General features: G+C 70.5%; 47 protein-coding genes (2 of these 47 running past the window's edge). 19 read left to right on the top strand and 28 right to left on the bottom strand.

Translation table 11 applies throughout. The features are described from left to right. Both TBR22_RS02635 and TBR22_RS02630 read left to right on the top strand, forming a co-directional pair. On the top strand, positions 1-2,144 hold the 3' portion of the coding sequence (locus tag TBR22_RS02635) for a PAS domain-containing protein (RefSeq protein WP_239491405.1). Its footprint begins 562 nt before the window's first position; 2,144 of the gene's 2,706 nt are visible here — the last part of the coding sequence; its start codon lies off the left edge, out of view; its stop codon occupies positions 2,142-2,144. Positions 2,145-2,187: 43 nt separating this feature from the next. Continuing rightward, on the top strand, positions 2,188-3,036 hold the full coding sequence (locus TBR22_RS02630) for a metallophosphoesterase (RefSeq protein ID WP_239491404.1): 849 nt from the start codon (positions 2,188-2,190) through the stop codon (positions 3,034-3,036). A 3-nt stretch (positions 3,037-3,039) separates the two neighbouring features. Here TBR22_RS02630 and purN read toward each other — a convergent pair whose 3' ends face one another. Continuing rightward, on the bottom strand, positions 3,040-3,684 hold the full coding sequence (gene purN, locus TBR22_RS02625) for a phosphoribosylglycinamide formyltransferase (RefSeq protein ID WP_239491403.1): 645 nt from the start codon (positions 3,682-3,684) through the stop codon (positions 3,040-3,042). A gap of 90 nt (positions 3,685-3,774) precedes the next feature. Between purN and TBR22_RS02620 the strand changes: the two genes are divergently transcribed. Both TBR22_RS02620 and TBR22_RS02615 read left to right on the top strand, forming a co-directional pair. Further along, a complete protein-coding gene (locus TBR22_RS02620; protein WP_239491402.1) occupies positions 3,775-4,242 on the top strand; it encodes a PilZ domain-containing protein in 468 nt (155 codons plus the stop codon). A 22-nt stretch (positions 4,243-4,264) separates the two neighbouring features. Then, positions 4,265-5,725 carry a hypothetical protein gene (locus tag TBR22_RS02615; protein WP_239491401.1) on the top strand — a complete coding sequence of 487 codons (1,461 nt, stop codon included), beginning with the start codon at positions 4,265-4,267 and terminating at the stop codon, positions 5,723-5,725. Positions 5,726-5,837: 112 nt separating this feature from the next. Here TBR22_RS02615 and purM read toward each other — a convergent pair whose 3' ends face one another. Genes purM through TBR22_RS02570 form a run of 9 tightly spaced genes read right to left on the bottom strand, consistent with a single transcriptional unit; the run spans position 5,838 to position 15,687 of the window. Further along, complete coding sequence (gene purM, locus TBR22_RS02610; RefSeq protein WP_239491400.1) at positions 5,838-6,863, bottom strand: phosphoribosylformylglycinamidine cyclo-ligase; 1,026 nt, start codon at positions 6,861-6,863, stop codon at positions 5,838-5,840. A gap of 52 nt (positions 6,864-6,915) precedes the next feature. After that, entirely contained in the window at positions 6,916-8,133 is a 1,218-nt protein-coding gene (locus TBR22_RS02605) for a HEAT repeat domain-containing protein (RefSeq protein WP_239491399.1), read from the bottom strand. 3 nt (positions 8,134-8,136) lie between these two features. Beyond that, positions 8,137-9,570: an amidophosphoribosyltransferase gene (gene purF, locus TBR22_RS02600; protein WP_370651566.1), complete on the bottom strand. Its 1,434-nt coding sequence runs from the start codon at positions 9,568-9,570 to the stop codon at positions 8,137-8,139. 24 nt (positions 9,571-9,594) lie between these two features. After that, positions 9,595-11,832, bottom strand: a complete 2,238-nt coding sequence (gene purL / locus TBR22_RS02595) for a phosphoribosylformylglycinamidine synthase subunit PurL (protein WP_239491397.1) — start codon at positions 11,830-11,832, stop codon at positions 9,595-9,597. Positions 11,833-11,848: 16 nt separating this feature from the next. Next, positions 11,849-12,040: a hypothetical protein gene (locus tag TBR22_RS02590; RefSeq protein ID WP_239491396.1), complete on the bottom strand. Its 192-nt coding sequence runs from the start codon at positions 12,038-12,040 to the stop codon at positions 11,849-11,851. A 16-nt stretch (positions 12,041-12,056) separates the two neighbouring features. Next, complete coding sequence (gene purQ / locus TBR22_RS02585) at positions 12,057-12,758, bottom strand: phosphoribosylformylglycinamidine synthase subunit PurQ (protein WP_239491395.1); 702 nt, start codon at positions 12,756-12,758, stop codon at positions 12,057-12,059. 8 nt (positions 12,759-12,766) lie between these two features. Then, positions 12,767-13,027 (bottom strand): phosphoribosylformylglycinamidine synthase subunit PurS, encoded by a 261-nt coding sequence (purS, locus tag TBR22_RS02580; RefSeq protein ID WP_239491394.1) that lies wholly within the window; start codon positions 13,025-13,027, stop codon positions 12,767-12,769. 47 nt (positions 13,028-13,074) lie between these two features. Beyond that, a complete protein-coding gene (gene purB, locus TBR22_RS02575; RefSeq protein ID WP_255665313.1) occupies positions 13,075-14,385 on the bottom strand; it encodes an adenylosuccinate lyase in 1,311 nt (436 codons plus the stop codon). Between the two features lie 42 nt (positions 14,386-14,427). Next, on the bottom strand, positions 14,428-15,687 hold the full coding sequence (locus TBR22_RS02570) for a pitrilysin family protein (protein WP_239491392.1): 1,260 nt from the start codon (positions 15,685-15,687) through the stop codon (positions 14,428-14,430). 301 nt (positions 15,688-15,988) lie between these two features. Between TBR22_RS02570 and rlmN the strand changes: the two genes are divergently transcribed. Then, positions 15,989-17,065 carry a 23S rRNA (adenine(2503)-C(2))-methyltransferase RlmN gene (gene rlmN / locus TBR22_RS02565; RefSeq protein ID WP_239491391.1) on the top strand — a complete coding sequence of 359 codons (1,077 nt, stop codon included), beginning with the start codon at positions 15,989-15,991 and terminating at the stop codon, positions 17,063-17,065. Between the two features lie 95 nt (positions 17,066-17,160). On the opposite strand, the gene purD is transcribed toward rlmN, so the two are convergent. Beyond that, positions 17,161-18,429, bottom strand: coding sequence for a phosphoribosylamine--glycine ligase (gene purD, locus TBR22_RS02560; protein WP_239491390.1), 1,269 nt, complete (start codon positions 18,427-18,429; stop codon positions 17,161-17,163). A 125-nt stretch (positions 18,430-18,554) separates the two neighbouring features. Here purD and rpsU point away from each other — a divergent pair, with 125 nt between their 5' ends. The 8 genes from rpsU to TBR22_RS02520 all read left to right on the top strand — a co-directional run bounded on the left by rpsU (position 18,555) and on the right by TBR22_RS02520 (position 26,356). Next, complete coding sequence (gene rpsU, locus TBR22_RS02555; protein ID WP_239491389.1) at positions 18,555-18,752, top strand: 30S ribosomal protein S21; 198 nt, start codon at positions 18,555-18,557, stop codon at positions 18,750-18,752. A 230-nt stretch (positions 18,753-18,982) separates the two neighbouring features. Next, a complete protein-coding gene (locus TBR22_RS02550) occupies positions 18,983-19,324 on the top strand; it encodes an STAS domain-containing protein (protein WP_239491388.1) in 342 nt (113 codons plus the stop codon). A gap of 51 nt (positions 19,325-19,375) precedes the next feature. Beyond that, complete coding sequence (locus TBR22_RS02545) at positions 19,376-20,302, top strand: decaprenyl-phosphate phosphoribosyltransferase (RefSeq protein WP_239491387.1); 927 nt, start codon at positions 19,376-19,378, stop codon at positions 20,300-20,302. A 39-nt stretch (positions 20,303-20,341) separates the two neighbouring features. Next, positions 20,342-21,196 (top strand): hypothetical protein, encoded by an 855-nt coding sequence (locus TBR22_RS02540; RefSeq protein ID WP_239491386.1) that lies wholly within the window; start codon positions 20,342-20,344, stop codon positions 21,194-21,196. After that, positions 21,193-22,587, top strand: a complete 1,395-nt coding sequence (locus TBR22_RS02535) for a glycosyltransferase family 4 protein (RefSeq protein WP_239491385.1) — start codon at positions 21,193-21,195, stop codon at positions 22,585-22,587. The genes TBR22_RS02540 and TBR22_RS02535 overlap by 4 nt, the downstream gene beginning before the upstream one ends. Position 22,588: 1 nt before the next feature. Beyond that, entirely contained in the window at positions 22,589-23,896 is a 1,308-nt protein-coding gene (locus TBR22_RS02530) for a glycosyltransferase family 4 protein (RefSeq protein ID WP_239491384.1), read from the top strand. Positions 23,897-23,904: 8 nt separating this feature from the next. Then, positions 23,905-24,963 carry a glycosyltransferase family 4 protein gene (locus tag TBR22_RS02525; protein ID WP_239491383.1) on the top strand — a complete coding sequence of 353 codons (1,059 nt, stop codon included), beginning with the start codon at positions 23,905-23,907 and terminating at the stop codon, positions 24,961-24,963. 25 nt (positions 24,964-24,988) lie between these two features. Then, positions 24,989-26,356 (top strand): glycosyltransferase, encoded by a 1,368-nt coding sequence (locus TBR22_RS02520; protein WP_239491382.1) that lies wholly within the window; start codon positions 24,989-24,991, stop codon positions 26,354-26,356. Here TBR22_RS02520 and TBR22_RS02515 read toward each other — a convergent pair. The 8 genes from TBR22_RS02515 to TBR22_RS02480 form a co-directional block, all read right to left on the bottom strand. Next, on the bottom strand, positions 26,310-28,190 hold the full coding sequence (locus tag TBR22_RS02515; protein WP_239491381.1) for a response regulator: 1,881 nt from the start codon (positions 28,188-28,190) through the stop codon (positions 26,310-26,312). The two genes, TBR22_RS02520 and TBR22_RS02515, sit on opposite strands and share 47 nt — an antisense overlap. Beyond that, a complete protein-coding gene (locus tag TBR22_RS02510) occupies positions 28,187-28,642 on the bottom strand; it encodes a response regulator (protein ID WP_239491380.1) in 456 nt (151 codons plus the stop codon). The genes TBR22_RS02515 and TBR22_RS02510 overlap by 4 nt, the downstream gene beginning before the upstream one ends. After that, on the bottom strand, positions 28,635-30,695 hold the full coding sequence (locus TBR22_RS02505; RefSeq protein WP_239491379.1) for a CHASE3 domain-containing protein: 2,061 nt from the start codon (positions 30,693-30,695) through the stop codon (positions 28,635-28,637). The genes TBR22_RS02510 and TBR22_RS02505 overlap by 8 nt, the downstream gene beginning before the upstream one ends. Before the next feature lie 45 nt (positions 30,696-30,740). Further along, positions 30,741-32,168, bottom strand: a complete 1,428-nt coding sequence (locus TBR22_RS02500) for an MBL fold metallo-hydrolase (RefSeq protein ID WP_239491378.1) — start codon at positions 32,166-32,168, stop codon at positions 30,741-30,743. Positions 32,169-32,276: 108 nt separating this feature from the next. Further along, positions 32,277-33,686: a sigma-54 dependent transcriptional regulator gene (locus tag TBR22_RS02495; RefSeq protein ID WP_239491377.1), complete on the bottom strand. Its 1,410-nt coding sequence runs from the start codon at positions 33,684-33,686 to the stop codon at positions 32,277-32,279. Between the two features lie 25 nt (positions 33,687-33,711). Beyond that, positions 33,712-36,576, bottom strand: a complete 2,865-nt coding sequence (locus TBR22_RS02490) for an ATP-binding protein (protein ID WP_239491376.1) — start codon at positions 36,574-36,576, stop codon at positions 33,712-33,714. A 537-nt stretch (positions 36,577-37,113) separates the two neighbouring features. After that, complete coding sequence (locus TBR22_RS02485; protein WP_239491375.1) at positions 37,114-39,039, bottom strand: TonB-dependent receptor; 1,926 nt, start codon at positions 39,037-39,039, stop codon at positions 37,114-37,116. Between the two features lie 77 nt (positions 39,040-39,116). Further along, the gene (locus TBR22_RS02480; RefSeq protein ID WP_239491374.1) at positions 39,117-40,292 is read right to left on the bottom strand and encodes a hypothetical protein; all 1,176 of its coding nucleotides are present in this window, start codon (positions 40,290-40,292) and stop codon (positions 39,117-39,119) included. Positions 40,293-40,564: 272 nt separating this feature from the next. On the opposite strand from TBR22_RS02480, the gene glgC reads away from it, so the two are divergent. From glgC to gpmI, 3 genes are all read left to right on the top strand, one after another. Next, on the top strand, positions 40,565-41,845 hold the full coding sequence (gene glgC, locus TBR22_RS02475) for a glucose-1-phosphate adenylyltransferase (RefSeq protein WP_239491373.1): 1,281 nt from the start codon (positions 40,565-40,567) through the stop codon (positions 41,843-41,845). Positions 41,846-41,959: 114 nt separating this feature from the next. Next, positions 41,960-43,267: a phosphopyruvate hydratase gene (gene eno, locus TBR22_RS02470; protein WP_239491372.1), complete on the top strand. Its 1,308-nt coding sequence runs from the start codon at positions 41,960-41,962 to the stop codon at positions 43,265-43,267. Between the two features lie 103 nt (positions 43,268-43,370). Continuing rightward, positions 43,371-44,909, top strand: a complete 1,539-nt coding sequence (gene gpmI, locus TBR22_RS02465) for a 2,3-bisphosphoglycerate-independent phosphoglycerate mutase (protein WP_239491371.1) — start codon at positions 43,371-43,373, stop codon at positions 44,907-44,909. A 159-nt stretch (positions 44,910-45,068) separates the two neighbouring features. On the opposite strand, the gene TBR22_RS02460 is transcribed toward gpmI, so the two are convergent. Beyond that, positions 45,069-45,368: a hypothetical protein gene (locus TBR22_RS02460; protein ID WP_239491370.1), complete on the bottom strand. Its 300-nt coding sequence runs from the start codon at positions 45,366-45,368 to the stop codon at positions 45,069-45,071. 220 nt (positions 45,369-45,588) lie between these two features. Here TBR22_RS02460 and TBR22_RS02455 point away from each other — a divergent pair, with 220 nt between their 5' ends. The 3 genes from TBR22_RS02455 (at position 45,589) to TBR22_RS02445 (ending at position 48,002) form a co-directional block, all read left to right on the top strand. Next, entirely contained in the window at positions 45,589-46,569 is a 981-nt protein-coding gene (locus tag TBR22_RS02455) for an ABC transporter ATP-binding protein (RefSeq protein ID WP_239491369.1), read from the top strand. Continuing rightward, positions 46,569-47,441 (top strand): ATP-binding cassette domain-containing protein, encoded by an 873-nt coding sequence (locus tag TBR22_RS02450; protein WP_305068764.1) that lies wholly within the window; start codon positions 46,569-46,571, stop codon positions 47,439-47,441. Before TBR22_RS02455 ends, TBR22_RS02450 begins: the two co-directional genes overlap by 1 nt. A 168-nt stretch (positions 47,442-47,609) precedes the next feature. Beyond that, positions 47,610-48,002: a VOC family protein gene (locus tag TBR22_RS02445; RefSeq protein ID WP_239491368.1), complete on the top strand. Its 393-nt coding sequence runs from the start codon at positions 47,610-47,612 to the stop codon at positions 48,000-48,002. Between the two features lie 16 nt (positions 48,003-48,018). Here the strand turns inward: TBR22_RS02445 and TBR22_RS02440 are convergent, their stop codons facing one another. The 8 genes from TBR22_RS02440 to TBR22_RS02405 all read right to left on the bottom strand — a co-directional run. Further along, positions 48,019-48,858, bottom strand: a complete 840-nt coding sequence (locus tag TBR22_RS02440) for a glutaminyl-peptide cyclotransferase (RefSeq protein ID WP_239491367.1) — start codon at positions 48,856-48,858, stop codon at positions 48,019-48,021. A 261-nt stretch (positions 48,859-49,119) separates the two neighbouring features. Next, positions 49,120-50,079 (bottom strand): GDSL-type esterase/lipase family protein, encoded by a 960-nt coding sequence (locus TBR22_RS02435; protein WP_239491366.1) that lies wholly within the window; start codon positions 50,077-50,079, stop codon positions 49,120-49,122. Between the two features lie 178 nt (positions 50,080-50,257). Continuing rightward, on the bottom strand, positions 50,258-50,959 hold the full coding sequence (locus TBR22_RS02430; protein ID WP_239491365.1) for an ABC transporter ATP-binding protein: 702 nt from the start codon (positions 50,957-50,959) through the stop codon (positions 50,258-50,260). Positions 50,960-51,106: 147 nt separating this feature from the next. Continuing rightward, positions 51,107-51,706 (bottom strand): hypothetical protein, encoded by a 600-nt coding sequence (locus TBR22_RS02425; protein WP_239491364.1) that lies wholly within the window; start codon positions 51,704-51,706, stop codon positions 51,107-51,109. 4 nt (positions 51,707-51,710) lie between these two features. Further along, the gene (locus tag TBR22_RS02420) at positions 51,711-52,196 is read right to left on the bottom strand and encodes an SRPBCC family protein (protein WP_239491363.1); all 486 of its coding nucleotides are present in this window, start codon (positions 52,194-52,196) and stop codon (positions 51,711-51,713) included. Between the two features lie 106 nt (positions 52,197-52,302). Next, positions 52,303-54,267: an acetate--CoA ligase gene (gene acs / locus TBR22_RS02415; RefSeq protein ID WP_239491362.1), complete on the bottom strand. Its 1,965-nt coding sequence runs from the start codon at positions 54,265-54,267 to the stop codon at positions 52,303-52,305. Positions 54,268-54,459: 192 nt separating this feature from the next. Continuing rightward, complete coding sequence (locus TBR22_RS02410) at positions 54,460-55,743, bottom strand: carboxymuconolactone decarboxylase family protein (protein ID WP_239491361.1); 1,284 nt, start codon at positions 55,741-55,743, stop codon at positions 54,460-54,462. A 14-nt stretch (positions 55,744-55,757) separates the two neighbouring features. Then, a protein-coding gene (locus tag TBR22_RS02405; RefSeq protein WP_239491360.1) for a TonB-dependent receptor crosses the window boundary here: on the bottom strand, positions 55,758-57,671 show its 3' portion. 1,305 nt of this gene lie beyond the right edge of the window; the window shows 1,914 of its 3,219 coding nt (coding positions 1,306-3,219); its start codon lies off the right edge, out of view; the stop codon is at positions 55,758-55,760.

Below are 57,671 nucleotides of genomic sequence, written 5' to 3'. Positions count from 1 at the left end.
TCGTCCTCGGCATCCGGCGCGTCAAGCGCACCTACCCCGGGCTGGCGATCGTCGTGGTCGCCGACGCCGTCCTCCACGACGCGTTCCGCCGCGCCGGCGCCGACGAATGCCTCGGTGCGGGGCCCGACCCCGACGCGGTGCTGCACGCCGTGGCGCGGGCGCAGGCCGCCTGCCGCGCCGCGCTCGATCTCGAGACGGCACGCTCGCGGGAAACCCGCCTCCGCGCCCTCGTCGAACACCTGCCGGAAGCGGTGATGCTGGTGTCGCCCGAGCACGCGGTGCTGGCCGTCAACCTCGCTGCCCTGCGCCTGATCGGCGCGCAGGACGCGCGGCAGGTGCTCGGCTCGCCGCTCGACCCATGGCTCGACCTCGGGCAGGACCAGCTCGAAGGCGCCCTGCAGTTGGTGGATGGCGTGGCGACGGGCGCGACGCGCGAGCTGTTCACGCGCACGCGCCACCTGGCCGATCCACGTCCGCTGCTGCTGCGCGCGGTGCCCTTCCAGCGGGAGGGCGGCGGCGCTCCGGCGGCGCTCATCGTGCTGCGCGACGCCCAGCACACGCCGGCCATCGACGCGATCACCCCGTCGGCCGACCAGGCTGCGGCGATGGAGGCCGAACGCGAGTCCTGGCGGACACAACAGCAGGCCTGGGAGGAGGCACGCGCGGCCTGGGAGATCGAGCGGGCCGACCTCACGGCCCGAGTCGACACCCTGACCGCGGACGCAGAGACCTCCCTGACCCTTGCCGAGCGACTCGCACAGACGCAGGCAGCACTGGCCGACGCCGAGGCGCGCCTGCAGGGTCTCGACGAGGCACGGGCCCGGCTGGCGCGAGTGGACGCCCTGGGAATCGACATCGACGCGCTGCCAGGGCTGGTGGACGCGGCGACGCGCCTGGCCGTGCTCGAACACGAGGAGGTGCCGGCGCTGCTGGCGCGCGCGCAGGCGCAACAGCATGCCCATGACGAGCAGCTGGCGCGGCTGACGGAAGTGGTGGCGTCCCTCGAGGGCACGCGCGCCGAGCGCGATGCGGCCATCGAGGCGGCAAGCCTGGCACAGGCACGCGTTGATGATCTCGAGGCACGACTCGCCGGCACCGCCCTGCCGCCCGTCGCGGCCGCGACACCCGCCGTCGCGTCGCCTCGTGCCGAGGCTGGTTCCGCCACGTCCATCCAGCGCTGGATGCTCGAGGACGTCGCGCGGGTCGGGTTCGTGCGGACCACCACGGACGGGCGGGTCATCGACGCCAACGACCGCGCCGCGCGACTCTGTGGCCTGCCCGATGCGACCGCCTTGCTGGATGCCCGGCACCTGCCGGACGCCATCGCGGCGCTGGCCGAGGGCGAACAGGCAGCGACCGTGCGATTCGAATCCTGCCTCCTGACGGCCGATGGCGCGTCCCGCTGGATCGCCGGAGCGCGACTGGCAGCGGTCGACGGCGCCGACGACTTCACGTGGCTGCTGGCAGAGTGCCCGGAAGCGCGAACCGCCGACGCCGCGCGCGACAACGCGGCGCTCCTCGAGGCACTCGCCGACGAGTGCCTCGCCATCGTCGAGGCGCCATCGACGGGGCCACGCGGCCCGCGGGCGCTCGACGCGCAGCCAGCCGCCGAACCCGCTGGCCAGGCGGCCCTGGCCCGGGCCCGCGTGCTGCTGGCGCAACTGGCGACGGTGCGGCGGCGACGGCAGGCACGCGTGGCGGTCGACGACCTGACCGGCCATCTGACGGCGCTCGACCCGCTCCTCGCGCGGCTGGCCACCGACGACGTGAACTGGGTCGCCAGCTGCCCCGACACGGTGATCCACGTGCCGGTGGCGCCGCCCGACGTCGAACGCTGCCTGACGGCGGCGGTGGCCACGATGGGCGAGGCATTGCCGCTCGGGGGGCATCTCTCCCTGAGGGTCGCCTCGTGTGACGAGCACGTGGCGGGGGATGCCCACGCGCCGGCGCCGATGCGCCGGCCAGCGGTCGAGATCCGCCTCGAGGCGCAGGGGTTCGGCGTCCGGGCGCCCGTGCCGTCGCAGGGCCTGCGCGATCTGGTCTCGGGGATCGGCGGCACGCTGGAGACGGGCCAGGATCACGAGCTTTCGGCCCATCTCGTGGTGCGCCTGCCCCGCGCCCTCGCAATCGCGCACGCCGCCTGACAGGCGTCGCGGCCGTCGGGGCGGCAACGTACGATACGGGAGGATGCCCGCCGCCCGCACCTCGCCCCGACGCTTCAGCCGGCGCACGCTGCTCAGGACCGGCACCGGGCTCGCGGCCGGGCTCGTCGTCGGCGAAGGCGCCTACGGCGCGCTGTACGAACGCCACCACCTCGGAGTGACCCGCGCCGACCTGCCCTGTCGCGGGTTGCCCGAAGCGCTCGACGGGCTACGCATCGGGCTGATCACCGACACGCACCACAGCGCCTGGACCAGCCTCGAGTTCATCGCCGCAGCCGTCGACCTCGTGCGCGAGGCCGCGCCCGACATGGTGGTGCTCGGCGGTGACTACATCACCCGCCGCAGCCGTCACTACACGGCGCAGGCGGCGGCGCCGTTCGCCGCGCTCCGCCCGAAGGAGGGCCTGTTCGGCGTGCTCGGCAACCACGACGACAACGCGGGTGTGCCGCGCGTGCTGCGTCGGGCCGGAGTGACCGTCCTCGACGACGCCCGGACGCGCATCACGGTTCGCGGGGAGCGCCTCGACCTCGTGGGCCTGAACTACTGGACGCGCGACCTGGCGAGCCTGCAGCGGCTGGCGCGCGGGCGCACGCCCTTCACCATCCTGCTCGCACACGACCCGCGCCGCCTGTACGAGGCGGCGGCCCTCGACATCCCGCTCGTGCTCTCGGGGCACACCCACGGCGGCCAGCTCGCGCTGCCGGTGATTGGACGCCTCGCCACCGACAAGTACCCGGTGGCGCAGGGGATCGGGCATGAACGCGACACCACGCTCTTCGTCAGTCGCGGCGTCGGCACCGTGCTCGTGCCCTGCCGTCTCAACTGCCCGCCCGAGGTCGCGATCGTCACGCTGCGCCGCCGACGCGAGGCCTGAAGGTCACCGCCCGCGGACGAAGCGGCGGCCCTCGATCCGCCATCCGCCTGCCGCCACCAACGCCACGGCCGCGGGGTAGATGCGGTGCTCCTCGACAAGGATGCGCGCCGCCAGCGTCTCGGGCGTGTCGTCGTCGAGTACCGGAACGGCGGCCTGCGCGACGATCGGGCCGGCATCGAGTTCGGGAGTGACCAGGTGCACGGTCACCCCGGCGACCTTGACGCCGTGCTCCCAGGCCTGTCGCTGGGCATCGACACCGACGAACGACGGCAACAGCGAGGGGTGGACGTTGAGCACGGGGCCGCCGAACCGCTCGAGGAAGACCGGGCTCAGGATGCGCATGAAGCCGGCCAGGCACACCACCTGGACGCCCGCCTCGCCCAGCCGCGCCACGAGGGCGTCCTCGAAGTCTGCACGGCCCCCGAAGGCCTTGTGATCGATGACGACGGCGGGCACGCCGGCCGACGAGGCATGGGCGAGACCGGCCGCATCGGGGCGATTGCTGATCACCACGCCGATGCGGGCCCGAAGCCGCCCCTCGTCGATGGCGGTCATGAGCGCCCGCAGGTTGCTGCCGCGCCCGGAGATCAGGACGCCGAGCACGGGCAGGGACGTGTCGGTCGCGGGCAAGTTCCTCTCAATCGGCATGCGCGCTCAAGGATAGAACGCGCCGGGTCGATTACCGCGATGGACGGCCGGGCATCCGCCTGTCGGGCGCCGCCCACTCAGGAGCACGTCATGGCCACACCCCCAGTCCCGCAACCGTATTCAGGTCCGGAGCGTCGTGCGCACCCGCGCATTCCCGCGGCCGCGGTGCCCCACCTGACGGCCATGGTGGCCGGGGGGGCGCCGGTGCGGCTGCTGGACCTGTCGAAGCGGGGCGTGCAGATCGAGACGTCCGTGCACATGCGCCCCGGCGCGACCGTCCGCATCCGGTTCGTCTCGGGCGATTCGGCCACGACGCTGACGGGGGCGGTCGTGCGCTGCACGTCGGCGGTCATCGAGGAGGCCGGCGAGGTGACGTACCATACGGGCTTGGCTTTCACGGATGAGATTTCGCTCGGCGCCGAGGAGATCGGCGCAGCGACTCATGCCGCGGCCGACCCGCCACCGCACGCCGATGACCCTGCCGACGACTACACGATGATCGTGATGGACGGACGCACGGCCGAGGGACCGCGCCACAGGACGCTCGCCGAGTGGTGACCAGGCCCCGCACGCAGGACGCATGAAGGTCCTGCTGCTCTCGACACGTCCCTTCGGGGCCGCGGACATCGACCGCGTCCTGCTGGCAGGCCTGTCGCCATCAGCCGTGGACGTGTGCCCGACGGTGAACCTCGCGCTGACCCGCCTCGAGTCGTTCCCGCCCGATCTCGTGATCGTCAACCTGCCCGAGCCCGATGCCGGTGAAGCGGTGCGCCGCCTGCAGGCGCGCGGGGTCACCGTGCCCATGGTGATCGTCGCCCCGACGGCCGACCCGGGCGACCAATCCCCGGCGAGCTCGCACCTCATCGCGCACGTCGCCGAGGGTGGCGCCTCGACGTCGGCGGCGCCCGGCACCGACGTCCTCACCCGCGAGGTGCCGTCGCTGCCCGAGGCCGTGTCGCCCCCGGTGGTCGAGGCGCGCCTGACCGACGCGGCGCTCGCCGAGGCGCGCGACGAACTCGATCAACTGGCGCGCGGTGGCGTGGTCGACGCCCTCGACAGCGAGACGCGCTGGCTGCTGTACGAGGTCGCCTCGATCGGACACGTGTCCTCGACGACCGAGGGCGACATCCTCGCCGCCAACGACATCGCCGCGCAGTTGCTCGGCCACTTCTCGACCGACGCGCTCGAGGCGTCCGGCCGGATCCCCCAGCCGCTGCTCGAGGCGGCCGGGCCCTACGCCCGCCGCCCCTCGCGATTCGAGCTCTGCCTGCAGCACGGCGAGGACGGCCCGCTGCACTGGATCGTCGGCCTCGCGCTGCCGCAGGGTGGCCAGCCGGCGACCGTCACGTGGTTCCTGATCGACGTCAGCGAGCAGCGCCTGCAGACCAGGCGTGCGCGCTTCCTGCGTCGCATGGACGCGCTGACGCACGTGCTGTCGGCCGCGACGGCCGAGTGTTCGACACTCGTCGACACCGGCAGCCGGGCGCTCGCGCAGGCCCGCACGCACATGGCCGGCGACGTGGACGTCGAGCAGGCCATGCAGGCGCTGTCGCGCACACAGGCCGTGCTGGCGCAACTGGCAGGGTTCGCGCGTCGGCGGGCGCGTCGCCCCGGGCTGCGCGATCTCCGCGAATGGCTGGAGCAGATCAGCCCGGTCCTCGTGCACGTGACCGGCGATGACGTCGACTGGACGATGCAGCTCGGCGACGAGGCGTTGTACGCGTCACTGGATGCGTCGGAGCTCGAGCAATGCCTCGCGTCGATCGCGACGCTGGCACGCGAAGCGCTCCCGCTCGGCGGGCACGTGACGCTCGGCCTGGCCGGCCGCCTGGAGGCCGGCGCCGCCGAGGAGGGGCGCGGGGCGCGGCCCGAGATCGAGATCGCCCTCGTGCTCCAGGGCTACGGCCTGCAGGTCGTCACCGTGCCGGCGGCGGTGCAGACCCAGGTGATGCGCCTCGGCGCCGAGATGGCCATCGAGCACCCCGATCACCTGACCACCCGCCTGGCCCTGCGCTTGCCGCGCGTGTTCGTCACGGCGTAATTGGGGCTCGGGGCTCAGGGCTCAGGGCTCAGAGAGCAGACTGAAGCGGCTCAGAATGGTTTCTGGGCCTTGGGCCTTGGGCCTTGGGCCTTGGGCCTTGGGCCTCGAGCCGTCACACGTACACGACCCGCTGCTCGCCGGCCACGATCTCGCCGATGACGCGGCCTTCGGACTCGCCGGCCTCGGCGAGGCGCTCGAGGACGTGGTTGACCTCCTGCGCCGGCACGACCAGCACCAGCCCGATGCCCATGTTGAAGGTGCGCCAGGCGTCCTCGTCGGGCACGTCGCCGCGGGTGACCAGCCACGTGAACAGGGCCGGCACGTCCCACGACGAGCGGTCGATGCGCGCCGCGGTGCCCTCCGGCAGCACACGGGGCACGTTGTCGGTGAGGCCGCCGCCGGTGATGTGCGCCATGCCGTGGATCAGCCCGTCGCGCACCAGCGGCAGCACCGGCGCGAGGTACGAGCGATGGGGCCGCAGCAGCGCGTCGCCGATGCCGCACCCGAGTTCGGGGATGTGGTCGTGGACCCCCATCATCAGCGTGTCGAACACGATGCGGCGGGCCAGCGAGTAGCCATTGGTGTGCAGCCCCGACGACGGCAGGCCGATCAGGGCGTCGCCGACCCGGATGCGCTCGCCCGTGAGCACCTGCCCGCGCTCGACCATGCCGACGATGAAGCCGGCCAGGTCGTACTCGCGATTGGCGTAGAACCCGGGCATCTCCGCCGTCTCGCCGCCGAGCAGCGCGCAGCCGTTGGCGCGGCACGCGCGGGCGAGGCCGTCGACGATGTCCACGGCGACGTCGGGCGTCAGGGTGCCGGTGGCGAGGTAGTCGAGGAAGAAGAGCGGTCGCGCCCCCTGCACCAGGATGTCGTTGACGCAGTGGTTGACCAGGTCCTCGCCGATGGTGGTGTGGCGGTTCATCATGAACGCCACCTTCAGCTTGGTGCCGACGCCGTCGGCGCTCGCCACCAGCACCGGGTCGGTGCCGCCGGCGGCCTGCAGGTGGAAGAGCCCGCCGAAGCTGCCGATGTCGGACAGCACACCGGGCGTGAACGTGCCCTTGGCGAGCCCGCGGATCCGGCGCACCACCTCGTGCCCCGCGTCGATGTCCACTCCAGACGACTTGTAGTCCATGCGTGATCCTGCCCGCGGCCGCGCGCGTGACGCGGCTGCGCGGTGCGAAGCCTCAGAACTCCAGCGCGGTGATCAGCACCTGCGCGGCGCTGCGTTCGGGTGCGTCGGCCGCCGCCGCCCAGTACTGGCGCCGCACGGCGGCGAAGAAGCGCTCCTCGGCGTAATCCTCTTCGAGCATATCGAAGGCGTCGCGCAGGAGCAGCGTCGCCTCCTGCCGCGGCAACGACGGGACGAGGGCGATGAGCTGTCCGGGCTGCCGCATCACCGCCTGCCCGGTGGCCAGCGCAATCGGCGCCCGCACCGGATCGTTGGCAGGCATGCCGAGCTCGAAGAGCGCCGGCAGCGCCTCGGCGCGCCCGAGCGCCGACAGGTCGGCCAGCGCCGTCGCGGCCGAGCGCGCCAGTTCCTGGTAACCGAGGTTGTGGGCCGCGTAGTCCAGCGACTCACGGATGAAGCGGGCGTGCCCGTCGCAGTTGCTGCCCAGGCCGCAGATCGCCGCGGCGATGGTCGGCTGCAGTTCGCGGGATGCGGCGCGCTGCACTGCCGCGAGCGTCGTCAATCCGCGCTTGTCGCCCAGCAGCCCGATGGCCCGCACCGCGTCGTCCTGCAACGGGCCGTCGAGTTGCGCGATCCTGGTCAGTTCGTCGAAGGCCCATGTGGCCTTGTGGGCGCCGAGCGCCTCGATGACGGCGGAGCGGAAGAAGTCGACGCCGCGCATCACCTCGCGCTTCAGCACCGTCTGGACCTTCGGGTCGCTGCCGTGCGCGGCCAGGGCGCGGACGAGCGCCGGGCGCACGAAGTCGGCCTGCTCGCGATCGAGCGCCGCCAGCAGGCGCGGCACCAGGGCAGGCTGTGGGTGATCCTCCACCCACGCGTACGCCACCTCGCGCAACCGATCGTTCTCGTCGTCGAGCGCCTCGAGGAACACCGGCGCCGACGCCGGGTCGTTGAAGCCCGACAACAGGACCAACGCGCGGAAGCGCACGTAGCCGTCGGCGTGCCGGCGGGCGGCCTCGGTGAGCAGCGGGACCACCGTCGCGGCCGGCGCCCGCCGCAGCGCCGACGAGGCCTCGACGCGGGTCTTGTAATCGAGCTTGCCGAGGCGATCGATGGCCTGCGGCAGCGTCAGGGGCGCCGCGGCAGCCCTTGGGGCCGGCGCCGCCGGCGGCTTCGGTGCAGCGGGCGCCTGGGCGCGCACGACGACCGGCACCGCGCACGCGAGCAGCGCGGCGAGGGTCCACCGGGCGAGGCGCGAGCTGCGGGCCGCCATTGCCTAGACCTGCTCCTCCAGCATGAGGTTCGGCTTGTCGAGCTTCAGCGCGAGTTGCAGGTACGCGTCCTGATCCTTGGGGAACTCGATCGGGTACGTGCCCGTGTAGCACGACGTGCAGTAGTGGCCCCGATCGGGGGTCACCGAATGCAGCAGCCCGTCGAGGCTCAGGTAGGCGAGGGAGTCGGCGTCGAGGTAGGTGCGGATCTCCTCGAGCGTGTGTGTCGCGGCGATCAGCTCGGACCGCCGCGGCGTGTCGACGCCATAGAAGCACGGCGAGATGGTCGGCGGACAGCTGATGCGCATGTGCACTTCCCTGGCGCCCGCTGCCTTCACCATCCGCACGATCTTCCGGCTCGTCGTGCCGCGCACGATCGAGTCGTCGACCAGCACCACGCGCTTGCCCTCGAGGATGCTGCGCACCGGATTGAGCTTCACGCGCACCCCGAAGTGGCGGATCGACTGCTGCGGCTGGATGAACGTGCGGCCGACGTAGTGGTTCCTGATGAGGCCCATCCGCATCGGGATGCCCGACATCTCGGAGAACCCGATGGCGGCGCACACGCCGGAGTCGGGAATGGGCACGACCACGTCGGCCTCGACCATCGACTCCTCGGCGAGCCGGCGGCCCATCGCCGTGCGGGCCTCGTTGACGCTGCGGCCGAACACGTAGCTGTCGGGACGCGCGAAGTACACGTGCTCGAACACGCAGTGCGACCGCTGCGCCGGCGGGAAGGGCTTGTGCGAGGTCAGCCCGCTGGCCGTGATCACCACGACCTCGCCGGGCTCGACGTCGCGCACGTAGGTGGCGCCGATCAGGTCGAGCGCGCACGTCTCCGAACAGGCGATCCACGCCTCGCCGAGCCGGCCGAGGGCGAGCGGGCGGAAGCCGTGCGGGTCGCGCGCCGCGATCAGGCGGTCGGGCGCCATCATCAGGATGGAGTAGGCGCCCTGCACCTGCGCCAGCGACTCGATGGCGGCTGCTTCGGGCGAGGCGGCGCTCGAGCGGGCGTAGAGGTGGAGCACGACCTCGGTGTCGCTCGAGGTCTGGAAGATCGAGCCCTTCGACACCAGATCGCGGCGGATCTCGCCGGCGTTGACGAGGTTGCCGTTGTGGCAGACCGACATCTGGCCGTGCACGCAGTCGATCAGGAACGGCTGCGCGTTGGCCAGGCGGCTCTCACCGGCCGTCGAGTAGCGCGTGTGGCCGATCGCGCTCTGTCCCGACAGGCCCGAGAGCGTCCGGTCGTCGAAGATGTCGGCCACGTAGCCCATGCCGCGGGCGACCGTCACGTGATGCCCGTCGGCGGCGGCGATGCCGGCGCTCTCCTGGCCGCGGTGCTGCAGGGCGTACAGCCCCAGATACGTCAGGTTGGCCGCCTCGGAGTGACCGAAGATGCCGAAGACGCCGCATTCTTCCTTGAGCTCGTCCACCAGCTGCTCCCCCGTCCCCTGTTGTGCCTAGCGCGCCGGCGATGCCAGCGCGTCCTCGAGGGCGGCGCCCCAGACCGCCTGCAACGCCCCGACCCTCGCCGCAACCGCCACCTCGCCGTCGATCCTGATGGTCAGCGCGTCGCCGCCCGTCGTGCCGAGGACCGTGGCCTCGACACCGGCATCGACCGCCCGGCCGAGCACCTCGCTCAAGTGCGCCGGCTCGACGGCGAGCAGCACGCGCCCGGCCGACTCGCTGAACAACGTCGCGTGCGCCACCGGCACGCCGGCCGGCCCGGTGACGCCGCTCAGGTCGACCGTGGCCCCGACGACCGGGTCGCCGAACGTGCACTCGGCGAGGGCCACCGCCAGGCCGCCCTCGCTGCAATCATGCGCGCTGGCGACCAGCCCGGCGGCGATCAGCGCGGGCAGCAGCACGTGCAGCGCGCGCTCGTGCCCGAGGTTGAGGGCCGGCGGCAGGCCACGCACCTCGCCATGCACGCGCTGCAGGTACTCGGTCGCGCCGAGTTCCGCCCTGGTCTCGCCGAGGAGCACGATCTTCAGACCGTCGGAGGGGAACGTCTGGCCGACCACCTTCGATGCATCCTCGATGAGGCCGACGATGCCCAGCACGGGCGTCGGGTAGATGGCCTTGCCGTCGGTCTCGTTGTAGAGGCTGACGTTGCCACCGGTGATCGGCACGGCAAACGCGCGGCACGCCTCGCCGATGCCGGCCACGGCCTCGACGAACTGCCACATGATCTCCGGCTTCTCGGGGTTGCCGAAGTTGAGGTTGTTGGTGGCGCCGATCGGCACGCCGCCAGCCAGCGCGACGTTGCGCGCCGCCTCGGCCACGGCGAGCATCGCGCCGCGCTTCGGGTCCGTCTGGCCGTAGCGGCCGTTGCCGTCCACCGACATCGCCAGCGCCCGGTTGGTGCCCTTCACGCGCACCACCGGCGTGCCGCGGCCCGCCAGGCAGAGCGTGTTGGTGCGCACCATGTGGTCGTACTGGCGGTAGATCCACTTCTTGCTGGCGATCGTCGGCGAGGCGAGCAGCGTGCGCAGCACGTCGCCCGTCTCGGGGAACGCCTTGAAGTGCGCCGGCTCGAGCTTCTGGATGTCGTCGAGCCAGGCCGGGCGCTGCGTCGGGCGGTCGTAGAGCGGCGCCTCGTCGGCCAACGCCCGCGCCGGCACCTCGGCGACGACGACGCCGTGCTCACGCACCCGCACCAACCCGTCGTCGGTGACGTGGCCGATGCACACCGCGTGCAGGTCCCACTTCTCGAAGATGCGCTCCACGTCGGCTTCGCGGCCCTTGTGGACCACGAAGAGCATGCGCTCCTGCGACTCGGAGAGCATGATTTCGTACGGGGTCATGCCGGTCTCGCGCTGCGGGACCTTCGTGACCTCGACGTCCATGCCCATGTGGCCGCGGGCGCTCATCTCGGAGGTCGCGCACGACAGGCCGGCGGCGCCCATGTCCTGCAGCCCCACCAGCGCGCCCGTCTTGAGCACCTCGAGGCAGGCTTCGAGGAGCAGCTTCTCCATGAACGGGTCGCCGACCTGCACCGCCGGTCGCTTCTCCGCCGACGCGTCGTCGAACTCGGCCGACGCCATCGTCGCGCCGTGGATGCCGTCGCGGCCGGTGCTCGCGCCGACGTAGTACACGGCGTTGCCGACGCCCTCGGCCTTGCCCTTGACGATGCCGTCGGCGGGCGCGATGCCGAGGCAGAACACGTTGACCAGCGGGTTGCCGGCGTAGCAGGGGTCGAAGAACGCCTCGCCGCCGACCGTCGGGATGCCGATGCTGTTGCCGTAGCCGGCGATGCCGGCGACCACGCCGGTCACGACGCGACGCGTGCCCGGCTGCGAGAGATCGCCGAAGCGGAGCGAGTCGAGCAGCGCGATCGGCCGGGCGCCCATCGTGAAGATGTCGCGGATGATGCCGCCGACGCCGGTCGCCGCGCCCTGGTAGGGTTCGATGAACGACGGGTGGTTGTGGCTCTCGATCTTGAACACCGCGGCCAGGCCGTCGCCGATGTCGACGGCGCCGGCGTTCTCGCCGGGGCCCTGCAGCACGCGCGGGCCCTGCGTCGGCAGCGTCTTCAGGTGGATGCGCGAGCTCTTGTAGCTGCAGTGCTCGGACCACATGACCGAGAACATGCCGAGTTCGGTCATGTTCGGCTCGCGGCCGAGGATGCCCAGGATGCGGGCGTATTCGTCTTCCTTGAGGCCGTGGCGTTCGAGGACGTCTGGCGTGATGGTCATGGAGGTCAGGCGGTGTTCAGGGGCGGCGACGGGTGAGCAGGATCGCGGACATCACGACATCCATGACGGCGATGCCGAGGCAGATCGCGGCCAGCTGCCAGCTCGGGATGCCGAGGTCGATGAGTCCGAGGTAGAACACGACGGCGAACACGACCATGAGGACGGCCGAGCCCCAGAGGATGCGCGCGACCTTGAGCTGTTCGGACATGCTCGCTCCGCGTCACCTAGACGGCGCCGGCCGTCAGTTGCTGCAGCACCGACTCGAAGAGCACGAGCCCATCGTCGCTCCCGAGCACCTTCTCGCAGGCGCGCTCGGGGTGCGGCATCAGGCCCACCACGTTGCGGCCCGCGTTGCACACGCCGGCGATGTTGTTGATCGAGCCGTTGCAGTTGGCCTCGGGCGTCACCTCGCCACTGGCCGTGCCGTAGCGGAAGATCACCTGGCGATCGGCCTCGAGCCGCGCGATCACCTCGGGTTCGGCGAAGAACTGCCCCTCGCCGTGCGCCACCGGGATGTGCAGCACCTGGCCCGTGCGGCAGGCAGCGGTGAACGGCGTGTCGACCTGCTCGACGCGCACGTGGACGTGCTCGCAGCGGAACTGCACCTGCTGGTTGCGAATCAGCACGCCGTCGAGCAGCCCGGCCTCGCACAGAATCTGGAAGCCGTTGCAGATGCCGAGCACCGGGCCGCCCTGCGCCGCGAAGGCCGAGACGGCCTGCATCACCGGGGAGAAGCGCGCGATGGCGCCGGTACGCAGGTAGTCGCCGTAGGAGAACCCGCCGGGCAGGATCACCACGTCGGCGCCCTGCAGCGACGTGTCCTTGTGCCACAGGAACTCGGCCGGCTGGCCGAGCACGTGCTTCACGGCGTGGTACGCGTCGTGGTCGCAGTTCGATCCGGGAAAGACGACGATGGCGAACTTCATGTGCGGCCTCAGGCGACCGGCGCCGGCACGTCGACGCGGAAGCTCTCGATGACAGGATTGGCGAGCAGCTTGCCCGACACCTCGCGGACCAGCGCTTCGGCCGCGGCGGCATCGGCGGCCTCGACCTGCACCTCGAAGTACTTGCCCTGGCGCACGTCGGCGACGCCGGCGTACCCGAGGCTGTGCAGCGACTCGACGATGGTGCGGCCCTGCGGGTCGAACACGGAGGGCTTCAGGGTGACGTAGACGCGGGTGGCAAACAGAGGCATCGCGGGCTCGGGAGTCGGGAGTCGGGAGTCGGGAGTGGGCTGTCGCGTCAGGCCTGCGCAGCGTCGGGTCCGAATACGCGGGTGAAGAGCGTGTCGACGTGCTTGAGTTGCTCGTCGAGGCTGAACGTGCGGTCGATCTCCTCGCGGGTCAGCACGCCCATGATGTCGGCGTCGGCGAGCAGGAGTTCGCGGAAGTCCTGCTGCTCGTGGAACGAGCGCATGGCGTTGCGCTGCACCCACAGGTAGGCCTGCTCGCGCGACAGGCCACGGCGCGCGAGCTCGAGCAGCACCTGGCCCGAGAAGACCACGCCACGCGAACGGCCGATGTTCTCGCGCATGCGCTCGGGGTACACGACCATGCCGGCGACGATGCGCGTGAAGCGGCGCAGCATGTGGTCGAGCGCCAGGAAACTGTCCGGGAGGATGACGCGCTCCACCGAGGAATGCGAGATGTCGCGCTCGTGCCACAGCGCGACGTTCTCGAGCGCCGCCATGGCGTTGGCGCGGACGACGCGCGCCAGGCCGCAGACCTGCTCGCAGCCCACCGGGTTGCGCTTGTGCGGCATCGCCGACGAGCCCTTCTGCCCCTTGCCGAACGGCTCCTCGACCTCGCCGAGCTCCGTCTTCTGGAGCCCGCGGATCTCGAGGGCGAACTTCTCGAGCGACGCCGCGGTGATGGCCAGCGCCGTCATCAGCTCGGCGTGGCGATCGCGCTGGATCACCTGCGTGGCAATCGGCGCCGGCGTGAGCCCGAGACGCCGGCACACGCCTTCCTCGATCTCGGGCGGCAGATGCGCGAACGTGCCGACCGCGCCGGAGATCTTGCCGACGGCGACGGCCTCGCGGGCGCGTCGCACGCGCACGATGTCGCGCTGCACTTCCGCGTACCAGAGCGCCAGCTTGAGGCCGAACGTCATCGGCTCGGCGTGCACGCCGTGGGTGCGGCCCATCATCGGGGTGCGCTTGTGCTCGAAGGCGCGGCCCTTGATGGCGGCGGCCAGCGCGTCGAGGTCCTCCAGGATGAGGTCGCACGCCTCGCGCATCTGCAGCGCCAGCGCCGTGTCGACCACGTCCGACGAGGTGAGGCCGAAGTGGAGCCAGCGCGCCGCCGGGCCGACCCGCTCGGCCACCGCGGTGGTGAACGCGATGACGTCGTGCTGGGTCGTCTGCTCGATCTCGTCGATGCGCGCGATGTCGAAGCCGGCCTTCTGGCGCAGCTCGCGGGCAGCGTCGGCAGGCACGATGCCGGCCTCCGCCATGGTGTCGGTGGCGGCCAGTTCCACGGCCAGCCAGGTCTCGAAGCGGCGTTGCTCGGCCCAGATGGCGGACATGGCCGGCTGTGCGTAACGTCGGATCATCGTGTGGTCGCGCCCTCCGGGGGCACGCCGCGCCACGGGGCCTCAGGCCACCGCGAGTCGCGAGAAGTCGAGCGCAGCCGGCCCAGCCGGCCCCAGCACCGTCACGCCGACGGTGTCCTGCGTGAACAGCTCGCCGGCGACGCGCAGCACGTCCTCGCGCGTCACGCCCTCGATGCCGGCGATGATCTCGTCGAGCGTGACGTGCCGCCCGAAGTACATCTCCTGCCGCGCCAGGTGCGTCATGCGACTCGAGGTGCTCTCGAGGCTCAGCATGAGGCTGCCCTTCAGGTGGTCCTTGGCGCGACGCAGTTCGTCGTCGCCGACCGGCGCCGTGCGCATGGTCCGCAGTTCCTGCGCCACGAGATCCACGACCTCGGCCACGCTCTCGGCCGCGCAGCCGGCATACACCGACAGCATCCCGGTGTCGCGATACGACGAGACGCCGCTGAACACCGCATAGGCCAGGCCCCGCTGCTCACGGATGGTCTGGAACAGGCGCGAGCTCATCGAACCGCCGAGGATCACGTTCAGCAGGTAGGCCGGGTAGCGGTCGTGGTGCGCCTGCGGGAAGGCCGGCGTGCCGATCACGAGATGGCTCTGCTCGAGATCCTTGACGCGCTCGATGCGGGGCGCACGGGGGGCCGGCGCCGTCTCCTGCCAGTCCGCGCCGGCGTCGGTCACGCCGCCGAACGCGCCCTCGACCATCCGCCGCAGCTCGTCGTGGGAGAAGTTGCCCGCCGCCGAGACGATCAGGTTGCGGCCGACGTACGCCTCGCGGAAGTACCGGAACAGGGTGTCCTGCGTGAAGGAGGCCACGGTGTCCGGCGTGCCCAGAATCGGGCGACCGAGCGGGTGATCCGGCCAGTACAGCTCGGTGAACCACTCGTGGACCAGATCGTCGGGGGTGTCCTCGACCATCTTGATCTCCTCGAGGATCACCTTCTTCTCGCGCTCGATCTCGTCGACGGGGAAGGCCGGGTGCAGCACCAGGTCCGACAGGATGTCGAAGGCCCGCGGCAGGTGCTCGTCCATCACCTTGAGGTAATAGCCGGCGTACTCCTTGGACGTGAACGCGTCGAGGTTGCCGCCCATCGAGTCGAACTGCTCCGCGATCTGCTGCGCGGTGCGGCGTTCGGTCCCCTTGAACAGCATGTGCTCGATGAAGTGCGCGATGCCGCCCTCCTCGGGGACCTCATGGCGGGACCCGCGAGCGAGCCACACGCCGAGGCTCACCGAGCGCACGTGCGGCATGGTCTCGGTGACGAGCCGGACGCCATTGGGGAGCGTGTCGTGGACGATCATCGGAAGGGGTGTCCCGGCGTCCACCGCAGGAGCCGCGAGGCGGCCGGGAAACGTCAATCATAGCAGCCGGGCACCGGGCACCGGGCACCGGGCACCGAGCACCGGACACCGAGCACCGGACACCGGGCACCGGGCACTGGGCGGCTGGGCGGCTGGGCGGCTGGGGGCTGGGAGCTGGGGGGATTGGCGCAGGGCTCGAGGCAAGGAAGCATGCCGCAGGCGTCAGGAGGGTTTCTGAGCCATGAGCCCTGGCCCTTGAGCCGTCGCCCCCCCCGACATCCGTCACAATAGGAGGTCGCCCATGACTGAACTCGACGACGCCATCGACGTGCCGCAAGGAGCAGACCGGCCCGACCTGGCCGGCCTGACGCCGGACGAGTTGTCGTCGCTCGTGGTCGAGCTTGGGGGCAAACCCTTCCAGGGCAAGCAGCTCTTCCGCTGGATCCACAAGAAGGGGGTCACTGATTTCTCGGCCATGACCACCCTGCCCAAGCCCCTGCGCGCCGCGTTGGCCGAGCGCACCGTCGTGAGCACGCCCGAGGTCGTCCGCCGCGACACGTCCTCCGACGGCACCACCAAGTTCCTGTTGCGCCTGGCCGACGGTCGCCAGATCGAGTCGGTGTTCATCCCCGACACGCCGTCGCAGACCTTCTGCATCTCGACGCAGGTGGGCTGCGCCATGAAATGCGGCTTCTGCCTGACCGGCACGATGGGCCTGACGCGACACCTGACGGCGGCAGAGATTGCCGGCCAGGTCCGCGTCCTCGCGCGCGAGCTCGACTTCCTCGACACCCCCTTCAACATCGTCGTCATGGGGATGGGCGAACCGCTGCACAACTACGACGCGACGATGCGCGCGCTGCAGTTGGTGGGCAGCGAGGAGGGGCTGCACGTGTCGCCCCGGCGAGTCACGCTGTCGACCGTGGGCGTGCTGCCCGGGCTGCAGAAGCTGGCCGAGGAGCCCTACATGCCCAACCTCGCGATCTCGCTGCACGCGACGACCGAGGAGCAGCGCGACCGGCTGGTGCCGATCAACCGCAAGTACACGCTGGCCCAGTTGATGGACGCCTGCCGGCGCTTCCCGCTGAAGAAGCGCAGCCGGATCACGTTCGAGTACGTGATGCTGGCCGGCGTCAACGACACGATCGAGGACGCGCGGCGGCTGGTGCGGCTGCTCAACGGCCTCAAGGCGAAGGTGAACCTGCTGCCCCTGAACGAGGCCGCCGGGATCCCCTACCGCCGACCGTCCGACGAGACGGTGGACGCGTTCGCCCAGGTGCTGGCCAACGCCCACATCACCGTGTCGGTCCGCAAGAGCCGCGGGCGGGACATCCGGGCGGCGTGTGGGCAGCTGGCCGTGGAGAAGCCGGCAATTTGAAATTTGAAATCTGAAATTGATAGGCGGCTTGGCCTCCGGCCTTCGCCGCGCCAGGCATAGCCGGCGCTCGAGAATTTCAAATTTCCAATTTCGAATTACACGTATCGGGCAGCGATGTCGCGGCGGAACTCCATGTCCTTGAAGGAGATCTGCGCCACGCCTGCATAGGCGCGGTCGCGCGCCTCCTGCAAGGTCACCCCCTCCCCAACGACCGTCAGCACGCGGCCGCCTGATGTCAGCACGGTGCCATCGGGGCCCGTCTTCGTGCCGGCGTGGAAGACGGTGACGCCCGGCATCGCCGCGGCGGCAGCAAGGCCGTCGATGGGATACCCGGTGGTCATCGCGCCCGGATACCCCCCGGAGGCGAGCACCACGCCGACGCGGGCGCCCGACACGGCGGGCAGCGGCTCGGCGGGCAGGGCGCCCTTCGCGGCCGCGAGGGCGAGCGGGGCGAGCGGCACGGGCAGCAGCGGCAGTACGACCTGGGCCTCGGGGTCGCCGAACCGGACGTTGAACTCGATCACCTTCGGGCCGTCGGGAGTCAGCATCAGGCCGCAGTAGAGGATGCCCGCGAACGGGTAGCCCTCGGCGCGCATGCCCGCAAGGACAGGTTCCACGATGGTACGCATGACGCGGGCCGAGAGGCCGGCGTCGACGAGCGGGCTCGGAGCCAGCGCGCCCATGCCGCCCGTGTTCGGCCCCGCATCACCGTCGTAGGCACGCTTGTGGTCCTGCGCGGTGCCCAACGGCAGGGCCCGCGTGCCGTCGCAGACGGCGAAGTAGGACACTTCCGGGCCGGTGAGGCATTCCTCCACGACCACGGTGCTCCCGGCGGCCCCGAAGGCGCCCTGGCGCATCGCGGCGTCGACGGCGGCGAGCGCCTCGTCGAGTGTCGCCGCCACGGTCACGCCCTTCCCTGCGGCCAGGCCGTCGGCCTTGACGACGACCGGCGCCCCGAAGGCGCGGACGGCGACCTCGGCCTCGTCGGCGGTGGTGCAGATGCGGGCGCGGGCCGTCGGCACGCCATGGCGATCCATGAAGGCCTTCGAGAAGGCCTTGCTGGTCTCGAGCCGGGCGGCGTCCTGCGACGGACCGAAGACCGGGTGCCCGGCCGCGCGCAGGGCGTCGGACACTCCCGCTGCCAACGGTTGCTCCGGGCCGACGATGACCAAATCGACGCCCTCGGCAGCAACGAGGGCCGTGACGGCGGCAGGATCGAGGATGTCGAGGGCCACCGTCCTGGCGCAGGTGGCGGTGCCGGGGTTGCCAGGGGCGCAGAGCACCTCGGCGACGCCTGATTCCTGTCGCAGCTTCCAGGCGAGCGCGTGTTCGCGCCCCCCGCCGCCGAGGACGAGGACCTTCATCGTGTTAAGCTTCCGGTTTGGTTGGCCGGCGACGGCCGACCCCTAATCCTGAGCGCGTCGGCGTCTGCACGCGGTGAGACGCCGGCAAGTCGAAGGAAACGCCATGCGGGAGGAGGTGAGTCGACGTGGCCGAAGTCAAGGTGCAGGAAGGTGAATCGATCGAAAGCGCCCTGCGGCGTTTCAAGCGCAAGGTGCAGCAGGAAGATATCATCAAGGACATCAAGAAACATTCGTTCTACCTGAAGCCGGGCGACAAGCGTCGCGCCAAGCAGGCCCTCGCCCGCAAGCGGAGCCGCAAGAAGCAGCGGCGGGAAACCGACTGAGCAGGCTCGCCCTGGCGACGCGACGGGCGAGCCCGCGCGGAGTCGAAGGGCGGTCCAGGCATGAACGTCTGCAGTGCCGCCGGGATCGCTGGTCCCGGTGGCACTGCGCAGCACCGCCACAGGCTCGGCCGTACGCCTTGACCCTGTGCTGGCTTGGTGCTACTGTCAGCCCTCCTGAAGTACAGTTTTTCCGCGAGTTTGCGGGGATTTTTCGGAGCGGGGAGAAGGCGATGCAGATTGAAGAGCGGGTCGTCGGCGGAGTGACGATTCTGGACCTCTCGGGCAAGATGACGCTCGGCGAGGGCGACGAGATGCTGCGCGAGAAGATTGCCAGCCTGGTCAACGCCGGCCAGAAGAACCTGTTGCTCAACCTCGACGGCGTGCCCTACATCGACAGTGCGGGCCTCGGCGAGATGGTGCGCTCCTACACCACCGTGAGCCGCCAGGGCGGCAAGCTGAAGCTGCTGAACCTCACCAAGCGCATCGAGGATCTCCTCTCGATCACCAAGCTGCTGACCGTGTTCGAGACCTTCGACACCGAAGCGGAAGCCATCCAGAGCTTCTCGGCCTAGGCCGGACCTGGTTGTTCCCGGGTGCCTCGCGGCACCCGCCGCCCACGAGCGTTGACCGCCTTGCACGCACCCGGCACGCCGCGACCCTCCGTCGCGGCGTCGCTGTTTCTGGCCCTCCGTCCCGCACAGTGGACAAAGAACCTCATCGTCTTTGCGGCGCTGATCTTCGGGCAGCGGCTGCTCGACGGCGAGGCCGTGGTGCGCGCCGGCGTCGCGTTTCTCGCCTTCTGTGCGCTCTCGGGTGTCGTCTACCTGCTCAACGACGTGGTCGATCGGGAGGCCGATCGCCAGCACCCGATCAAGCGGCACCGCCCGATTGCGGCGGGTCACCTCACGGTCGGGCTCGCCCTCGGCTTCGGGGCGACGATGCTCCTGGCCGGGCTGGCCGCATCGGCGTGGCTGGGCCCGGCGTTCCTCGTGCATGCACTCGCGTACGTCGCGCTGCAGGTCGGCTACTCGCTGGGCCTCAAGCGACAGGTGATCCTCGACGTGCTGTCGATCGCCCTGGGCTTCGTGATCCGGGCCTCGGCGGGTGGGGCGGCCATCGGCGTGCCGGTCAGCCAGTGGCTGCTGATGTGCACGATCCTGCTGGCGCTGTTCCTGGCCCTGGCCAAGCGGCGCCACGAGATCACCCTGCTGGGCGACGAGGCGGCGCGGCACCGCGCCATCCTGGGCGAGTACACGCCCTACCTCGTGGACCAGATGATCGCCGTGGTCACGGCGTCCACGCTGATGGGGTACGCGTTCTACACGGTCAGCGCCGACACCGCGGAGCGGTTCGGGACGCCCTGGCTCGGGCTGACGTTCCCATTCCCGCTGTACGGCATCTTCCGGTACCTTTACCTGGTCCATCGCCGCAGCCAGGGCGGCAGTCCCACCGAGCTCCTGCTCGCGGACCGGCCCCTGCTGCTGTGCGTGGCCCTCTGGGGCGCGACCACCGTCGCGCTGATCTACCATCCGTGGACACTCGCCCGCTGACCCGCGTCGCGCGTGGGGTGTCCTGAGCGTCACAGAGCCATGTCCGATATTTCCGTGCGCGCCGATTCCGTGAACGTCGAGGAGATCATGCGGCAGATCCGCGCCCGCGTGAAGGAGAAGCGCGGCGCCGACTACACCGAGGAGGAGATCAAGGAACTCGCGGGCGTGAAGCTCGAGAAGTTCCTCGATCCGCTCGCCGTGCGCTCCGGGCTGCTCGAGGAATACCGCAACGCGCGCTCGACGACGACGCTGGCCGACATCGAGCCGGCGCCGGACCTGTACGGGTTCGACGAGGAGTCGATCTACGCCTCGACACGCGGCGGCCTGCTGCGCAGCATCCGGCGCCTGCTCAACCCGATCCTGAAGCTGTTCTTCAACCCGAACCCGCTGATCCGCGTGCTGAACATGCAGGCGGCGCTCAACGGATACTTCACGCGGTCGATTGCCCGCGTCGGTAGCCGCGAGGCGCTCAACTTCGAGGTGCTGCACAACGTCGTCGTCGAGTTGACGCGACTGAGCATCGAGAACCGCAACCTGAAGATGCGGGTCGAGTCGCTGAACACGCGCCTCGACTTCGCCGAGCGGCGCGCCCGGGCGCTCGAAGGCGTGGTGCAGTACAAGCCGGGCGCGTCGGCCGTGTCGCTGACCACGCTCGAACCGGTCGCCGACGCGAGCCTCGCGCCCGAGGACGCCGACAAGGCGGGCCGGCGGCGCCGCCGGCGCCGCGGCCGGCGACGCGGCCCCGGTGAAGGTGGCCCCGGTGAGGGCGGCGAGGGCAACGGCGCGGAGGGCTTCGCAGAGGGCGAGGGCGGGTCGGACGCGGGCTCGTCGCCGTCCGCGGAATCACGCGCCAATGCTGCCGGCGACGGCGGCGCCGAACCTTCCGAGTCGTGAAACTCGGGGTCGTCGTCCAGCGGTACGGCGCCGACATCAACGGCGGCGCGGAACTGCACGCCAGGTACCTGGCCGAGCGGCTCGCGCGCAAGCACGAGGTCGAGGTGCTCACCACGTGCGCGCGCGACTACGTCACGTGGCGCAACGAGTGCCCCGAGGGGCAGGAGCGGATCGGCCCGGTCGCCGTACGCCGCTTCCCGGTGTCGCGCGAGCGCGATCCCGAGGAGTTCGGCAGGCGCTCGTTCCAGGTCTTCGAGACGCCGCACTCCTTCAACGACGAGCTCGCGTGGCTCGACAGCGAGGGGCCGACCAGCCCGGCGTTGATCGCCCACCTGGCCCGTCACGCGTCGACGTTCGATTACCTGTTCTTCTTCAGCTACCGGTACCACCACGCCTGGCACGGGATCCGTGCGGCGGCCGACCGGGCGATCCTCGTGCCGACCGCCGAGCGCGACCCGGCGATCGGCCTCGCGCTGTTCCCGCCGGTGTTCCGCGGCGTGCGGGCGATCATGTACAACTCGCACGAGGAGCAGGCGATGATCCGCGCGGTGTCGCGCAACGACGCCGTGCCCGGGGTGGTCGTCGGGGTCGGCTCGGAGATCCCGTCGGAGGCGGTGGCCGAGCGCTTCAGGCGCACGTACGACATCCGGGGACCGTACGTGCTGTACGTCGGCCGGATCGACGAGAACAAGGGCTGCCGCGAGCTGTTCCAGTTCTTCCAGCAGTACCTGTTCACCTCGCGCCGACCGCTGCAGCTCGTGCTCGCGGGCAAGGCGCTGCTGCCGATTCCCGAGCACCCGCTGGTGCGGCACGTCGGCTTCATCTCCGACCAGGACAAGTTCGACGCGCTGGCCGGGTGCGAGGCGCTGATCATGCCCTCGTTCTACGAGAGCCTCTCGATGGTGGCCATCGAGGCGTGGGCGATGGGCAAGCCGGTGCTGGCCAACGCCCGCTGCGACGTGCTGCAGGGCCAGTGCCTCCGCAGCAACGCCGGGCTGTTCTATGCCGACTTCCGCGAGTTCGCCGAGACGCTGCGCACGGTGACGACCAACCGGGCGCTGGCGGAGGCGCTCGGCGAGAACGGCCGCCGGTACTACCGGGACAACTACGCCTGGCCGGTGTTCGACGGCAAGTACGACCGCATGCTGGACCAGTTGACGCAGGCGCCAGCGGCGACCCGCGGCATCGAGCCGATCCCCGGCTGGCTGGCGCGTCGCCGCGCGACGCTGCCGCCGGCGCGCGAGGTGCTCGCGGGGGTGCCCGACGGCCCGGCGCCGAGGCCGGTTGCCTCCGGGCCGCGGACCCGTCCCGAAGGGCCGCCGCGCGGTGGTCGGCGTGGCACGCGTCGTCGTCCGACCGGGCGCCCGGCGCACGCAAGGCAGGGGCGCTGACATGGCCCAGGCCGTCCACCAGGTCCTCGCCACGCTCGGGTACGGCGACGCCATCGGCCACGAGGTGCTGGGCATCCAGCGCGTGCTGCGGGCCGCCGGCTACGCGTCCGAGATCTTCGTCCAGACCGCCGACCCGCGCCTCGAGCACCTGACGCGCGACTACCGCGACCTGATCGACGAGAGCTCGCCCGACAACGTCCTCATCCACCACTTCTCCATCGGGTCGCGCGCCAGCCGCGTCGCGTACGCGCTGCCCGACAAGATGGTGCTCGTCTACCACAACATCACGCCGCCCGAGTTCTTCGTCGACGTGCACCCGCTGCTCGTGCAGCTCTGTTACATGGGGCGACGCGAGCTCGGCGCCTATCGCGATCGCTGCGTGCTGGCGCTCGGCGACTCGGCGTTCAACACCCAGGAGCTGGTCGAGGCCGGCTTCCCCCGGACCGGCGTGCTGCCCGTCGTCCCGAGCTTCACGCACCTCGAAGCGACGGCGACCGGCACCATCGCCGACAGCTTCGACGACGGCTGGACGAACATCCTGTTCGTGGGCCGGATGATCCCGAACAAGAAGATCGACGACATCATCCGGTTCTTCCACGCCTACAAGACGCGCTGCAACCCGCGGTCGCGCCTGTTGCTGGTCGGCTCCTACGGCGGCTTCGACCTGTACTTCGCGATGCTGCAGCAGTTGGTCGCGACGCTGAAGCTGCCCGACGTGTTCTTCATGGGGCACGTCAGCAACGAGGAGCTCTCGGCCTTCTACGACGTGGCCGACCTGTTCCTCTGCGCGAGCGAGCACGAGGGGTTCTGCGTGCCGCTCATGGAGGCCTTCCACAAGCGCGTGCCGGTGATGGCCTACGCAGCCACGGCCGTGCCGGCCACGATGGACGGCGGCGGCGTGCTGTTCGAGACCAAGAACCCGGCGCACGTCGCCTCGGTGATGCAGGCCATCCTCGACGACGAGGACCTCGTCGAGCGGATCCTCGCCTCGCAGGACGCCGCCCTCGAGCGCTTGGCCCGCCAGGACTTCGACGGCACGCTGCTCAACTTCGTCGAGCAGGCCGTCGCCGCGCCGGCCGGCGAGGCGCCGAAGGTGTCATTCGACTTCTGGGACCAGTTCGAGTTGCAGGAGCAACTCGAGGAAGTGCGCCAGTACCGGCCGTCCGCACTTCGCGCACTGCCGAAGCAGGAACCGGGAGTCGGGAGTCGGGAGTCGGGAGTCGCAGGGCAGGAACCGGGAGTCGGGAGTCGGGAGTCGGGAGTCGTCGAGAGGGATCACGCCATTCCACGCACGGGTCCGGGCGCGTGATGCTCAGCGTGCACCAATGGGTCCCGGCCGCGCACAAGGGCGACGCCATCGGCGACTCGGCCCGGCGCGTCCGCGCCCTGCTGCGGGCGCGCGGCCACGCCTCCGAGATCTTCGCGCTGACCATCGACGACGACCTCCGCCACGAGGTGCGGCCCTTCGGCGATCCCGAGGCCAGGCGCGGCGACGTCACCATCTTCCACTTCGCGTTGCCGTCGCCGATGACGGCCGCGTTCGCCTCGCTGCCCGGCGGGCGGGTGCTGCAGTACCACAACATCACGCCGGCGCACTTCTTCGCCGACTACGCGCCGCACATCTGCCGCCTCGCGATGCTCGGGCGGCAGGAACTGGCCACGCTTGTCGGCCACGCCGACCTCGCGCTCGGCGACAGCACCTACAACCGCGAGGAGCTCGACGCGCTCGGCTTCGCCCCGACCGGCGTGATGCCGATCGCCATGGATCTCGAGCGGATCACGGCAGCGCCGCGCCGGCCGGCGCTCGAGAAGATCCTCGGCGACGGCCTGACCAACATCCTCTTCGTCGGGCGGATCGCGCCCAACAAGCGCATCGAGGACCACATCCGGCTGGCCGAGCACTACAAGCGCTACGTCGACAGCCATTACCGCTTCATCTTCGTGGGCCGGTACGATGCGGTTCCGTCGTACTACGCGACGGTGCGCGCGCTGATGGAGAAGTACCAGATGCCGGCCGACCGCTTCTGGTTCACCGGGCCCGTGCCCAACGCCGACCTCGCGGCCTTCTACCGCTACGCGAGCGCCTATGTGTCGCTCAGCGAGCACGAGGGGTTCTGCGTACCGCTGCTCGAGGCGATGGCCGCGGGCGTGCCGGTGCTGGCCTACGGCGCGGCGGCCGTCCCCGAGACGATGGGCGGCGCGGGCGTGGTGTTCACGCCCAAGGATCTCGAGTTCGCGGCCGAGTGGCTCGGCCGGCTCATCTACGACGACACGCTGCGCAAGGCCATCATCGAGGGCCAGTACGCGCGGCTCGAGGCGTTCAGCGAGGCACGCATGCAGGCACACCTCGATGCCCTGCTCGCGCCGTTCGCCTGACGTCCCGTTCACCCAGGATGCCCCAGTGAAGATCGCGTTCATCATCCAGCGCTACGGCACCGAGATCCTCGGCGGATCCGAGTACCACTGCCGGCTCATCGCCGAGCGCATGGCCGCGCGGCACCACGTGGACGTGCTCACCACCTGCGCCCGCGAGTACACCACCTGGAAGAACGAGTACCCGGAGGGCACCGACCGGGTCCGCGGCGTCAACGTCCGGCGGTTCGCCAACGCGCGCACGCGCGATCTCGAGTCGTTCAACGCGTTCTCGGACTGGATCTTCAACTACCCGCACAGCCGCGAGGACGAGATGCGGTGGCTGGAGGAACAGGGGCCGTGGTGCCCGGCGCTGCTCGAGTACCTGCAGCGCTCGCACCAGCAGTACGACGTGCTCGTCTTCTTCACCTACCTGTATGCGCCCACCGTCCTGGGCCTGCAGATCGCCCCGAAGAAGAGCATCCTCGTGCCCACCGCGCACGACGAGCCGGCCATCCACCTCGGGATCTACCGCGACCTGTTCGCCGCGGCGCACGCCGTGGCGTTCAACACCGAGACCGAGAAGGCGTTCCTGATGCGCACCTTCGACCTGCGACCGCTGGCGGGCGAGACGGTGGGCTGCGGCGTCGACCTGCTCGACACCGAGGGCCACGGCAAGCCGCGGCGGGGCGTCGACGCGCCGCTCGAGGGGCCACTCGTGCCCGAGGACGAACCCGAGGCCGCGGCCCAGGCGCCGAAGGACGGCGTGCCGCGTGGCCGACGCGGCCGCGGTCCGCGCCCCGAGCGGCCGGTGAGCGACCGCAAGCGTGGCATCGGCGAGGCCTTCCGTCGTCGGCATCGCCTCTTCGGCCATGTCGCGCTCTACGGCGGCCGCATCGATCCGGGCAAGGGTTGCGAGGAACTCTTCGAGTACTTCGACACCTACCGGCAGGCCGGTGGCGACGCCACGCTCGCGCTGATGGGCGCCAAGCTGATGCCCATCCCCGAGACGCCGTGGATCCGCTTCGCCGGGATGCTGCCCGAAGCCGAGCGCCTGCAGGCCCTCGACGCCGCCGACGTCGTCATCGTGCCGTCGCCCCTCGAGAGCCTCTCGCTGCTCGCTCTCGAGGCGATGGCGATGGGCACGCCGGTGCTGTGCAACGCCCGCGCCGAGGTCCTCGTCGAGCACTGCCGCCGCAGCAACGCCGGCCTGTACTACGCCGATCGCGACGAGTTCGTCGAGTCCCTGTCGGTGCTGATGGCCGACGACCGGCTGCGGCGCGCGATGGGGCGCAACGGACGCGCCTACGTCGATGCCAATTACCGGTGGGACGTCATCCTCGGCAAGTACGACCGCCTGATCGGCGGCCTCATGGGCACGCCAGCGCCTCGCGCGTCTTCGTCAGCAGCGCGCTGAAGGTGAACGGCTTCTGCAGGAAGGCCACGTGTGCGGGCCGCAGGCCCGTGATGGCGGTGGCTTCCTCCGTGTATCCGGAGAGGAACAGGACGCGCAGCCCGGGACGCACCCGGGTCAGCTCGTCCACCAGCGCCGGTCCCGACATCGACGGCATCATCACGTCGGAGACCAGCAGGTCGACCTCTCCCCCGCCTTCCACGTAGGCCAGGGCCGCCGCACCGCCCGGCATCGCGGTCACACGATAGCCGTGGTTGCGCAGCACGTGCGTGATGATGTCGCGGACGGCCTGATCGTCCTCGACGACGAGCACGGCCTCGTGGCCACGCGGGTGCTCGGCCAGCCCCGCCGCGGCGGCCGCCTCCGCCGGCCCCGCAGCCGACGGCAGGTACACCTTGAACACGGTGCCCTGCCCCACCTCGCTGTAGACGTCGACGTGGCCGCCGGCCTGTCGCACGATGCCGTACACGGTGGAGAGCCCGAGCCCGGTGCCCTTGCCCGCCTGCTTGGTCGTGAAGAACGGCTCGAAGATCCGCACGCGCACGTCGGCGGGCATGCCCATGCCGGTGTCGCTCACCAGCAGGCGGACGAAACGCCCGGGCTTCAACCCATGCGGCACGGGCAACGCGTCGTCGCCGAGCGACACCTCGTCGGTCTCGATCACCAGCGTCCCGCCGCCCGGCATGGCGTCGCGCGCGTTGACGACCAGGTTCATCACGACCTGCTCGATCAGTCGCGGGTCGGCCATCACCGGGCACGGCGCCGACGACAGCCGCAGCACGAGGTCCACGTCGTCGCCGATCAGCCGGCGGAGCATCCGCGCGAAGTCGTCCACGACGGCGTTGAGATCGAGCCGGGTGGGGCTGGCGACCTGGGCGCGACTGAACGTCAGCAACTGCGACGTCAGCGCTGCGGCGCGCTCTCCGGTGTCGCGCATCGTCGTGACGGCCTCGCGCAGCGGGCTGTCTTCCGGCAGCGCGTGCAGGAGCAACTCGCTGTAGCCCGAGATCACCGTCAGCAGGTTGTTGAAGTCGTGGGCGACGCCGCCGGCGAGCCTGCCGATCGCCTCCATGCGCTGCGCGTGCAGCAGCTGTGACTCGAGCTTGCGCTGCCGCTCCTCGGCGGCACGCCGCTCGCTCACGTCGCGCAGGATCACCGCCAGGCCCTCGCGGCCACCGAGCGGCACCCGCGACACCGTGCCTTCCACGGGGAAGGTGCTGCCGTCGGGGCGACGGGCGGCAGGCGCCAGCACGTGGGCGCCCCCTTCGCTGGTGATCGTGCACAGCTCGTCGAGCCGACGCCGCGCGGCCTCGGCGGCCGTGATCCCGAAGGCGCGCTCGGCGGCCGGGTTGAAAAGCGACAGATGACCATCCGCATCGGCCACCAGCAGCGCATCCTCCGCGGAGGCGATCAGGCTGGCCAGGCGGGCCTCCGACTCGGCGAGCTGCTGCTCGGTGCGCACCTGCGCCAGCACGCGAGACACGGCCTCCGGCAGGTACTCGATGTACTCGGCGCTCTTGGTGACGAAGTCGCGCACGCCGGCACGCAGGGCGCGGATGGCCGTGCCCTCGTCGCTCCGACCGGTCACGAGGATCACGGGCACGTGGTGCCCGCGGTGCCGCAGATCCTCGTGGAACGCCAGGCCGTCGGCCTGCCCCGGCAGGTGGTAGTCGAGGAGCACCAGCGCGACGGCCTCCTGTTCGATGGCCGCGAGCGCGTCGCGCGTGGTGGAGACGGCCATCACGGCGAAGCCGGCCCTCTCGAGCTGCCGGCGCTCGAGGTGCGCCACCCCCTCGTCGTCCTCGACGATCAGGATGACGCCCTGCGGCGCGCTCACGACGGACGCTCCTGTGGCGTGGGCGAGGCCTCGTCGGACACGCGCATGATCGCGAGGAACTCGCCGAGCCTGCGCATCGCCTCGGCGAGGCCGTCGGCCGCCACCGGCTTGGTGAGGTAGACGTTGCACCCGAGGGCGTAGCAGCGCCTGATCTCGGCGGGATTGTCCGTGGTCGTGAGCATGATCACCGGGATCGCGGCGGTCGCCCGCGCGGACTTGAGCTGCCGGAGCACCTCGACGCCGTCGACGCGCGGCATCCGGATGTCGAGCAGCACCAGCAGCGGCCCGGGACGAACGGCGTTGCGCCCGTGCACGTAGTCGAGCGCGGCCTGCCCGTCGCTGGCCCGGCTGATCGCGGCCTGCACCCCGGCACGACGCAGGTGGCGTTCCACCAGCCACGCATGCCCATCGTCGTCCTCGGCCAGCAGGATGGTGAGCGTCGGGTCAACCATGCGCGTCTCCTTCCATCGCTCGGGGCAGCTCGACGTAGAACGTGGTGCCAGCCCCGACCTCCGACCGCAGCCACACGCGGCCGCCATGTCGCTCGACGACGCGGCGGACGATGGCCAGGCCCATGCCCTCGCCATGACCGACGCCGGGGTGCAGCCGCTGCAGCGGCTGGAACGCCTGCTCCGCGTGCGCCTCGGCGATCCCCCGCCCGTTGTCGCTGACGCGGATCACTGTGAACGCGTCACTGCTCGCCAGGTCGTCCTCGGCGGCGACGTCGATGCGCACCGGGACGCCCGGACGCGCATACGCAACCGCATTGCCGATCAGGTTGGCGAAGACCTGCTCGATGGCGAGCGGATCGCCGTGCACGACCGGCAGCGCCGAGACGCGCACCTGCCCGCCGGTCTCGGCCAGCGTGGCCTGCATCGACTCGGCGATGCGCGAGACGAGGGGGGCGAGCGACAGCGGGCTCGGCTGGTACTCGACACGGCCGGCGCGCGACAGGCGGAGGAGCCCGTCGATGATCCCGCTCAGCCGTCCGACCGCCGTGCGGATGAAGCGGACCGGGGCCGCCACGTCGTCCTCGAGGATCGCGGCGGCGCGCGAGCGCACGGGCGCGGGGACGTCCTCCTGCGCCAGCAGCGTGCGCAACCCGTCTGCCGCGGCCGCGAGCTCGCGACTGAAGCCCTCGAGGTTCACCAGCGGCGACCGGAGATCGTGCGAGACGCTGTAGATGAACAGCTCGTTCTCGCGGTTGGTGGCCGCCAGATCGGCATTGGCCGCCTCGAGCCGCTGGCGCGACCGGGCCAGCGCGAGGGCCACAGACGCGGCCTGCCCGAGGGTGCCGACCACGTCGAGATCGTCGGCGCGGAAGGTGCGCCCCGGCAGGGCGGCGACCTGCAGGACGCCGATGGGCGTACGCCGGTCGTCGCCGAGCGGCACGCCGATCCAGTCGCCGGGGCCGAGCACGCGATCGACCTCCTGCGGCGGCTGGTGCGCGGCGCGCGAGGCGACGTCGAGGTGAATCGCGCAGCCGTGGTGCAGCACGTCGTGGGCAGCCGCCCACTCGAAGGGACTTCCGGTGATCGGAGCCGGTCGTCCGGGCAGGGCCTGCGCCGCGGCGACCACCTGGGCGGGCGGCGTGCCCTGTTCGAGCGTGCAGACGGCGACGCCGGCGTCGACCAGGGCGAGGGCGCGCCCGGTGGCGACGTCGAGCACGTCGTGCCGCGTCCCGGCGACAGAGAAGAGGCTGACCGCATCGGCCAGCGCGCTGACCGCCGCGCGTTGCCGCTGCGCCAGCGACGCGGCCATGACATGGAGCGCGTCCTCGACCGGCCTGAGTTCATCGTCGACGCCCGGAGTCGGAGGCGCCTCACGTCCCTGCGCGAGCGTGGTGGCGGTGGCGAGCAGGTTGTCGACGCGCCAGGCGAGCGCGCGATGGAACCAGACGCCGAGGGCGAGGGCGACGAAGAGCGCGGCCCCGGCCCCGCCCACCACCACCCTGGAGAGCCGGCGGTCCGCGGCGGCCAGGGTGTCGCGGCGCAGGTCGTCGAGTTGCCGTTCCTCGGTACGGAAGACGGTGATCTCGTCGCGGAGGCGGTCCATCAGCGCCTTGCCGCGGAGGACGAGTGCCCGTTCCTCGTCGCGACCGGGCGAGCTCCTGCTCACGACCTCGAGGACGTGCGCGTAATGTGCCGACATCTCGTCGACGCGCTGCGCCAGTTGCTGCGCGCGTTGGTGCTGCACGGGGTTGTCGGCGGTGAGCGCACCGAGGCGTCGCACGGTGGGGACCAGCCGGCTGCGACCGCGCTCGTACGCCTCGAGGAACGAGCCGTCCCTGGTGATGATGAACCCGCGGATGCCGGTCTGGGCGTCCGACAGCTGGGTGAGGAGGCGCTGCGCCTCGTCGAGCACGTCGCGCGTGTGGTGCGACCACGCCTGGGCCTCGGCCTGCCGGCGCTGCGCGCTGGTGAAGGCGAGCAGCAGCAGCACGAGCACGAGGCCCGGCACCGCGACGAGGATCAGCGCCCGCGCGAGGATCGAGTACGTCCGCATCAGCGCGCGTCCCCGGTGGTGGCGCGCGCTGCCCTGCGGCCGGCCCTAGGTGGTGCCGACCTTCTCCTGGCGGGCCTGCGCGCGCCAGCGGGCGAAGTCGTCGTCCACATAGCGCACGTCATGGCCGAGACGCGCGAGGAAGGCGCTGGCGAGGGCGGCTCGCCCGCCCGTCGCGCAGTGCACGATCACTGGACGCCCGCGCGGCACGCGCGCCTGCTCCACGGCGAGGCGGCTCTGCGGCACGTGCAGCGCGCCCGGCACGTGATCGGCGGCGAACTCGGCGGCACTGCGCACGTCGATCCACGTGCCATCCTGCCCCGGTTGCGGTGCCTGAGAAAAGCTGATCCGCTCAATCGACGAGGTGGCGCCGCCGTCGGCGCGCCACCGGTCGAGCTCGGCGGGCGCGATCCAGCCCTCGATGCGATCGAGGCCGATGCGTAACAGTTGGCGCACGAGACGATCGACGTCGGACTCCTCGGCCAGCAGGACCATCGACTGCCCCGGGTCGACGTACGCGCCGGTGGCCGCCGTGAACTGGCGCGTGCGGGGCGCATGCAGGCTGCCCGGCAGGTGCGCCTCCATGAACGCCGCCCGGTCCTCACGTGTGTCGAGCACCACCAGTTCGGGACGCCCGGCCACATCGGCGATGGCCAGCCGCGGCGGCGACGGCACGGCGCCGATCAGCGGGGCGCCGTCCCTGTTGACCTGCTTCATGCGCGCGAAGTACGGCGGCGGTGCCGGCTGTCCGTCGAGGATGGCGTCCACGAACGCATCCCCCTGATCGCGGGCCAGCGACAGCACGCCGTTGAAGCGGCGCTCGTACCCCACCGTGGACATCGGCACGGCCCCGAGCGCCTTTCCACACGCGCTGCCGGCCCCGTGCCCCGGCCACACCTGCATGAACTCTGGCCACGCGTCCACCTGTCGCAGCGAGGCCTGCAGTTGCACCGCCGACGGCCGCATCGCGCCGACGTGTCCGGCCGCAGACTCGAGCAGGTCGGGCCGGCCGACGTCGCCGACGAACAGGAAGTCGCCCGTCGCCACGCCGATCGGCCGGTCGGCGCCGGAGCCGCGGTCGGTCACGACGAACACGACGTGCTCGGGCGTGTGCCCGGGCGTGTGCCGCACCTCGATGTCGATGTGGCCGATCGAGAAGCGGTCGCCGTCGCCGACCAGGAGGTACTCGGCGCGTCCCTGTCCCACCCAGGCGTACTGCCACTCGGGCGGACCGGCCTTGGACAGCACGACGCGGACGCCGGGGCGCTCCGCGAACTCGCGCAGCCCGGACACGTAGTCGGCGTGGATGTGGGTCTCGGCGACGGTGGTGATGCGGAATCCCTCGTCGGCGGCCAGACGGTCGTACCTGTCGATGTCGCGCTCGGGATCGATCAGCAGCGCCTCACCGGTGCGCTGGCAACCCACGAGATAGGCGTACTGCGACAGCTCGGGGTCGGCGATCTGACGGAACAGCATGAGGTCCTCCGGCAACCATCCTACTGCCGGGGCGGCTCGGCGCACAGCACCGCGATGCGGGGCCGACAGGCCAGGTGCCGGGCACTGCGGGGCGAGGGGTCCCGCCCCTCAGGCGCCGGCGTCGTCCTTCTTGCGGCGCGGCCGGATGTCGTACCGCTTGATCATCTCGTTGAGCGTCGTCGGCTTGATGTGCAGCAGCTCGGCGGCGCGCTTCTGGACGCCGCCGGCGGCCTCCAGCGTCGTCTCGATGAGGCGACGCTCGAAGTCGCTCGTGACGTCCTTGAACGAGATGCCCTCGGGCGGCAGCACGAAGTTGGGAATCTGGAAGCGGCGGGTCGATCGCACCGTGTCCGGGATGAGGTCGGGGCCGATGCGGCTCCCGGTGCAGAGGACGACGGCGCGCTCGATGACGTTCTCGAGCTCGCGGACGTTGCCCGGCCAGTCGTACTCGAGCAGCAGGTCGAGGGCTTCGGGAGCCAGCTCGAGGTCGCGGCGGTTGTTCTCCTCGCCGTACTTGTCGAGGAAGTGCTGCACGAGCAGCGGGATGTCCTCCTTGCGCTGGCGCAGCGACGGGAGGTTCACGGTGATGACGTGCAGGCGGTAGTACAGGTCCTCGCGGAAGCGGCCCTCGTCGACCATGGTGCGCAGGTCGACGTTGGTCGCCGCGATGATCCGCACGTCGACCTTGATCGTGTCGACGCCGCCGAGGCGCATGAACTCGCGCTCCTGGATCACCCGCAGCAGCTTGGCCTGCGTCTCGAGCGGCACGTTGCCGATCTCGTCGAAGAAGATGCTGCCCTTGTCGGCGACCTCGAACAGGCCCTTCTTCGGCGCGACGGCGCCGGTGAAGGCGCCCTTCACGTGGCCGAACAGGTTGCTCTCGAGCAGGTCGGGCGGCAGGTTCCCCGAGTTGACGGTGACGAACGGCTTGTCGGCCCGCAGCGAGTTGTTGTGCAGCGCCCGCGCGACCAGTTCCTTGCCGGTGCCACTCTCGCCGTATACGAGCACCGTGGAGCGGCTCGGCGCGGCCTGGATCACCAGGTCGAATACCTGCCGCATCTTGCTGCTGCGGCCGATGATGTTGGCAAACCGGCTGCCGTGCGTCTGGAGGTGCTGCCGCAGGATGCGGTTCTCGCGCGCCAGGCGCGTGCGCTCGACGGCGTTGCGCAGGACCGCGGCGACCTCGTCGTTCTTGAACGGCTTGGTGATGTAGTCGAAGGCGCCGCGCTTCATCGCCGACAGCGCGGTCTCGACCGAGGCGAAGGCGGTGACCATGACGACGGGCAGGTCCTCGTCCATCGCGCGGAGCTCGCCGAGCACCGACAGGCCGTCCATGCCCGGCATCATCACGTCGACGATGGCGGCATCGAAGGCGTGGGCGCGGGCCAGCTCGAGGCCTTCCATGCCGTTCACCGCCATGCGCACGTCGTAGCCCTCGCGCTCGAGCAGCGCCTCGAGCACCTCGCGCATCACCTCCTCGTCGTCGATGACGAGGATCGTCCCCCTGGCAGTGGCCATTGCGGAAAAGTCGCTCCCGGGCGCGTCAGCCGGCGCCCGTGCCTGCACTCTCGGTGCGTGCGCCGCCGAGCCGCGGGAACGAGAGCGTGAAGCGCGTCCCCTGCCCGAGCTGGCTGTCGCACACGATCGTGCCTTCGTGCTCCTGCACGATACCGTACGTGATCGAGAGTCCGAGGCCGGTGCCCTGCCCGATCGGCTTGGTCGAGAAGAACGGGTCGTAGATGCGCGCGAGGTGCTCGGCGGGGATGCCGGCGCCCGTGTCGCTCACCTCGACGACCACGTGGTCGCCGTCGCGCCGCGTGCCGATGCCCAGCCAGCCCCCCTTGGGCATGGCGTCGCGCGCGTTCAGGAACAGGTTGAGGAACACCTGCTGCAGCTTGTGCTCGACCGCGCGCACCATCGGTCCGTCGGCCTGCAGGTCCTTGCGCACCTGCACGCTCGCCGTGCGGAACTGGTGCTCGAGCAGCGAGAGCACGTCGTTGATCACCACGTGCAGGTCGACCGGTCCGGTCTCGCTCTGCACGGGCCGCGACAGGTGCAACAGGCTGTTGACGATCTTGGCCGCCCGGAACGTCTGCCGCTCGATCTTCTCGAGCAGGCGGGTCCGCGGATCCTCGGGGTCGGCGTTCTCGAGCAGCATCTGCGTGAAGCTCGAGATGCCGGTGAGCGGGGTGTTGACCTCGTGCGCGACGCCGGCGGCCAGCAAGCCGATCGAGGCCATCTTCTCGGAGATCTGGAGTTGCTCCTCGAGCTGCACGCGCGAGGTGATGTCGTCGATCATCAGCACCGAGCCGACCGGCGAGCTCGACGAGCCGCGGAGCGGGTGCATGGCGGCGTTGACCAGGCGCTTGCGCGCGCCGTCGGCGTGTCGCGAGACCAGCGGCGTGCGGTAGATGGTGGCCGCGTCGGAGCCGTCGCGCTCGGCCATGCGCACGGCCGCGAGGAACTCGGGATCGAACAGCTCGTCGACGCGCTTGCCCACGGCCTGGGCGGCGGGCACGCCGGCGATCTGCTCCATCGCCGGGTTCCAGTGCACCACCGTGCCCTGCAGGTCGATCACCAGCAGGCCGTCCTGCAGCGATTGCACCACGTTCTCGCTGAACTGGCGCATGCGGTCGAGTTCCTCGGCCTTGTCGCGCAGCGCCACGTACAGGCGGCCGTTCTCGATCGCCGTCGCGACCTGGGCGGCGACGGCGTTGAGCAGCGTCAGGTCCTCTGTGCTGAGAGGCTCGCCGCTCGGCCGCGAACCGAGGCCGATGACCGCAATCGGGCCGTCCTTGGCCAGGCAGGGCACGAAGTAGTGCAGGCCGCGGTCGCGCCACGCGCGCACCTCGTCGGCCGAGAACCGCCGTACCGTGAACGGGTCGTCGAGGTTCACCACCTGCCCGCTCTCGAGCCGCGTGCCGATGCCGGAGAAGCGCTTGAGGCATGGCACGGCGTCGGCCGCGGCGCCGACGGTGCGAAGCGCCGAGAAGCCCTCGGCGCCAGGCGCGGCAGCGACGAGCAGCGTGACGCGATCGACGCCGAACGTCTCGGAGAGACGCTGCACGAGCCGCTCGGCCAGCCGGTCGAGGTCGAGGTCGGCGTTCAGGTCACGGGCGAAGGCGAGGAGCGCCCGGCGGTAGTCGTAGCGGTCGCGGTAATGGGCGTAGTCGAGCGCCGTCTGGATGGCGTTCTTGACCATCGGCGCGAGCAGCACCACCAGCAGCGTCGCCAGGATGGCGATCACCGAGTTGTGCTGCTCGGAACCACCGAGGAACATCTCGCTGGCCAGCCGCAGCGTGATGGTGTAGATGGTCGCGATCGCGGCGAGCACCGTGGCGTACACCACGGTGCGCTTGATGATCACCTCGACGTCCATCAGGCGGTAGCGGACCACCGCCGAGGCGAAGGCGAGCGGCACGAGCGCCAGCAGCACCACGAGCAGGCCGAGCGGCTCCCACGGCTGGTAGCCGAGGGCATAAGGCAGGCCGTAGAAGAGCGCGAACGGCAACGCGCCGGCCAGCGTGCCCCACACGATCCAGCGCAGCTGCCGCCGCGCCGTCACCGACCGCAGGCGACCGAGCGTGCGCGTCATGATCGTCTGGCCGATCACCAGCGCCGCCACCAGCTGCAGCATCTCGGCGCGATCGAGCGCCACGACCCAGTTCTCGAGGCTGTCGCCCGGCAGCGCCCCGGCCGAGAGCACCGACACGCGGGTCAGCCCGAGCAGGATGGCCGGCAGGTAGAGCAGCGGCACCGCGGCGCGACCGCGCGGCGAGCGCACCCAGCTGTCCTGCCGTTCCGGGAACACCAGCGCGAAGTGCACGAACAGCGGCGGCAGGGCCAGCATCGCCACGACGTCGGCCCAGTAGAAGACCCAGTCGAGCCGATCGAGGCGGCCGCTGTACGAGAAGCCGCACACGCCGAAGAAGGCGACCGTCAGCCAGAAGAAGTGCAGGGTGGCGGGATCGCGTGGCCGCTGCACGCGCACCGAGCAGCCGACCAGCAGCGCGAAGATGGCCACGGCCGCCATCGCGTAATAGAGCAGGCGCGCGCCGTCGGGCAAGGGCTGCAGGTCGAGCCGCAGCGGGCGCTCGTAGCCTGCCCGGGACACCACGTAGGCCAGCGGACGACCGCGCTGGCTGCCGTGCTGCGCGTCGAGTACCTGCTCCACCCGGTCGATGCCGCGGCCGTTGACCGCGACCAGGACGTCACCGGGTCGGATGCCCGCCCGCGCGCCCGCGCCCTCGGCCCCGACGCTGGCGGCCACCACGCCCTCGGCGCGCGCTTCCCACAGAATCCCGTCCTCGATCTCGAGCCACGAGAAGCGGACGGCGATGTTGGCGCCGACGAGCGCGAGGAGGATCGCCGTGACGACCACGGCGAGGGCGGCGCGGCCCCATTGCACGCGCCTCGGCCCCTCTGGGGATGTTGGCCAGATACCCTCGGTCATCGGTTACGTATCGACGAGGTACTGGCCTGGGCAGCCGGGCACGTCGAGTCGCCCTTGATATAGCAAAGGACGTTCCATGGGCAGATCGGGACGTCCCCTCGCAAGTCCCTGCTTTTGAGGCATTTCCGCGACGATGCTCCGGCGAGGAGGGTCGACGGCCCGGCTCGCCTCCAAGGAAAGGGATCGGCGTGACGCTTTATTGGATCAGCACCCAAGCGCCACTTGCACGGGCCATTCGACCGAGCAGCCCACAGAGGCGCAGGAGAGGGTGGCGAGGTGGCGCCGGCCGCCTCGCGTGAGCGTTGTCAGCCGAGCTCGCGTGAGCGAACCGGAGGCTGCCTAGAACTCGCGAGGTGGCGACCGCCGCCTCGCGTGCGCGTTGTCAGCCGAGCTCGCGTGAGCGAGCGGAGGCTGACTAGAACTTGACGAGGTGGCGACGGCCGCCTCGCGTGAGCGTTGTCAGCCGAGCTCGCGTGAGCGAGCGGAGGCTGACTAGAACTTGACGAGGACGCCGCCGACGACGCGCTTGGGCGGACGGATGACGAGGAGTTCGTCGTAGATGGAGCCCACCGCCTCGCCGTCGCGGAACAGGTTGCGGACCGCGACCACGAACTCCCAGTCGGCGCCGGTGGCGCTGAGGAACGGCAGTCGCTGCGAGACCTGCACGTCGAAGCGCGCGTCGGTGGCCGCGTCGGCCAGGTTGGGGCTGCGACGCGAGAAGGCGGAATTGACCTTCCAGGTCGCCGCCACGCGCGTCCCCGACTCGGCGATGTCGGTGACCACCCGCGCGGTGACGTCGTGGATCCGCTCGCGTCCCGTGCGGTCGGCCGACGGCGCCATCAGCGCGATGAGGCCGCGATCGCCAGCGCCGAACCATTCGGCCCTCGCGATGGTGTACTCGAGCGCGCCGCGGAAGCGCGGCCCGGCGTCCTGCGAGATGCCCATCACCCAGCCGCCGGCGTTGACGTTGCCCCCGTTGGCGACGACGTAGTGGCCCAGGTCGGCGCCGAGGCCCTGCGGGCCGGTGCCGAACATGGTGACCAGCTGGTTGTCGACGGCCTGCTCGAAGCGGCGCAGGTTGAGCAGCACCTGCCCGATCTGCCGCTCGAGACCAATCTCGACGTGCCGTGTGCGCTCCGCGCTGAGGCGGCCGCCAGCGGTCGCCGACGTGAAGGTGCGCTGCGGCGGCACCGAGAACGCCGACAGGTTGCGGGCGTCGAACTCCTCGGCGCCGGGGGCGAGCATCTGCTGGGTGACCGCGACGCGCACCCAGGTCTTCTCGAAGGGCGAGACCGACATCGATGCGCTCGGGCTGAGGAGCGTCGGGCGATCGAGGTAGTCGTGGTAGGCGTAGCGCGAGCCGTAGGTGACCACGGCACGCCGATGCAGGCGCCACGTGTCGAAGGCGTGGATCGTGCCGGCGACGCGGCTGCGCTCGGGCACGCTCAGGAGCGCGGCCGGCGTGTCGTCGGAGAAGTTCTGCGCTGCAAACGACGCCCCGAGGTCGAGCGCGTGGCTGGCCTCGGTGGGGCGCAGGTAGTTGCCCGCGACGATCCACGAGGACATGTCGCCACGGCCGAAGGCGCCGCGCACCGACCACGCGCCCGTGTTGCCAATCGGCGCGCCGACGGTGGCATAGGCGACGCCCGATGGGCCCTGCGCCCAGGACGTGCCCTCGCCACCGCTCTCGTCGAAGGCCGTGGCGGTGAGGAACTGGATCTGGCCCGACAGGGAGGCGTCGCCGAAGAACGACGACGTGCTCCGGGCCGAGGCTTCGACGGTCGGCGCGCCGAGCCGCTCGTCGAGCCAGTCGAGATCCTCCTCGATGGCGTCGAGCGCCAGCTGGCCCTGCGTCTCGCGCAGGACCGAGCGCTTCATGTGTCGCAGCCGCCACAGGCGCGGCGAGTGCTCGTGATCGTCGCCCTCGGCCTGGGCCGCAGGCGCGGGCGCGATCGTGGCGCCGCCGCCGAATCCGGCGGCAATCACCGGGGTGGGGCTGTCGGAGGCCACCGGGGGCGCCGCCGGCGCGGTGCCCGACAGGCGGGTGAGCTTGACGGTGTGGCGGGCGCTGGCGGCGGGCGTCACGTCGACGAACTCGCGCGTCGACGCGCGATAGCCGGCGCGCTGCGCGCGAATCAGGTACGTGCCGACCGGGACGGCGGAGAAGACGAAGCGCCCGGACTGATCGGTGACCCCGAACAGCGCGTCGGGCCCGAGGGCCGAGACGGCCACGCCGGCAAGCGGCGCGCCGCGCTCATCGGTGACCACGCCTTCGATGCGCCCAGCGACGAGCGCGACCCCAGGAGCCACCGATGACGGACCTGTGTGTGCGCGTGCCTGCACGAGCGGCTGCGCGTCTGCCGTGGGGGCGAGACTCAGGCCGAGCGCGAGCGCCGTCAGCGTCACCGATCGGGTCATGGGAACTCCAGTGACAGGTCCACAGGAACGCTCCGCGGGAAGGTCCCGCGGGGCGCCCCGGGTTCACCGTCGACGACTCAGGAGCCGGCGACCGTGAACGCCACGTCGTGGGTCAGGGACTTGCCGGTCTTATTGTCCGTCACTTTGATGGCCAAGCGGTAGTCCCCCGGCTCGAATACCTCGACGGGCACGTTCAGGCTGCCGACCAGCTGATGCCCCTGGGCCACGTCGAAGCCTGGCGGCAGGGTCTCGCTGTTCAGCTTCTGGGGCGCAACGCCCCGGAACTTGGCCTCGCCGAGCGGGCCCTTCTTGTAGGGCTGCCACTCGATGGTGACGTCCGGCTTCTTGTCGTCGCCGAGCGCCACGCCGTAGATGATGAAGAACACCGAGAGCTCGTCGGCCTTGGTGAACTTCCCATCCACGGTCGGCGAGACCTCCAGGTTGCCGATGACGTACGGCTTGAGCTTCTGGGCCTCGCCGGTCGGCACCTCGGCCAGCGGCGTGACCTTGTTGGCCACGAACACGCTCGAGATCTGGAACGTGTCGGCCCAGTAGTTCGGCACCGTGATCGTCGCCTTGTGGACCGCGACCTTGAGCGGGCCAGCGGCCGCCGCCGGGTCCTTCACCGTGACGGCCACGTACGCGTCGTACTCGCCGGCCGCCACGCTGAACGGGCGGCTGAAGGTCAGCGGCCCGCCCGGCCCTCGCGGCGTCGCCGTGAGGTCGTAGTAGTCCTCCCAGGGGTACTCGACGCCGGAGACCGACTGCCCGGCCAGATCCTGGGCTTCCTTGCCCTTCTTCTTGTTCTTCTTGTCCTGCTTCTCCTTCTCCTTCCGGGCCTTCTCGTCGAGCACCGGCGGAGCGGCAGGCGGCTGGGCGCCCTTGGGGGCGAGGCGGATGTAGGCGCCGAAGTTGGCCCCCTTGCCGATCACGTCCGGCTGGATCGTGACCGTGAACGGCGCGTAGATCTTGTTGTCGGACGCCTTCAGGTAGTCGATCCCGAGGGTCATCTCGACCTTGGTGGCCGGGTCGGCGGCCACCGAACGCGTTGCCGGGTCGGCGTTGAACACCGTGGTGCCCGCCTCACCCTTCATCGCCTCGTTGGTGGCCCCGACGATGGCGCTGATCAGCACCTGCTTCGGGTCCGCGGGCGGGCCCGCCTTCTCGTCCTTCTTCTGGGCGTACGCCGGCGCAAGGCCGAGGGCGACGGCAAGGCCCGTCGCAAGCCACGTGATTCGAGTCGTCTGTCGCATGAAGCCTGGTCCCCCGGCATGCGGCAGCGCATGCCCAAGATTCCGCATTCTAAGACCGTTGGCGGGAAAGTCCAAGGCACGGCGCGCCCGGATTTCCGGGCGAAAGCGCCACGGTCGCCCGACGGGCGCTAGAATTCCTGTCGCTGACGCAGGGGTCGGCCGGCGGGCCCGCAGGGCCCGACGCCACCCCGCCTGACGCGCCCCCGGCGGGGCGCATTCGGCGCGCAGGGCCGGGCTGGCCCGGTGGCGCGCGCACTGGACCCGGGTGGCCCATGCTCAACGACTCGCTCGTGATCGTCCTGGCCGGAGGGGTGGGCGAACGCCTGTTCCCCCTGACGAAGGAACGCGCCAAGCCTGCGGTGTACTTCGGCGGTCCCTACCGCATCATCGACTTCACGCTCAGCAACTGCATCAATGCCGGCCTGCGCCGCATCTTCATCGTCACGCAGTACAAGAGCCTGTCGCTGAACCGCCACATCAGGATGGGCTGGAACGTCGTCGCGGAGGAACTCGGCGAGTTCATCGAGATCCTGCCGCCGCAGAAGCGCGTCAGCGACAACTGGTACCTCGGGACCGCCGACGCGGTGTACCAGAACCTCTACTCGGTGGTCCGCGAGGGCCCCAAGCGCGTCGTCATCCTCTCGGGCGATCACATCTACAAGATGGATTACTCGAAGATGCTGCGCTGGCACATCGACAAGGGGGCCGCGGCGACGGTGGCGACCTACGAGGTGCCCGTCGCCGAGGCGGCGCGGCGCTTCGGCGTGCTGCAGGTGGACGAGGAGGAGCGGGTCATCGGGTTCGAGGAGAAGCCGGCCGAGCCCAAGCCGATCCCCGGCATGCCGGGCGTGGCGCTCGCCTCGATGGGCATCTACGTCTTCGAGGCCGACCTGCTGATCAAGGCGCTCGAGGAGGACGCCGGCAAGGACGCCAGCAAGCACGACTTCGGCAAGGACATCCTGCCGTCGCTGATCGGCCACGCCCCGGTGTACTCCTACCGCTTCTCCGACGAGAACAAGAAGGCGGGCAAGTACTGGCGCGACATCGGCGAACTCGACGCCTACTACGAGGCCAACATGGACCTCGTGCAGGTGAGCCCGGAGTTCAACCTCTATGACCCGGAATGGCCGATCCGGACCTGGATGCCGCAGGCGCCGCCGGCCAAGTTCGTGTTCGACGACGAGGGGCGGCGCGGGCACGCGCTCGACTCGATCATCTCGTCGGGCGTGATCGTGTCGGGCAGCAGCGTGCGCGGCAGCATCCTGTGCCCCAACGTCCGCGTGCACAGCTACTGCGACATCGACCGGAGTATCCTGATGCCCGGGGTGCGCGTCGGTCGTCACGCCAGGATCCGCAACGCGATCATCGATCGCGACGTGTTCATCCCGCGCGGCGCGGTCATCGGGTACAACCTCGAGGAGGATCGGAAGCGGCACACCGTGACGGCCAAGGGGGTCGTGGTGGTGACCACCGACGACGAGCCCTGGATCGAGCCCCCCGTCGACACCAGGCGACAGCAGGAGCAGGAAGCCGACGCGCGCGGACAGCACTAACGGCTTCGCCCATCGGCCTTCGTCATCCGGCCTTGGGCCTTCGTTCCGATTCCCGATTCCCGACTCCCGACTCCCGACTCCCGATTCCCGTCTTTCCCTGAGGAGCCCTACGCAGTGATCATCAAGCAGGTCATCGGACGCGAGATTCTCGACTCGCGCGGCAATCCCACCGTCGAAGTCGACATCACCCTCGACAGCGGCGCCTTCGGGCGCGCGGCAGTGCCCTCGGGCGCGTCGACCGGCGAGCGCGAGGCGCTCGAGCTGCGCGACGGCGACAAGGGCCGCTACCTCGGGAAGGGCGTCCGGAAGGCGGTCGCCAACATCAACGGCGAGATCGCCAACGCCATCGTCGGCAAGGAGTTCGACCAGACCTCGCTCGACGACACGATGATTGGCCTCGACGGCACCGAGTTCAAGAGCCGCCTTGGCGCCAACGCGCTGCTCGGCGTGTCGATGGCGGCGCTGCACGCCGGCGCCGCCGAGAAGAAGGTGCCGCTGTACGAGTACATCGGCGCGCTGCGTCACGCGCTCGCCGGTGGCGGCGCGGCCGACCTGTTGCCGTCGCCGATGATGAACATCCTCAACGGCGGCGCCCACGCCGACAGCTCGGTGGACTTCCAGGAGTTCATGGTGATGCCGCTCGGCGCGCCCAGCTTCTCGGAGGGCCTGCGCTGGGGCGCCGAGATCTTCCACACGCTGCGCGGCATCCTGAAGGGCCGCGGCCTGTCGACCGGCGTCGGCGACGAGGGCGGCTTCGCGCCGAGCCTCAAGAGCAACCAGGACGCCCTCGACGTCGTGATGGAGGCAATCACGAAGGCCGGCTTCAAGCCGGGCGAGCAGGTGTGGATCGCGCTCGACACGGCGTCCAGCGAGCTGTACAAGGACGGCCAGTACGTGTTCAAGAAGTCGGGCTCGCCCACCCGCACCAGCGAGCAGATGGTCGAGCTGTTCACCGACTGGGTCCGCCAGTACCCGATCTGCTCGATCGAGGACGGCCTGGCCGAGAACGACTGGGACGGCTGGAAGCTGATGACCCAGACGCTCGGCGACAAGGTGCAGCTGGTGGGCGACGACGCCTTCGTGACCAACCCGAAGATCCTGAGCGAGGGCATCGCCTACGGCATCTGCAACTCGCTGCTGGTCAAGGTCAACCAGATCGGCACGGTCACCGAGACGCTCCGCGCGATGAAGATCGCCTGGGACGCCGGCTACACGACGATCGCCTCGCACCGCTCGGGCGAGACCGAGGACAGCACCATCGCCGACCTCGCCGTGGGCACCCGCGCCGGCCAGATCAAGACCGGCTCGGCCAGCCGCAGCGACCGTACGGCCAAGTACAACCAGCTGCTGCGCATCGAGCAGGAGCTGGGCAGCAAGGCCAAGTACGCCGGCAAGTCGGCCATCAAGCAGTTCAAGGCTTAGGGCTCAGAATGAAGGGGGGCGAGCTCCAGCGTATCGACTCCCCTTCATCCTGAATCCTGAACGCTGAATCACTCCATCCGCTTCAACGCACGAACAGGGAACCATGTCGAGCAAGCGCGCCCCCGTGGCGCTCATCATCCTTGACGGTTGGGGCCTCCGCGAGGAGGCCGACCAGAACGCCGTGAAGCTGGCCGAACCGCCGGTCTTCACGAAGCTCTGGGCCACCTACCCGCACGCCACCCTGCAGGCCTCCGGTGAAGCGGTGGGCCTGCCAGCCGGGCAGATGGGCAACTCCGAGGTCGGCCACACCAACCTCGGCGCGGGGCGCACGGTCTACCAGGACCTGACGCGCATCGACAAGGCCATCAGTGACGGCACGTTCGCGCAGACCCCGGCGCTGCGTGCCGCCATCCAGGCCGCCATCGACAAGGGCACGGCCGTGCACCTGCTCGGCCTGCTGTCGGACGGCGGCGTGCACAGCCACCAGCAGCACCTCCACGCGCTGCTCCACCTGGCCAGGGACATGGGCGCGCCGAAGGTGTTCGTGCACGTGATCACCGACGGCCGCGACACCTCGCCGCAGGGCGGGCGCGGCTACGTGCGCGAGCTCGAGGCGGTGTGCGCCCAGACCGGCGCGCGCATCGCCAGCGTGTCCGGGCGCTACTACGCCATGGACCGCGACAAGCGCTGGGAGCGCGTCAAGCTCGCCTACGACGCCATCGTCACGGGGACGGCGCCCCAGGGCTCCACCGCCGGAGGGGTCATCGCCGAGGCGTACGACAAGGGGACGACCGACGAGTTCATCCTGCCGGCGACGCTGGTGGACGACCGGCGCCAGCCCATCGGCCCCATGGCCGACGGCGACTCGGTGATCTTCTTCAACTTCCGCGCCGACCGGGCCCGCCAGATCATCCGCGCGCTGCTCGCGGACGACTTCGACGGCTTCCCTACGGGCTCCCGCCCGAAGGTCCAGCTGACGACGTTCACCGAGTACGACGCGACGTACCCGTACCCGATCGCGTTCCCACCGCAGGCCGCCACGCAGTACTTCGGCGAGGTGCTGCAGGCGCACGGGCTCACCAACATGCGCCTGGCCGAGACGGAGAAGTACCCGCACGTCACGTACTTCTTCAACGGCGGCGTCGAGACGCCGTTCGCCGGCGAGGATCGCGTGCTGCTGCCGTCGCCGAAGGTGGCCACCTACGACCTGCAGCCGGAGATGAGCGCGTCAGGGGTCGCCGACGCGTTCGTCGACAGCGTGTCCAACCGCAAGCACGACGTCATCATCTGCAACTTCGCCAACCCGGACATGGTGGGACACACCGGGAGGCTCGACGCGGCGATCGCGGCGATCAAGGCCGTCGACGCGTGCCTGGGCCGCTGCATCGACGCCCTGCTCGCGGTCGGCGGCACGGCCATCGTCACGGCCGACCACGGCAACGCCGAGCAGATGTGGGACTACGAGCTGAACGCCCCGCACACGGCCCACACCACCAACCTGGTGCCCGTGATCCTGGTGGGGCCGGACACGGCGGGCAAGACGATCCACGACGGCGCGCTGACCGACGTGTCGCCGACGCTGCTGCACCTGCTGGGGCTGCCGCAGCCGGCGGAGATGACGGGGAAGAGCCTGATCGACTGAGGTGGCAATTTGAGATTGGAAATTTGAAATTCGGGCGCGCCGGCTTCGCCTCGCGCGGCGAGGGCCGGAGGCCAGGCCGCCCGCAATTTCGATTTTCAAATTCCGAATTGCCAGCACATGCACGAAGGGCCCGCTGATACCAGCGGGCCCTTCGTGTCTCTAGACCTCTTCCGTCGCCGCATCCGTGGCGATGCGCAGCGACTTGAGGAAGCGGCGGTCGTTGTCGGTCATGGCCACGTGGCGGGTGGCATGGGAGGGGCGCCTGGCCGGCGTGGCCGCGCGCCTGGGCGGCTGGCCCGACCGGGCAGCGAAGCCGATCTCGGCGTCGAGGGTCACCCGCAGGTCGTACCCGGCTTCCCGCGCACGCGCCCGGCAGGCATCGACGCGCGGGTCAGAGGCGACGGCCTCGGCCATGGCGGCAGCCAGATCCTTCGCCAGGCGGTTCAGGGTGTCGTCCACGCTGTTCTCCCTTCGGGCACGCGGGGGAATGCCCTGCGCCCAGCCCGACGAGGCACACCGGATCTGCGGGGAGGATCGGTGCGGTCGGGCGACAGCTGCGTTTCATGAAGCGGCGGTCCAGATGTGATCGACGGATCTTGGCGGATTGTATCGACCGGTGTCCCCCCACCGCAAGGCGTCCCGCCGGAGGGCCGGGTGGTACGATCGGCCCGCCGTCGCCATGCCGCTGCTCTCCGTCCGTCACCTCTCGACAGGATTCCCCCACGGGGACCGGTGGCTCCCGGCCGTCCAGGACGTGAGCTTCGAGATCGCCGCAGGGGAGACGCTGGCGCTGGTCGGCGAGTCGGGCAGCGGCAAGTCGCTGACCGCCTTCTCCCTGCTGCGGCTGGTGCCGCCTCCCGGGCGCATCATCGCCGGCGAGATTCGCCTCGACGGCCAGGACCTCATGGCCCTTCCGGAAGCGGAGATGGAGAAGGTGCGCGGCGCCCGCATCTCGCTGATCTTCCAGGAGCCGATGAGCGCCCTCAACCCGGTGCTGACCATCGGCAGCCAGCTCGTCGAGGCGATGACCGTGCACGGGCGCGGCGGCACCGACCCGAAGACCGCGGCCCTGGACCTGCTCGCCACCGTCCGCATGGACGACCCGGCGCGCCGTTTCGGGGAGTATCCGCACCAGTTGTCCGGCGGGCTGCGGCAACGGGCCCTGATCGCCCTGGCCCTCTGCTGCCGCCCGGCGCTGCTGGTGGCCGACGAGCCCACCACCGCGCTCGACGTGACCATCCAGGCCGAGATCCTCAACCTGCTCCGCCAGTTGAAGCACGAGTTCGGCCTGTCCCTCCTGCTCATCACCCACGACCTCGGCGTCGTCGCGCACACGGCCGACCGGGTCGCGGTCATGTACGCCGGCCGGATCGTCGAGGTCGGCCCGGTGCGGGCCCTGTTCAAGAACCCCGCCCACCCGTACACGCAGGCGCTCCTGCGGGCGATGCCCGGGTCGACGCACAGCGCGCGGCGACTCGAGCCGATCGAGGGGCAGGTGCCGGCGCTCGACAGGCAGCCGCCGGGATGCGCCTTCGCGCCGCGGTGCGCCTGGCGCCACGACGCCTGCGACGCCGCGCCGCCCGACATGTACCCGGTCGACGAGACCCATGCGTCGCGGTGCGTGCTGGTGCGCGAGGCCGCCGAGCTCGCCCGAGAGTGATGCCGCTGCTCGAGGTCGAGGGACTCGGCAAGCGCTACGAGCAGCGCGCCCTGTGGCGCCCGGCGCGCGTGACCGACGCCGTGCGCGACGTGAGCTTCGCCATCGACCCCGGAGAGACGTTCGGGCTGGTCGGCGAGTCGGGCTCCGGCAAGACGACCACGGGCCGGTGCGTGCTGCGGTTGATCGAGCCGACGTCAGGGCACGTGCGGTTCCGGGGCGAGGACGTGCTGGCGCTCGACCGGAAGCGACTGCGCGCATTGCGACGGCAGATGCAGATGGTCTTCCAGGACCCGTATGCGTCGCTGAACCCGCGGCATCGCGTGTCGACGATCCTCGAGGAGCCGCTCGACATCCACCAGGTGGGCACGCCGACGTGGCGCAGGGCCCGCGCCATCGAGCTGCTGGAACTCGTGGGCCTCGACCGCGACGCCATCACGCGGTATCCCCACGAGTTCAGCGGCGGCCAGCGTCAACGGATCGGCATCGCCCGGGCGCTCGCGCTCGAGCCGTCGCTGATCGTCGCCGACGAGCCGGTGTCGGCGCTCGACGTCTCCGTGCAGGCGCAGATCGTCAACCTGCTGGCGCAGCTGCAGCAGCAGTTGTCGCTGACGTATCTGTTCATCTCGCACGACCTTCGCCTCGTGCGCCACATCTGCACGCGGGTGGCCGTGATGTACCGGGGACGCATCGTCGAGCTGGCTCCCGTCGCGGCGCTGTTCGATTCGCCGCGCCATCCCTACACGCGCGCCCTCCTGTCGGCCGTGCCCGTGCCCGACCCCGACGTGCCGCCGCAGCGCATCGCCTTCGATCCGGCGAGCGTGGATCTCGACGCCCCACTGACGGAAGTGGCGCCGGGACATTACTCGCGCTGAGCGTCGCGCGGGCGCGCCGCTCAGCGCATGACGGCCTTCGGCCTTCGTTCTTCGGCCTTGGAGGCCTGCGCCCTCCTTCGGCATTCCCGACGGCCCAAGGCCGAATGCCCAAGGCCGAGAGTGACGGCTGCCATGACGAAGGCCGAGCTCTGTGCTACCGTGCCGCGCATGCCCGGACCACTGACTGCTGCCGCCATCGGCCAGATCGCACTGACCGTGGCCGACATCCCCGCCGCCGTCGCGTTCTACCGCGACGTCCTCGGCCTGACGCTGCTCTTCGAGGCGCCGCCGAACCTCGCCTTCCTCCGGGCTGGCGACATCCGGTTGATGCTGACGCTGCCCGAGGACGGCCCCGGCCCGCCGGGAACGGCGTCGGTGCTCTATTTCAAGGTGAGCGGCATCGTGGAGACCGAGGCCGCCTTGCGCCAGAACGGCGCGAGCTTCGAGAAGGGTGCGCACTGCATCGCGGTCATGCCCGACCACGAGCTCTGGATGGCGTTCTTCCGCGATCCTTCGGGCAACCTGCTCGGATTGATGGAGGAGAAGCGCCCGTCGACGTAGCTCGGGGCGAGTCCCGTCAGCCCCGCCTGACGAACTTCACCTCGAAGACCCACGGCCACAGCTTGCCGGTGATGAGGAAGTTGCCGGTCTTCGGATCGTGAGCGATGCCGTTGAGCACGTCCACGCCGCGTGAGCGCTCGGTGGCGGTGAGCAGGTTCGACATGTCGATCCAGGCCGTCACCACGCCCGTCTTCGGGTCGATGCGCGCGATCCGGTCTTCCTGCCAGATGTTGGCGTAGAGCGCGCCGTCGACGTACTCGAGCTCGTTGATGCGCTCGATGGCGCGATCGCCGTCCCGGACGCGCAGCCGGCCTATCTCCTCTTGCGTCTCCGGGTTCCAGAAGCGCAGCGTGTCGGATCCGTCGCTCATGATGAGCCGCTGCCCGTCGTAGGTGAGCCCCCAGCCCTCGCCGCTGTAGGTGAACTCCTTCAGCTTCGCGAAGGTCTTGCGGTCGTACACGAAGCCGACGCCGGTCTGGTAGGTGAGCTGCACGATGCGGTCGCCGACCACCGCGATGCCCTCGCCGAAGTACTTGCTGTCGAGCTCGATTCGCTGCAATGCCGCGCCGGTCTGCAGGTCGACGCGCTTGAGCGACGACTGCCCGTGCAGGCCCGTGCCCTCGTAGAGCTGCCCGTCGGCGATGGTCAGGCCCTGCGTGAACGACGCCGGGTCGTGCGGGTGGCTCTTGATGATCTCGTAGCCGTAGGACTCGACCGCCGGTGCTGCCGTGGCGACGGCTGCAGGTCGGGCCTGCGTCGACGCTTCGGGTGCGGGCGTGGACGAGGATGCGCCGCAGGCGACGACGAGCGACGAGGCCCCGAGCAGGGCGACGGCGAGGCGGGACGGGAGGGACATGGGGAACAACTTTAACGCTTAACGTTTGACGTTTAACGCCTGACGTTTGACGTTTGACGTTTGACGTTTGATGACGATTGGCCCAGACGTCGACCGGCCGCTCGGACGTAGGCGTCGACCTTGGTCGACGCTGAGGGGGGCGACCGGGGAGGGACCCGGTTGACCGTCGCGCAGTCGTGACGCCTGGACAGGGTCGACTCGGCTTCGCATTCCCGGCATCGCGGCTTGCCCTGAGCGACGTCGAAGGGCATCGCGGCCTTCTCAACCGGCGGTTCGCTCGAAGAGCCGTCGGATGACCTCGAAGTACGTCTCGGCGATGAGGTCGTAGCCGGCCGGGGTCGGGTGCAGGCCATCAGTGCCGATGAGCGGCGACTGCTCGCCGCCAAACGCAGCGTACAGGTCGGCGCAGCCGGTCTGGTAGCGACGACACAGGTCGAGGATGCGGCCGTTGATGTTCCGGATGTCGGCGGGCGGCGTCGTGCCTTTCGACGAGTTCGGCCGCTGCGGCGTGAGCGTGGCCAGGATCACCGACACGCGACGGCCCTGCGCGTCGCGCGTGATGCGCTCGAGGCGCGTGATCACGTCGGTGATCGAGCGGGCGCCCTCTGTGTTCAGGTCATTGGCGCCGCCCTGCAGGATCAGCACCTGCGCGTTGCTCTGCCGCAGCGCCGCCGGGTAGCGGTCCTCGATCTGGTCCATGAACTGCCCGGGCACGCCGGCGTTGGTGAGCGTGAACGACTGGTCCGGGTAGCGCTCGCGCAGCAGGAACTCCAGCTTCTGGACGTACGTGTCGCCCTGCAGCACGCGCTCGAGGCGCGACGTGGTGCCGAACGTGAAGCTGTCGCCGAGCGAGAGGAACCGCTCCACCGAGAGCGTCGGCGCGATCGCCACCGTGACGCCGAAGTTGCAGGAGGTGGTCTGCGCGCGCGCGTCAGTGGCCGTGCAACTCACGGTCGAGGAACCGACAGGCACGGCGACGCCCGAGGCCGGCGTGCACGCGACGCTCACGGGAGCAGTGCCACCGGTGGCCTGCGGCGTGACGTACGTCAACGGCACCGGCTGCCCGGTGGTCGTGCGCAGCGCGACCGGCGCCGGGCACGTCAATGCCAGCGGCGCGGCCGTCGGCGTGGTGGGTTGGGTGGGCGTGGACGGGGACGAGGACCCGCCGCCACAGGCGGCAAGGGTCAGGGCGGCGGAGGCCGCCGCGAGCAGGCGGCGCATTCTGCCCAGATTCTGCGCTGGCAATTTGAAATTTTGAAATTCGAAATTGATGGGTGCGCGACTTCGGCGCTGCCCCTCGGGACAGAGGTAGGGCGCGGTCTCCGACCGCGCCGTTAGCCAGCCAACGGCGGGGTGAGGACACCCCGCCCTACCTGATCTCGAATTTCGAATTGCCGCCTCAGTGGGTGGCGGCGAACGCGTGACGCGGGATGTCCTTCTCCACCTGGCCGTCGCGGATCGAGATGATGCGGTGCGCGTGCGCGGCGATGTCGGGCTCGTGGGTCACCAGGACGATGGTGTTGCCGCCCTGGTGGAGGCGCTCGAACAGCGCCATGATCTCGACGCCGGTCTTCGAGTCGAGATTGCCCGTCGGCTCGTCGGCCAGCAGGATCGACGGGTTGTTCACGAGCGCGCGCGCGATGGCCACGCGCTGGCGCTGGCCGCCCGAGAGCTCGTTCGGCTTGTGGTTCATGCGCTGCTCGAGCTCGACCTTCGCCAGGGCCGCCTTGGCGCGCTCGGAGCGCTCGTTGGCGCCGACGCCGGCGTAGACGAGCGGCAACTCGACGTTGTGGAGCGCCGAGGCGCGCGGCAGCAGGTTGAACGTCTGGAAGACGAAGCCGATCTCCTCGTTCCTGATGCGCGCCAGCTCGTCGTCGTCCATCCGGCTGACCTCCTTGTCGTTCAGGAGGTAGGTGCCCTTGCTCGGGGTGTCGAGGCAGCCGATCAGGTTCATCAGCGTCGACTTGCCCGACCCCGACGGCCCCATGATCGCGACGTACTCCCCTCGCTGGATCTCGATGTTCACGCCGCGCAGGGCGTGGATCTCCTCGGAACCCATGACGTAGGTCTTCCAGAGGTCGCGCGTCTCGATGAGGGCCATGGCAACAGCTTAGTACGGCCCCGGCAGCGCACGGGTTCCGGGGCGTCCCCTGCCGATTGGAAATCTGAACGTTGAAATTCTCGGGGGCGGGCTGTCGCCCGGCCCCATCGATGCCTTCGAAGGCCCAAGGCCGAAGGACGAAGGCCTTCAGGGGGTATTCGTCGGCCGCTGCCCGACCGGCACGTTCGGCAGCGGGTCAGCGTGAGGCACGTGGACCACCACCTCGAGGTCTTCCTCGCCCGGGGCCGGGTATCGGGCCCAGAGGATGCGACGCTCGCCGGCCGCCAGGGGGGTGACGTCGCGGCTCCCGAGTGGGGCGTTCTGGCCGTCGCGCAGCACGAAGAACTTGTGCTCGTGGCTCAGGTCGGCCAGGTACACCTCCGCGAGCGTGCCACGGTCGGGCCCATCGGCGCTGAAACGCTGCGAGATGTCGAGGGCCGGAGAGCCAGCCGCCGCCGTGTACGTCACGGCCAGGCGCAGTTCGAGAGTGTCGGCCGCCACCCGGTCGAGCGAGACCACGCCGATGGTCAGGTGGCCCTCCTCCCCGGTCGTCTCGGCCAGCACGGGAGGCGGGGCGGGCGCGGCAGGACCAGCCGGCGCTGGCGCCGGGCGCGGCGTGTCGGACCGGCGGAGCGCCCCGATGGCCAGCAAGGCCGCGAGGACGAGCGTGAGGCCGGCCGCGGGCAGCAGCCAACGTTGGCGCGACGACGGGGGCGGCGGGGCGGGAGGAAGCTGGGTATCTGTCACGCGGTCACGCGTCGATCTTGTCTCGCTTGCAGGCAAGCGCTTCGGCGCGCCTCCGGACCAGGCGCACCATGATCCACATCACCATGGCATGCAGCCTGGCATCCAGCAGAGCGGCCCGGTACAGGCGCCCCTTCCACCCGGGGAAGACGGCGAAGGTCTCGGCGATGAGACGAGAGCGGCCGGGCCCGCGTTGCTCGATGCGGAACACCAGCTGGTAGCGGGCGAACCGGTGCCGCCCGGCCAGGGCGTACGTGGCCGGCGGCACGACCTCGCAGACCGCGAAGCCGGGCCGCTCGGCACCCAGGACATGAGACCCCAGGCCGTTGCTGGCAGCCGGATCGGCCGCCCAGGCCCACGCGAACGCACGCAACGCGATCGAGGGGTGGGCGCCCGGCGAGAGCGCGAGCACCGCGTCCCACACGTCGCGGGCCGGGGCCTCGATGTCGACGCTGTAGGCGTCGATAAAGGGCAGGAGCGCGTCGTCGGGCACGGACTCCTTTGTATCAGGATCCGGGAGTCGGGAGTCGGGAGTCGGGAGTCGGGAGTGGGGAGACGGGAGTCGGGTGTCGCGCCCTACCCGATTCCCCACTCCCGTCCTAGTCTTCGTGCGTCTCGTACTGAGCCTTCAGCTTGGCGACCACGTTCGGGTCGGCCAGCGTCGTGGTGTCGCCGATGGCCTTGCCCTCGGCGATGTCGCGCAGCAGGCGACGCATGATCTTGCCCGACCGCGTCTTGGGCAGGTCGGCCGCGAAGTGGATCTCCTCGGGCCGGGCAAGCGCGCCGATCTTCTTGACCACGTGCTCACGCAGCGCCTCGACCAGCGTGAACGAGCTGTGCTGGCCGTCCTTGAGCGTGACGAAGGCCGTGATCGACTGGCCCTTGATGTCGTGGGTCCGGCCCACGACTGCCGCTTCCGCGACGGCCGGGTGGTCGACCAGCGCGCTCTCGACCTCCATCGTGCCGATCCGGTGGCCGCTGACGTTCAGCACGTCGTCGACGCGGCCGAGCAGCCAGATGCAGCCGTCGGCGTCGACGCGGGCGCCATCGCCGGCGAAGTAGGCGCCATCGGGCCACTTCTTCCAGTAGGCCGAGACGTAGCGCGCCTCGTTGCCGTAGATGCCGCGCAGCATCGCCGGCCACGGCTTGCTGATGGTGAGGAGGCCGCCGCCCTGCTTGATCGGCTCGCCCTTCTCGTTGCGGACCTCGATGCTGATCCCCGGGAACGGGTGGGTCGCCGAGCCGGGCTTGGTCGTGGTGAGGCCGGGCAACGGCGTGATCATGATCTGCCCCGTCTCGGTCTGCCACCACGTGTCGACGATCGGGCAGCGCTGGCCGCCGATGTGCTCGTGGTACCACATCCACGCCTCGGGGTTGATCGGCTCGCCCACCGACCCGAGCAGGCGGATGCTGCTCAGGTCGTGCCGGGCGGGCAGGTCCTCGCCCCAGCGCATGAAGGCGCGGATTGCGGTCGGCGCCGTGTAGAAGATGGTGACGCCGTGGCGCTCGATGATGCTCCAGAAGCGATCGCGCTCGGGCCAGTCCGGCGCGCCTTCGTACATGAACACCGTGGCGCCCGCCGCGAGCGGCCCGTACACCACGTAGCTGTGGCCGGTCACCCAGCCGATGTCGGCCGTGCACCAGTAGACGTCGTCGTCCTTGAGGTCGAAGACCGCCCTGGCGGTTGCCATCGTGCCCGTCAGGTAGCCGCCCGTCGTGTGGACGATGCCCTTCGGCTTCCCGGTGGTGCCGGAGGTGTAGAGGATGTACAGCATGTCCTCGCTGTCCATCGCCTCGGGCTCGCACCACTTCTCGACGTCCTGCACGATGCGGTGATACCAGTGGTCGCGGCCCTCGGTGACGTGCACCGGGAAGCGATCCGACGAATCACGCTTGACGATGAGGACGTTGCGGATCGACGGGGTGTGCTTGAGCGCCTCGTCGGCGATCTGCTTGAGCGGCAGCAGCGAGCCGCGGCGATACCCGCCATCGGCCGTGATGAGCAGCGAGCACTGGCAGTCGTTGATGCGGTCGGCGAGCGCCTCGGCGCTGAAGCCGCCGAACACCACCGTGTGAATCGCGCCGATGCGAGCGCAGGCCAGCATGGCGATGGCCAGCTCGGGGATGAGCGGCATGTACATCGCCACGCGGTCGCCGCGCTTGACGCCGAGCGACTTGAGGACGTTGGCGGCGAGGTTCACCTCGCGCTGCAGGTCGTAGTAGGTGAGCGTGCGGCGGTCGCCGGGCTCGCCCTCCCAGATGATGGCGGCCTTGTTCCGCTTCCCGCCGCGGACGTGGCGGTCGGCGCAGTTGACCGACGCGTTGAGCTTGCCGCCGACGAACCACTTGGCGTGCGGCGCATTCCACTCGAGCACCGTCGAGAACGGCGTCATCCACTCGAGCTGCCTGGCCTGCTCGGCCCAGAAGGCCTCGGGGTCGGCCGCCGCCTTCGCGTAGACGCCGGGGTCGGACAGGTTCGCGGTCCGGGTGAACGCTTCGGAGGGGGGGAAGGTGCGTTGCTCGTCGAGCAGCGCCTGGATGTCGTTGGAAGAAGACTCCGCCATGGGCGGAAACGATATCAAAAGAGCAAGGTAAGAAGAGTAGAAGAGTAAAAGGAAGAAGGCAGGGCGGGAAGGCGGAAGGCCGGACGGCTTCCGAAGTGGCGAAGCCGGCAAGGCCTGCCTTCTGCCGTCGAACCTTCTGCCCCCTTGGCGTTCCTTCGCCCTTCCCGCTCTGCCTTCTGCTCTTCTGCCCTTCTACTCTTCTTCCTTTTTCGGTGTGCCGTACGTCTCCTGGTACACCTTGACCGCCTCGTCCTCGGAGGGGAGCTTCAGGTTGTCCGTGAACCGGTTCATGAAGGCGAACGTGCAGGTCTGGAGCAGCACTTCGACGGCGCCGCGGGGGCCGAATTCGGTGGTCAGGGCGGCCCAGTCGGCGTCGCTGACCCTGGTCGGGTCGCCGGTCACCTGGCGGGCGAAGAGCACGGCGGTGCGCTCGCGCGGGGTCAGGGCCGTGTCGTCCTTCTGCAGGGCGACCAGACGCGCCGGGTCGACGCCGATGCGCCGCAGCCCCAGCACCTGGTGACGCACGCAGTATCGGCACCCGTTCATCGTCGACACCGCCAGCGACACCTGCAGCTTGACGTCGCGGCCCACCTCCTCGTGCTCGCGAAGGGCCGTTCCGAGCGCGCGCCACGGCAGCGCCAGGCCGGGGGCCCGGAACATGGCGCGCATGGAGTTGGCGATGCCGAGCCCGAGCCCGCCCTTCTGGGCGGCCGGGTCCTTCGCTGCCGCGGCGGCCGCGGCGGTGGCCGCCATCTCGGCGTCGGAGATCAGGCCGATCCGGGGCGCCCCCTTGTCCTCGACCACGTGGGGCAGCGGCACGGACGGGCGCTCGAACGCCCACGGCTCGACCGGCAGGCGGGCGGCCTCGGCCAGCCGCGCCATGTGGTTGAAGAACGCCGTCACGATGGTCAGCTCGACGATCTCGCTGTCGGTGAAGTGGGCCCCGACGTTGGTGAACTGCTCGTCGGTCACGCCGTGCACGTCGCGGGTCAGCGACTCGGCGTACGCCAGGGCCAGCCGCTGCCGCGCCGACAGGGATGTGCCGTTTCCGTCGCGGAAGACGGGGCGCCAGGCCGGTTCCTCGGGGGAGGCGGCGATGACGCGCACCATGTGCGCCGCCAGGTACGGGCTCCTGAGGATCTGCGCCACCCGCAGGCCCATGGCGGCGCGGGTCGACGTGGCGACGCTGCCCTCGAAGAGCACCGCGCGCACCATGTCGGCCATCGGGCGTACCGCTTCCGGCACCACGCCCATCGCCCGGACGACGTTGGGCACGTCGGGGCCGTAGAGCTTCAGCTCGGGCTCGGTCGGCCAGGCGACCTGCCGCGACAGATCGACCCGCGACTGCGCCTGTACGCGAGCCCGGGCCGCCTTCTCGAGTTGCGGCAGCGACGGCAACGCCTCGTCGGCAGCGCCGGCGGCGTGAGGAGTGAGGAGCGCCGCCACGAGGGCGAGCGCGGGCAGTCGGAACGACATCGTGGCCATCCTGATCAGAAGACGAAACGCGCGCCCACCTGCATGGTGCGTGCGTCGAAGGCCTGCGTGGACTTGCCGAACGTGGCCAGCGACAGGTCCGCGTTCGGGAGGAACAGGTTGAGGGTGTTCAGGGCGTTGAAGACGTCGACGCGCACCTGCAGCTGGCGACGACCGCCCATCGAGAAGCCGCGCATGATCGAGGCATCGAGCGACAGGTACCGCGGCCCGCGGAACGTGTTGCGCCCCAGCGTGCCGTTGCGCCCGGGCGCCGGCTTCGGGAACGCGCTGGCCGGGAACAGGCCGTCCAGGAAGTCGTCCTGCGAGAACGACGTCGCGATGCTGCCGGCCGCGGGCGCGTCGGGTCGATCGTAGAAGCCGCCGCCGACCGCGCCGCCGCCGCCGTCGGCATTGTAGTCGCCGCCGGCGGCGAACGCGGCCCCGTTCCAGACCGAGAACGGCCGCCCGGACTGCGCCGAGAAGATGCTCGACACCTGCCAGTTGCGCAGCAGCATCGGCAGCAACCCGCTGCGTCCGGCAAACGCCTGCGGCGCCCACACGACGGTCGCGGCGACGCGATGCGGCACGTCGAACAACGAGGGCGCCTTCTCGCAGCGCAGGCACGACACGTCCTGTGCCCCCTTGCCCGGCTCCGAGTTGTCCTGGAACTGTCCCGTCGAGGTGTCCGACGAGGTGTCGAGCCACTTCGAGTAGCGGTAGTTGGCCGAGAACGAGAGCCCGCCGGCGAACTCGCGCCGGACCTCCGACGTGAACGCGTGGTACGAGGACGACACGCCGTTGGTCACGAACAACAGCACGCTGAAGTTCGGGTTGATGCGGTCCTCGCGGCCGTCGAGCAGGTCGCCCGCGAAGCGGTTCACGTCGTCGATGCGCTCGAGGTTCACGCCGCGCGTGCCCACGTACCCGAGCTCGACACGCCAGCGCTGCCCGAGGCGCTGCTGCCCGTTGAGGAACCAGCTCTGGGTGTACTGGGTCTTGATCGTCGGGTTGACGACGAAGCCGGTCGTGCGGATGGGCGGCTCGCCGGGCCGGCTCTGCACGCCACCCTGGGCGTTGAGGCCGCGGCCGAACTCCGGGTTCATCGGCACGGGGATGTCGTAGAGGATCGTCGTGCCGATGCCCGTGGAGGGCTGGATGACGCCCTGCACGGCGTCCGGCGGCAGCGCGCGGGCGCCGGAGATCGACTGGCCGTGGTGGGGCTGGTACGCGAGCGAGTAACCGGTGCGGATCGACGTGCGGCCGGTGCCGCGCGGATCCCACGCGATCCCGAGGCGCGGCGACACGTTGAACCGCTCGGGCCGGTACAGGCGATCGACGCGGCCGATGGCCGCGGTCCGGAGCTGCTCCTCGAAGGTCGCGCCGGGGCCGAGGATCACCGACGACAGGCGGCCCTCGCGCTCCGACACCGTGCCGAAGTAGTCGTGGCGCAGGCCGAGGCTGATGCTCAGGCGATCGGAGACGGTCCACTGGTCCTGGATGAACGCGCCGCTCTCGTACTGCGTGAAGTAGCGGGGAAAGTTGGTCGGCTCGCCCGTGGTCGGCTCGACGGTGAGGGTCTGCCGGAACGGACGGTCCGCGATGAAGTCGCCGATCGAGTTGAAGGCGAACGTGCCCGCCTGGGCCGGCCCGACGGCCAGGTCCTTGGTGATGCGGCGGACCTCGAGGCCCATGCGGATGGCGTGACGGCCGCGATCGAGCGTCAGCACGTCGCGGATCTCGAGCGTCCCAAGGCGGCTCGCGTCGAGGAACACGTCGCCGTAGGGGGCGGTCATGCCGGTCACGGTGATCGTCGGCACGATCGCGTCGGGGTCGCCGCGCTCCACGTCGGTCAGCTGGTAGGCGACGCGCACGTCGTTGACGGCGTGGCCGAAGACGCTGGTGTAGCCGGTGTTGAGGTTGCCGAACCAGCC

Origin of the sequence: Luteitalea sp. TBR-22, assembly GCF_016865485.1 — a bacterium.
GTDB lineage: Bacteria > Acidobacteriota > Vicinamibacteria > Vicinamibacterales > Vicinamibacteraceae > Luteitalea.
This window is presented reverse-complemented; position numbering and strand designations above follow the sequence as displayed.

Bases quoted from the DNA above. Each gene is read 5' to 3' on its own strand.
- TBR22_RS02435 (WP_239491366.1), bottom strand. From the start codon at position 50,079: ATGCGCCGCCTGCTCGCGGCGGCCTCCGCCGCCCTGACCCTTGCCGCC.
- purM (WP_239491400.1), bottom strand. From the start codon at position 6,863: ATGGACTACAAGTCGTCTGGAGTGGACATCGACGCGGGGCACGAGGTG.
- gpmI (WP_239491371.1), top strand. From the start codon at position 43,371: ATGTCGAGCAAGCGCGCCCCCGTGGCGCTCATCATCCTTGACGGTTGG.
- TBR22_RS02430 (WP_239491365.1), bottom strand. From the start codon at position 50,959: ATGGCCCTCATCGAGACGCGCGACCTCTGGAAGACCTACGTCATGGGT.
- TBR22_RS02440 (WP_239491367.1), bottom strand. From the start codon at position 48,858: ATGTCCCTCCCGTCCCGCCTCGCCGTCGCCCTGCTCGGGGCCTCGTCG.
- TBR22_RS02480 (WP_239491374.1), bottom strand. From the start codon at position 40,292: ATGCGACAGACGACTCGAATCACGTGGCTTGCGACGGGCCTTGCCGTC.
- purQ (WP_239491395.1), bottom strand. From the start codon at position 12,758: ATGAAGTTCGCCATCGTCGTCTTTCCCGGATCGAACTGCGACCACGAC.
- TBR22_RS02450 (WP_305068764.1), top strand. From the start codon at position 46,569: ATGCCGCTGCTCGAGGTCGAGGGACTCGGCAAGCGCTACGAGCAGCGC.
- TBR22_RS02630 (WP_239491404.1), top strand. From the start codon at position 2,188: ATGCCCGCCGCCCGCACCTCGCCCCGACGCTTCAGCCGGCGCACGCTG.
- TBR22_RS02605 (WP_239491399.1), bottom strand. From the start codon at position 8,133: ATGGCGGCCCGCAGCTCGCGCCTCGCCCGGTGGACCCTCGCCGCGCTG.
- TBR22_RS02445 (WP_239491368.1), top strand. From the start codon at position 47,610: ATGCCCGGACCACTGACTGCTGCCGCCATCGGCCAGATCGCACTGACC.
- TBR22_RS02530 (WP_239491384.1), top strand. From the start codon at position 22,589: ATGGCCCAGGCCGTCCACCAGGTCCTCGCCACGCTCGGGTACGGCGAC.
- acs (WP_239491362.1), bottom strand. From the start codon at position 54,267: ATGGCGGAGTCTTCTTCCAACGACATCCAGGCGCTGCTCGACGAGCAA.
- TBR22_RS02505 (WP_239491379.1), bottom strand. From the start codon at position 30,695: ATGCGGACGTACTCGATCCTCGCGCGGGCGCTGATCCTCGTCGCGGTG.
- TBR22_RS02500 (WP_239491378.1), bottom strand. From the start codon at position 32,168: ATGCTGTTCCGTCAGATCGCCGACCCCGAGCTGTCGCAGTACGCCTAT.
- TBR22_RS02620 (WP_239491402.1), top strand. From the start codon at position 3,775: ATGGCCACACCCCCAGTCCCGCAACCGTATTCAGGTCCGGAGCGTCGT.
- TBR22_RS02455 (WP_239491369.1), top strand. From the start codon at position 45,589: ATGCCGCTGCTCTCCGTCCGTCACCTCTCGACAGGATTCCCCCACGGG.
- TBR22_RS02410 (WP_239491361.1), bottom strand. From the start codon at position 55,743: ATGTCGTTCCGACTGCCCGCGCTCGCCCTCGTGGCGGCGCTCCTCACT.
- TBR22_RS02485 (WP_239491375.1), bottom strand. From the start codon at position 39,039: ATGACCCGATCGGTGACGCTGACGGCGCTCGCGCTCGGCCTGAGTCTC.
- TBR22_RS02590 (WP_239491396.1), bottom strand. From the start codon at position 12,040: ATGTCCGAACAGCTCAAGGTCGCGCGCATCCTCTGGGGCTCGGCCGTC.
- purS (WP_239491394.1), bottom strand. From the start codon at position 13,027: ATGCCTCTGTTTGCCACCCGCGTCTACGTCACCCTGAAGCCCTCCGTG.
- purD (WP_239491390.1), bottom strand. From the start codon at position 18,429: ATGAAGGTCCTCGTCCTCGGCGGCGGGGGGCGCGAACACGCGCTCGCC.
- rlmN (WP_239491391.1), top strand. From the start codon at position 15,989: ATGACTGAACTCGACGACGCCATCGACGTGCCGCAAGGAGCAGACCGG.
- TBR22_RS02540 (WP_239491386.1), top strand. From the start codon at position 20,342: ATGTCCGATATTTCCGTGCGCGCCGATTCCGTGAACGTCGAGGAGATC.
- TBR22_RS02495 (WP_239491377.1), bottom strand. From the start codon at position 33,686: ATGGCCACTGCCAGGGGGACGATCCTCGTCATCGACGACGAGGAGGTG.
- TBR22_RS02570 (WP_239491392.1), bottom strand. From the start codon at position 15,687: ATGATCGTCCACGACACGCTCCCCAATGGCGTCCGGCTCGTCACCGAG.
- TBR22_RS02550 (WP_239491388.1), top strand. From the start codon at position 18,983: ATGCAGATTGAAGAGCGGGTCGTCGGCGGAGTGACGATTCTGGACCTC.
- purL (WP_239491397.1), bottom strand. From the start codon at position 11,832: ATGACCATCACGCCAGACGTCCTCGAACGCCACGGCCTCAAGGAAGAC.
- TBR22_RS02615 (WP_239491401.1), top strand. From the start codon at position 4,265: ATGAAGGTCCTGCTGCTCTCGACACGTCCCTTCGGGGCCGCGGACATC.
- purN (WP_239491403.1), bottom strand. From the start codon at position 3,684: ATGCCGATTGAGAGGAACTTGCCCGCGACCGACACGTCCCTGCCCGTG.
- purB (WP_255665313.1), bottom strand. From the start codon at position 14,385: ATGATCCGACGTTACGCACAGCCGGCCATGTCCGCCATCTGGGCCGAG.
- glgC (WP_239491373.1), top strand. From the start codon at position 40,565: ATGCTCAACGACTCGCTCGTGATCGTCCTGGCCGGAGGGGTGGGCGAA.
- TBR22_RS02510 (WP_239491380.1), bottom strand. From the start codon at position 28,642: ATGGTTGACCCGACGCTCACCATCCTGCTGGCCGAGGACGACGATGGG.